This window comes from Bordetella flabilis (assembly GCF_001676725.1).
Lineage (GTDB): Bacteria > Pseudomonadota > Gammaproteobacteria > Burkholderiales > Burkholderiaceae_B > Bordetella_C > Bordetella_C flabilis.
In genome coordinates this window covers 2,455,070-2,512,459 of sequence record NZ_CP016172.1, presented here as the reverse complement: position 1 = coordinate 2,512,459, position 57,390 = coordinate 2,455,070, and the positions used below count along the sequence as shown (strand labels likewise).

Sequence of the window (57,390 nt, the reverse complement as noted above, 5' to 3'; positions counted from 1 at the left end):
CAGCGAACAGTCCAAGCGGATACGCGCCGGTTTCTCGAATGTCGTGCGCAACACCTTCCAGGTGCGCGATACGCACGGGCGCGGCCTGGGCGCCGTCGTGGCCAGCCTGCGCCTGCGCATCGCCACACCGGGCGACGGCCAGGACAGCGGCGGACACGCCGCGACGGCGCGCGCCTGGCTTGCGGAATGCCTGTCGCGGCTGGCCACGGAACATGGCATCGTGGGCGCGCACTGGCTGGAGGCGGACCCGCAGGTCCGCGCCCGAATGGACGCCGTGCGCGTGACGGGGCTATCCGACGGCTATGTGGACCACGCCGTCCTGGTCGAAGCGACGCGCGAGCGGGACCTGCGAACATTGAGGTCGACCGTGCTTTCCGCCGCCGCGCTGGCCCAGGCAGGCTGGACGGAAGACGCTTACGGCGTGTACGCCCTGCTGTACGAAGTATCCGGACCATGAGGCCGCATGCCGGGATGCCGCAATCGTCCCCGGGACCGCGCGGTGCGCCGGCATCCGCGGGGCGGCAGCGGTCCCGGCAAGCTGCATCGCATGGAACACCAAAGGCGCGAAGCCCGTCGGCACGCGCCATGGAACAAGGGGACAACATGAACGACGCTCGCGCATCCCGGTCGGCCCGGGCCCTACGTACCTTCATCGCGAACACGCCGCGCATCCTGGCCACGGTGGCCCTGTGCTGCGGCGTACAGGCTGCGCATGCCGCCTATCCCGAACGTCCCATCACCTGGGTCGTGCCCTATCCGCCCGGCGGCACCACCGACGTGGTCGCGCGACACGCCGCGCAGGCCATGGCCGCGCAGCTCGGGCAGTCCATCGTGGTGGAGAACAAGGCGGGGGCCGGAGGCCAGACGGCCATGGCCTACGTCGCGCGCGCCACGCCGGACGGCTACACCTTGCTGGTGAGCGACGCCAGCGTCGCGACCGCGCCCAGCCTGTATCCCGGCATGCCGGTGAATCCCGTGAAGGATCTGGAGGCGGTGGCGCTCTTTGTCACCGTCCCGCATCTGCTGGTGGTCAACCCGGCGCTGAAGGCGCACAGCCTGGCCGAACTGATCGCCCTCACGAAACGCGAACCGGGCAAGATCAATTTCAGTTCGGGCGGCATAGGGTCGCCGCTGCACCTCGCCGGCGAAGCGCTGCGCCTGGAAACAGGCCTTCAATGGACGCACATTCCCTACAAGGGTGCGGGCCCCGCGCTGCTTGCGGCCGTCAGCGGCGAAGCCCAGGTGGCCACGCCTTCGCTGCCCGCCGCGCTGCCGCAGGTACAGGCCGGCAAGCTGCGCGCGCTGGCGGTCACCAGTCCGGAGCGTATCGGCCTGCTGCCGGACGTGCCCACCGTCACCGAGCTCGGCTATCCCCAAGCCACGGTGTTCGGCTGGGTTGGATTGCACGCGCCCGCCGGTACGCCGCCGCAGGTCGTCGAACGCCTGCAGGAGGCGGCGAGCAAGGCCATGCAGGAGCCGGCGTTGCTCGAACGCCTGAAGGCCCAGGGCGCGGAAGCGGCATATCGCTCCAGCGCCGACTATGCAAAGCTGGTCGCGCAGGAAGCGGCGCGCTGGCAGCGCATCGTGCGCGAGGCCGGCATCAAGCCGGAGTAAGCGTCCCCCGCGCCGCCGCGTCGACGGCCGCGCGCGGGGACATGCCGAACCTTTGCTTGTAGGCCCGGCTGAAGTGCGCCAGCGATACATAGCCGCACCGGTAGGCGATCTCCTGTATCTGCATCGGCCGCCGTGGCACTTCGCGCAGCAGGCGGGCGGCGTGCTCCAGGCGCACCGCGCCGACGTAACGCATCACCGATGTGCCGTCGCGCTTGAACAGGCGTCCCAGGTAGTTGGACGATACGTTCAGTTCGGCCGCCAGACGGCCGATGGTCAAGCTGGAATCGCCGACACTGCGCGCGATGATGCGCTTCGCACGCAACAGCGTGGCCTCCGGGCCGCGGGCCATGCTGCGCCGTCGTCCGTCGTCCAGCAGCACATCCAGCACATCGAGGCATTGTTCGCCCAATTGCCGGCGCAGCGCGGGACTCGGTCCGGGACCCAGGCCGGCGACGAACAACGCAAAGTCACGTACGGCCGCCTGGTCGGCACGCTGGACATCCGGGATGACGGGCCGGCTCAAGGCATGCTGCAAGCCCCGGGCGCGCAATGCCTGCCGCGGAATCCGCATCACGGTCAACGCGGCGCCATCGCCGAAGTCCTCTTCGAATGCCCAGGCGGGGTCGATGAGTACGGCCGTACCGGCGGCCAGGGTGACGGTCTCGCCATGCTGCGTCACGCTCAGCCTGCCCTGCGTCAAAATTTTCAGGTAAAGGAATTCCTCGTGCTGCGCCTGCGCGCCGACGCGCAGCGGCGTCAGGCAGATGCCGGACATCCGGGCTTGCACAACCCCGATGGAGCCAAGCTGCCAGCCCTGTATCGTCGCCCCGTTGGCGCGCGTGGCGTCCACCTGTCCCGCCATGCCGGCCTGGACGGCCATCTGCTCGAGCCAGTCCGCCCGGTCATGGCTATCGCCATTCCAGTCCAGTACCAGGATTTCCTCTTTCAACACGGCCTCCGTGATCTTGCTCCGGCCACCCCTTGCGATGTGGCGGTTACCAAGCGAGAACACGTGGCGCGACGCTTTATTCCCTCACGCGGACACGGCGTCCGCGTCAATACCCGGTCATCTCCAGGTAGCCGCCCCCATCGCCGGACACCATACGCACGGGTCCTTCCCAATAGGGAAACGTGGTGGCCATCCAGGCGCGCGGCTGGATGGCCTGCACCGTGACGTCGACGCCATGATCGGGCACCTGCACCCGCCACTGCGTGGGCAGGCGGCGGCCCTCCTGCTGCGCGGTCCATGCCAATGGCGCCAGCTGGATCTGCGCACCGCGCAAGGCCACGGAACGCCCGTCCTTGCCGACCCAGGTCCCGGCGCGATACGGCTCGCCGTCGGCCTGCCGCACCTGGAACACCATCAGGCGGGCGCCGTCGGCCAGATGCAGCGAAAACCAATCCCAGCCCTTCTGGCCGGCCGACAGTGGCTGGCTGCTCCACTCGCGGTCCAGCCAGGCCGTTCCTTCGACGCTGTGGCGCCGGCCCGCGGTTTCGATTTCGCCGCTGACGCGATAGAAAGGCTGGCTGTAGTAGTACGAGGCCTGGCCCTGCCCCGACTTTTCGCTATAGCCGGCCTCGCCATGCAGCACCAAAGGACCCTGGCTGACCAGTTCCAGCCGATAGCGAAAGCCGGAAGCGCCGGCTTGCATCGTCAGGCGGTCCACGCCCGCGCCGTCCACGCCGCGCAAGGACCAGTCGTCGATCCAGGCGTGGAACGGCACCGCCTGCGCGCCGGCCTGACCGATGCCGCCACGCGCCAGCTTTTCCGCGAAGACATGGCCGTCCGCATTCGTCAGGGCGGCGTGGCCCATCCACAGATTGGGGCTGCCCCAGCCTGGCGCTTCCGGCCCCGGACGCAATGCGGAACGGAACAAGGTCCATTGGACGCCCCAATCACGACCGGTTTCGTCTTTCAGATTCGCGGTGACGTACCACCATTCGATGCGATAACCATCATGGGGTCCATGATCCGCGGGGAACTGCAGGGCGTGGCCGCGCCGGACCTGCGCGTAGGCGTCGGCGTCGCGACCCAGGCCGGCATAGCCGGCGCTGGGCGGGGCCGTGGTGTCATCGCAGGCACCCAGCAGCAAGAGCAGGCACAGCCCCAGGCAGGTACTAGGCTTCATCGGCGAACTGCCTCAACAGGTCGGCGGGCTGGCGCCGCCACAATTGCCACATCGGCCATGCCGCCGCCAGCAGGCTGGTCATCAGCCCCAGCACGCCCAGTTGCAGCAGTTGCCCGGTCGATACGTACAAGGGCAGCCGCCAGCCGAAGGCCTGCACATTGACCACCGCCACCAGGCACCACGCCAGCAGGATGCCGAGCGGCATCGCCAGCAGCACCGTCAGCAGCGACAACATCAGCGTCTGCGCCAGCGCCAGCGCCGCCAGCCTGGAGCGCTGCACGCCCACGGCCCACAGCGGCGCCAGTTGGGCAAGCCGGCTCTGGCCCAAGGTAAGCAGGCTGATGAACAGCGCAATGCCGGCCACCCCCAGCGTCAGGGTGTTGAGCGCGCCGGTGGCGGCGAACGTGCGCTCGAACACCTGCGTGGACCATTGCTTGAGCGACGCCTGCTCCACTACCTGCATGCCATCCGCGCCGTAGCGGCGCTCCAGCGCCTCGCGCAAGCCGGCGGCGTGGGCCGGCTCCAGGTACAGATTCAGGCTGCGCAATTGCGCTTGCGGCCAGTACCGGCGCAGGACGTCCGCCTGCATCAGGATGTGCCCCTTGGGATTGCCGTAATCGGCGTACAGCCCCACCACGGTAAACCGCGGCGGCGCGCCGGCGGCCGACGACCCGGGCAAGGACAGGGCGTCCCCCACGCGCAGTTGCAGGCGCCGCCCCAACTGTTCGCTGATCATCACGCCCTGCCCCGCCGCCACACGCGGCCAGGCGTCCTCCATGCGCGCCAGCAGCGGCCATTGCCGGCGGGTTTCAGGATGATCTTCGACCCCTTGCATCTCCACGGGCCATCCCCCCACATGCAGCATCGCCCGCCACTGCGGCAACACCGCGCGCATATCGGATCGTTGCTGCAGCCACCGCATGGCATCGAGGCCCTGCGCGGTATCGCGGGCATTCAGGTACACGTCGGCGGACAGGCGCTGGTCGAGCCAGCCCAGGAAAGTCTTGCGAAAACCTTCCGTCATGCTGCCTACACCGACGCTGGCCGCCAAGGCCAGGAGCAAGGCCATCAAGGCCAGGCTCAATGCAGGCAATTGCTGGCGGCTGTCCGCGACGAACCATCCCGCCAGCGGCCCCTGCGCCAGGCGCGCGGCCCACGCCAGCACGGCGTCCAGCAACGCCGGCAGCAGCAAGGCCGCCGCGAGCAGCAAAGCTGCCTGCATCGCGAAGGCGCTGGCCAGGCTGTCGCCCCACCACCCGCTGGCGGCGGCGACCAAGGCCAGCAGCCCGGCCAGCACCGTCTGGCGCCGCAGCCACACCGCCTGGGCCGCGCGCCAGGCTTCCGGCCGCGCCAGCGCCAGCAAGGGCAGCCGCGCCGCGCGCACCAGGCTGCCGGCGCCGGCAACCAGCACGCCCAGCAGCGTCATTGCAATGCCGGCCAGCCACCATTGCGGCGGCAGGTTCAACTGGCCCGACACCTCGGCGCCGTAAAGGCCGCGCAGGCTGGCCGCGACGTCGCCCAGCAATAGCCCGGCCAGCACATACCCGCTCGCCACGCCGGCCAATCCGCCCACGACGGCGAACGCGCCCAGCTCCACGGCCAGCGCCATGACGAGGACGCGCAAGCTTATGCCGCAGGCGCGCAGCGTACGCAGCACGCCGCGGCGCTGTTCCAGCGCAAGACCGATCGCCGCGTGCACGATGAACAGCCCGACGATGAACGCCAGCATGCCGAGCGCGGTGAGGTTCAGATGGAAGCTCTGGGTCATGCGATCCAGATCGTCACGCTCCTCGGGCGTGCGCAGCGCCAGCACACTGGCCCATGCCGCGGGTGGCTGCGCCGCCTGGCCGCTGACTCCTGCCGGCAACAACAGCCGGGACACCTGCCCGTCCGCATGCAGCAACCGTTGCGCGTGGCCGATGTCCATCACGAGGACGCCGGGCGCCAGCTGTGACCGCAATTGCAAGGGCGGCAGGCGCTCGCCATTCATCGTATGGGGCGCATCCCCAGGCCGAGCGTTCAGGCGCCGCAGCGTATCCGGCCCCGCCCAGGCCTGTCCCGGCATGCCGATAAACGCGTCCAGGTCGAGCGTCGTGGCCGCCTGGCCCGCCACCGCAGCGCCCGGCGGCAGGGTCAAGGGCTCGATACCCAGCACGTTGACCGTGGCCGGCGGGTCCCCGGGAAACCGCAGGCGGCCCTCCAATAACGGTGACACCGGCAGGCCCGCCCGGCGCAGCTTTACATACACGTCCTGGTCGAGACGATCACCCTGGCGAGGCACCCACTGCCCCTGCGAGGGTCCGGCCAGCACCGCGCTGGCCCGCGCGTAGTCCGCGCGCGCCTGTGCATTGAGCGCCTGCACGCCGCTCCACAAGGCTGTCGCCAGCCACAGGCCGCCGACGATGCTGGCGCATTGCATGGGATGGCGCCGCCAATGTCCCAGCAGCGCCCGCAGGCAAAGCAAGGCGACCCGCATCAGGCCTCCCGCCGCAATGCCGGCTCGGTGCGTCCAGTCTGTACACGACCCAGGTGCAGCGTCAGGCAACGGTCCAGGCGCCCGGCAAGCCGCGCGCTGTGTGTCACCATGAGCAGGCTGGCGCCGGCTTCATGCACCAGCTCCAGCAGCAGGTCCAGCACGATATCGCTGCTGGCCTCGTCCAGGCTGCCGGTGGGTTCATCCGCCAGCACCAGCGGCGGCCGCCCCGCCAACGCGCGGCCGATGGCCACGCGTTGCTGCTGCCCGCCCGACAATTGCTCGGGAAAACGGTCCAATAGCGCCGCCAATCCCAGCCGCTGCGCCAGCCGCGCGCTCCAGGCGGCGTCATGCCGCCCCGCCAGCCGCGCCTGGAAGTCCAGATTGGCCGCGACATCCAGGCTGCCGATGAGGTTGTACTGCTGGAAGACCAGGCCGATGCCGGTGCGCCGCCAGCGCGCCAGTTCCGCCTCGCCCCGATCGTGGATGGGCTGCCCATCCATCAGGATGCGCCCGCTATCGGGACGTTCCAGGCCCGCGACCAGGTGCAGCAACGTGCTCTTGCCGCTGCCGGATTCGCCCATCAGCGCCACGCTCGTCCCGGTTTCCAGCCGCAGGTCCGCCCCGCGCAGCACCGGCAGGCTGCCCTGCGCGGTCCCGAATGACTTGTGCACGTCCTCGACGACAAGCACCGAACTCTCCTTTCACCGCACGGCGTACGTGCGATACCGTGCGCGCCGGCGGCGCCCCCGCAACTATCGTAACCGCCCGCCGTCACCGCGGCGGTCCGGCCATGGCCCCGTACCGCACAGGAACTTTCCGCGCACCGCGATGTACTCAGCCGACGCGCCACACCGCGCGATATCAAGGAGGACGACATGACCATGGCACTGAACAGCACACAGGCACCCGCGCAGAACCTTGCGTACAACGGGCTGGCGGGCAGTGATGCCGCCGGGCAGTCCGACGGCGGCACGCACCGCACGGGAGCTCCGACATGTTATTACCCGCTCGCGCCCGCGCAGCGCGGCACCGGCAACGACACGCCCGCCCGGCCCTTCATGGGGTCGGCAATGAAGGGCACGGTGGGGTACGAACGCTTTGTCCATGCACTGATGGCGCCGCGCTCCAATTTCGGCGATCAACCCGGCATGGACAGGGGGGCAGCGGAGGCCGCCGTCGACAACCTCCGCATCAAGCCTGGCACGATACTCCTCGCACCTTGCCACCCGGGCCACAGCGAGGCATATCGGCAGATGCCCGCGGCCTCGACAGGCGGCCAGCTCCCCGCGGGCACTCCGCGCGGCCCTCGGCGAGCGCGCCAGACCGGATCGGACACGCACCTGTCCACCAGTACCACGTCCGGATCGGACCGCGTCGACAGGTCTGCATACAGCCGCGACTCAGGGGTACGCCGCAGCCTGGCCGCGAATGGCGTCGCCGTATACCCGGACGGCTGGGCCGACGGCGCGGGCGACACGCAGCCGGCCGAAGCGGCGCCCTGCAGGGTGGCCAGCCGCTGGAGGCACGTCCTGAATGGCGTCGCCTCGCTGCTCAGCCCGATGGTCTGGCTGCTGCCCATGGCCGCACGGCCGGAACAGGCCAGGCCGACGAATCCCGCGGCGGAATGCGATCGACCTCTCGATGCCGATACTTTCGAGCCCGCGCCAGCCGATGACCTCCAGAGCTACGAACGCTATCTCGCCGCGGTGTCATACGGCAACGCCTACTGATGCCTCACATCCTGCACGATTCCGCATCGACATCCATCCCACTGGAGCCCACCATGGAGATCCGCAGCCACCACCCCGCCACCTCGTACCAGGCCGCGACACCGCCGCAAGACCGGTCCGGCCAGGCGCACGCCGCCGAGGACACGCAAATGCCCTCCTCGCTGACGCAATGGGGACAGGCCTTGCAAAGTCCCGCTCCACTGGAACGTGCCTTCGTTGCAACCATCTTCACGGGTATCGGGCCGTAGGTTGAATGCGTGTCAAGCAGTGCCGGGCGCTAATGACGGCGCGCATCTTCCAGGATAAGGTGCGCGCCTTTTTCCGCCACCATCATCACGGCGGCCTGCGTATTGCCGGAAACCATGCTCGGCATGACGGACGCGTCCACGACCCGCAGCCCCTCGACGCCATTGACCCTTAGCCTCGTGTCGGTCACCGCGGCGGCGTCCGTTCCCATGCGGCACGTGCCGATGGGGTGATAGATGGTTTGCCCGTTGCGGCGCGCGAAGTCCAGCCATTCGTCGAACTCCCGTACCTGGGCGCCCGGCGCCAGCTCCTGGTCCACATACGGCCGCATGCTGGGCTGCGCCACGATACGCCGCGCGATCCGCATGCCCTCGACCAGGCAGATACGATCCGCCTCCGAGCCAAGGAAATTCGGGCGTATCGAAGGGGCGTCGTAGGGGCTCGCGGTCTTGATGTGGATGCTGCCCACGGACTCGGGCCGCAACTGCGCCACGCCTATCGTCATGCCCGGATGGCGATCCAGGATGCGCTCGGCCGCATTGGCATAGCTGGCGTGCACAAAGAAGTACTGCACGTCCGGGGCCGCCATGGATGGAGAAGTCTTGACGAAGCCGTGGACCAGCCCGGTGCCCAGCGTGAGGATGCCGCGGCGCGCCCCATAGTACTTGCCCAACTGGTGCAGCAGCCGCCAGCCGCGCGACATCTCGTTCAGCGTGATGGTGCCCTTGACGCGCCAGTTCATGCGGGTGGCGTAGTGCTCCTGATAGTTCTCGCCCACGGCGGGCTGTGCGTGCACCACGGGCAGGCCCAGTGCGCGCAACCTGTCCGGGTCGCCGATGCCGGAAAGCTCCAGCATCTGCGGCGACTGCACGGCGCCCATGCACAACAGGGTTTCAAGGCGCGATCGCACCGTGACATCCTGCCCATTCCGTCGGTAGCGTACGCCCACGCAGCGGCGGCCCTCGAACAGCAGCTGGGTAACGTGCGCTTCGGAAACGATGTGCAGATTGGCGCGGCGGCGCGCCGGCGCCAGGTACCCTTCGACGACGCTCCAGCGGCGCCCGCGATGCTGCAGCACCTGGTAATGGCCGAAGCCTTCCTGGTCCCCGCCGTTGTAATCGGGGTTCAGGCGCTGGCCATCCTCCCGCGCAGCGGCTAGGAAGGCGTCCGAAAGCGGGAAGCGCTCGCGCACCTGGGCCACATGCATGGGCCCGCCCTTGCCACGGCTCTCGCCACCGGCCGGATAGTCCTCCAGCGCGCGGAAGTACGGCTCCACATCGCGGTAGCTCCATCCCGTGGCGCCCGCGCGTTCCCATGCGTCGTAGTCCGCGGGCTGGCCGCGCACATAGATGCCGCCATTGATCAGCGTCGAGCCCCCCACGCCCTTGCCGCGCGGCACGGATATGGCGCGGCCATACACGTTGTCCTCCGGCTCGGTCTTGAAGCGCCAGTTGTAGACCGGGTCCACCAGCAACTTGCTGAAGCCCGCCGGAATGGCCACCCACATATTGGCGCCGTCACGTCCGGCTTCCAGCAGCAGCACCCGATATCGCCCATCGGCGGTCAGGCGGTTGGCGAGTATGCATCCCGCCGTACCGCCACCTGCGATGATGAAATCGTAGGAATCCATCTTGTGTCTGTTCCCGTCCCGATGCCGGCTATGTGCGGCGCATGGTGTCTACAGCCTTAGGCTGTCCCGGCAACCCGCGCGCCGCGCGCGCCCAGGAACTCCGCCATCAGCGCCACCTGCGATGCCAGCATGGGCGCACCGTAATGGATATCGCAACCGCGCTGCCGCGCCGCCAGCAACAGCGCGGTCTCCTTGGGCTGCATGATGACTTCGCAAACCAGTTGCTCCGGTGCGAGCCGCGACACGTCCAGCGGCAGCGCATCGCCTTCGCGCAAGCCCAGCGACGTGGCGTTGACGACCAGATCGTGGCCGGACGGATCCGCCGTGCCCACGCGCACGTCCGCGGCGGGGTAAAGCGCCAGGACACGTTGCCGCAGGTCTTCGGCCTTGGCCGTCGTGCGGTTGCCGACCGTCAAGCGCGACACTCCCGCCTGCACCAGCGAAAACGCGATGGCATTGGCCGCGCCGCCGGCGCCCGCCAGATAGGCCGAGCGGCCCTCGACCTGCCTGCCCTCGCCTTGCAGTCCCCGCACGAAACCTTCGCCGTCCAGCATGGTGGCCACCAGCCGGCCGTCCGCTTCGCGGCGCACCACATTGGCCGCGCCGATCTTGCGGGTGACGTCCGAAGCCTCGTCGCAGAGCGCCAGGATGGCGGTCTTGTGCGGAACGGTCACCACCACGCCACCCAGGTTCTCCATGCCGCGCAAACCCGCGACCACGGAAGCCAGGTTGTCGGGCCGGACGTGCATGGGGACCATGACGCCGTCGAAACCGATGGCCGCGAAGTGCTCGTTCAGCCGCTGCGGCGCCTGCACATGGTGGATGGGATCGGCCAGTATGCCGAACAGGCGCGTCTTGCCGGTGACGGGTGTCATTGTCGATCTCCGTTGCGTTCCAGTTGGTTCAGGACCATCTCGCGGATGCCATCGGCGTCCAGCTTGTAATGCGCATAGAGCGTGGTGGGCGGCGCGATCAGGCTGTACTCATCATAAATGCCGTGCCGGACCAGGCGGGCGCCGGTGCCGGCCTCGGCCAGCACCTCGGCCACCGCGGAGCCCAGGCCGCCCAGGATGTTGTGCTCCTCCACCGTCATCAGCAGCGGCGCCTGCCGGCTGGCGGCCAGGATGGCGTCGCGATCCAGCGGCTTGATGGTCGGCATGTCGATCACGCCGATGGAGTACCCCTGCTCGCGCAGCGCGGCGGCGGCGTCCAGCGCGGCCTTGACGGTAATCCCGCAGGCTACCAGCGTCGCATCCGTGCCAGCCGCATGGACTATGGCCTTGCCGAAAGCGAACGGCACGTCCGGCGCATACACCTGCGGGTCGCGTCCACGACCGATGCGAAAGTAGATCGGCTCGGGCCAGTCCACGGAGGCGCGGATGGCCGCGGCCAGCTGCGGGCCATCCGCGGGCGACACCACCGTCAGGCCGGCGATGGCGCGCATGGTGGAGATGTCCTCCGTTGCGTGATGCGAGGTGCCATAGAAGCCGAGGCTGATGCCGGTATGGTGGCCGATCAACCGCACCGGCAGCCGCGTATACGCGACGTCCATGCGGATCTGCTCGCAGCACAGCAAGCCCAGGAAGGACGCGAAAGTCGCCACGAAAGGCATATGGCCCGTGGTGGCCAGGCCGGCCGCCACCGACACCATGTTCTGTTCCGAAATGCCGAACTGGATATACCGGTCCGGATAGGCCTCGGCATAGCGCGAAAGACCGTTCGAATGTTGCAGATCGGCCGATCCCGCGACCACGGGGTGCCCGGCCCGGGTCAGGTCGATCAGTGCGTCGGACAACCAGGCCAGGCCCGGCGTCACGGCGTTCAGCGCGCGGTACTGCCAGGAATCGGGGGATCGGGTGTGCGTCGTGCGCCGCCCGGCCGGGGATACAGGGGTAGGCGCCATGTCAGATCTCCCGCGTCATGATTTCGTCGATCGCCAACTGCGCATCGCCGGGGGCCAGGTAACCCAGGTGCCAGCCCGGTTCGGTCTCCATGAAGGTGACCCCCTTGCCCTTGACCGTACGCGCGATGACGCAGGCAGGCCCGGTACGTTGCGTATCCGCCTTCAGCCGGCGCAGCAGACGCGTCAGCGCATGCAGGTCGTGCCCATCGACTTCGTGCACCTGCCAGCCGAAGGCCGTCCATTTATCGCGCAGGGATTCGACGCCGATGACATCGTCCACCTTGCCATCGAGCTGGTAGCCGTTGCGGTCGACGATGGCGATCAGGCGCGACAGCTTGTGGTGGGCGGCAAAGAGCGCCGCTTCCCATACCTGCCCCTCCTGCATTTCGCCGTCGCCAAGCATCACGAAAACATTGAATGGCGCCTTGCGCATGCGCCCGCCCATCGCCATGCCCGCGCCGTTGGACAGCGCGTGCCCGATGGACCCGGAACTGAAGTCGATGCCGGGCACCTTGGTCATGTCGGGATGGTCGCCCAAGGGGCTGCCCAGGCGGGTGTAGCCATCCAGCAGTTCGCGCGGAATGAATCCGTGATCGGCCAGTATCGGGAACAGGCCCACGGCCGCATGACCCTTGCCCATCAGAAACCGGTCGCGGTCTTCCCAGGCCGGCTCGCCGCGCCGCATGGACAGGACATCGTAGTACAGCGACGCGAAAATTTCGGCACAGGAGAACACCGAACTGTAGTGGCCCACCTTGGCGATCTCGATCAGCCGGATGGTCTCCAGCCGGATGAAGCGCGCTTTCTCGCGCAGCAGGCGTAGCTGTTCAGGGCTGGGCCCGGCCTCTTCGTCCACCATGGCGTGTCTCCTCTGTTTTTGGTGGTGATATATGATATATAATATAGGCACCCCACGGAAAAAGCACTACCCCGCGCTAGAATTCCGTCCTTCCTTACGTGGCCGGCGTATTCCATGTCCAACCTCAAGCCCGTCAAAAAAGAAAATCTGTCGGTCCGGGTCTACACCGAGATACGCGAGGCCCTGATCAACGGCCAGTACGAGCCTGGCGAACGCCTCATCATCGGGGAACTGGCGCAGGAACTCGGCGTATCGATCACGCCGGTGCGCGAAGCCATCTTCCGCCTGATCAGCGAGCAAGGCCTGGAGATGCAGGCGGCCACCGCGGTCTACGTGCCTTATGTGGATTCGGAGAAACTGCGCGAGATCCAGCAGATCCGCTTTCATCTGGAAGGCATGGGCGCGGCCGAAGCCGCCACCAAGATCACCCGCGCACAGTTGGACAGGCTGGTCGACCTGCAGGAAGAGTTCATCGCCTGCACGTCCAGCGACCCCAAGCGCGCCAGTTTCCTGAACCGCCAGTTCCACTTCGCCATCCTGGAAGCCAGCCGGATGCCGATCCTGCGCAACACGGTCGAATCTTTCTGGGTGATTACCGGCCCCATCCTGAAGATCTTCCACGTCAAGACCGCGGGCCTGGATTATTCCGGCGGCCAGCACCGGCACGAAGCCGTGCTGGACGCGCTCAAGGCGCGCGACCCCAAAGCCGCCGCCAAGGCCATCCAGGCGGACCTCGTGTGGGGCGGCAAGATCATGATCGACTGGCTGGTGGAAAAAGAAAAAGAGCAGCAGGCGCTGGCTACCGCCGCGCACAAATAGGGAGGACCCATGCTGAAGATCTTTGGCGCGCCGAGCCGCTATCTGCAAGGGCCGGGCGCCATCGAGCGCCTGGGCGCGTGCGCGGCGCTGTTCGGCGACCGCGCCGCCCTGGTGATCGACGCCTATGTGCTGGAACTGCTCGGCGCCCGGCTCGACGCCATTTGTGAAGCGCAGGGCGTACGGCTGCATACCTTCCCCGTCGAGGGCGACATCACGCCCGACAGCGTGGCGCGCCTCTGCGCGCAGGCAATGCCCACCCGACCGCCACTGGTTATCGCGGCGGGTGGAGGCAAGGCGCTGGATGCCGGCAAGGCGCTGGCCAAGGCCGCCCACTGCCATCTGGTCACCGTACCGACGGTCGCCTCCAACGACGCACCGACCAGCAAGAACTATGTGTTGTACGACGCCGGCCACCGACTGCTGGCGGTGGAGCACATGCTGTTCAATCCCACCATGGTGCTCGTCGATACCGCCCTGGTGGCCAGTGCGCCGGCCGCGTTCTTTCGCGCCGGCCTGGGCGACGCGATCTCCAAGAAGTTCGAGGCCGAACAGTGCGCGCGCCATGGCGGCCTGAACATGTACGAGGGCCACGCCACGCTCACCGCGCAATCCATCGCCGACGCCTGCTACCGCACCCTGCTGGCCGACGGCGAAGCCGCGCTGGCCGCCGCCGGTACCGGTAAGCCGACGCCCGCCTTCGAACGCGCGGTGGAAGCGATGATCCTGATGAGCGGCCTGGGTTTCGAAAGCGGCGGCCTATCCATCGCCCACGCGCTGACACGCGGGCTGCCGCACCTGCCCGGCCTGGCCAGCGCGCCGCACGGCTTGCAGGTGGCCGTGGGCCTGCTGGTGCAATTGCACCTGGAACAACGCAGCGATGGCGCGCTGGACGCGCTGCATGCCTGGTACGGCAAGGTCGGCCTGCCGTCGACCCTGCGGGAACTGGGCGCGACGAACGTGGACGCGGCGCAGGCGCGGCAGGCGGCAGCCTTGACGCTGAAGGCCCGCCATGCGGCGAACTTCGACCGCACCCTGACGGAAGCGGCCCTGGCGGACGCCCTGCTGCATTATGTTGGCTGAGTAACTACGGCCCGATACGCCGGCCGGATGGCGTCGGTCGGCTCAGGCGGCGTGGTCGGGCCGGTCAGGCCGGCGGACCGTCAGGCCGGCGCGGCCCGGACGACGAGCGGGCCCGGACGGCATACGCCGCGCGCGGCTCGGGCATCGCATGCCGCCCAACGTCCATCAATGCTAGAAAGCCACCTGGCCGGCACCCTTCAGGCCCAGCTTGGCGCGCGCGTCGTCAGGCGTGGCGATCTCCAGGTTCAGGGCTTCCAGGATGGTCCGGATACGCTCGACCTGGGTGCGGTTGGACGCGGCGAGCTGCCCGGGACCGATCCATAGCGAGTCTTCCAGGCCCACACGGACATTGGACCCCATGGCGGCGCCGATGGTCGCCAGCGGAATCTGGTTGCGGCCGGCGCCGAGTATCGACCACTCGTAGTCGTCGCCGAACAGGCGGTCGGCGGTGCGCTTCATGTGCATCAGGTCTTCCGGGTGCGGACCGATGCCGCCCAGGATCCCGAACACCGATTGGATGAAGGGCGGCGACTTCACCAGCCCGCGGTCCACAAAGTGCTTCAGGTTGTAGAGGTGGCTGATGTCATAGCACTCGAACTCGAAGCGCGTGCCGTTGGCGTTGCCGATCGTCAGGATGGATTCGATGTCCTGGTACGTATTGCGGAAGATCAACCCGCGGCTGTTCTCCAGATGCTCGCGTTCCCAGTCGAACTTGAATTCCTTGAAGCGGTCGAGCATGGGGAACAGCCCGAAATTCATCGACCCCATGTTCAGCGATGCCACTTCCGGCTTGAACGTTGCCGCCGGCCGCATGCGCTCTTCCACCGTCATGTGGGGACTGCCGCCGGTGGTGATGTTGATGACCGCATCGGTTTCCGCCTTGATGCGTTTCAGGAAAGGCTCGAACAGCGCCGGGTCCTGCGACGGCTTGCCGGTCTGCGGATCGCGCGCATGCAGGTGCAGCACTGCCGCGCCGGCCTGGGCGGCGCCGATCGCCGCGTCCGCGATCTCGTCCGCCGTTACCGGCAGATGTGGCGACATGCTGGGCGTATGGATGGCACCCGTCACGGCGCAGGTAATGATGACCTTCTGCTTGGCTTTAGCCATTCGTCTCTCCACCTTCCTGTTTATGACGCATCAGTCGCATCAATTGCTCGTCACGCCAGAAGCGGCGCGCCGCCAGATCCTTCTCGTCGAGCAAGGCACGCCGCTCGCGCGACAGCGTCTCGAGCAGTTCGCCGGCCCATGGGGGGCACGCCGACTGCGTCGCACCGATGGAAGCGTACATCGGTCCGTAGCGCGCGCAATAGTCCGCAATGCCGCCCGGCGCATTCAGGTCTATCGTCTCCAGCGGCCCCATGAAGGACCAGCGCAGGCCCAGCCCGTCCTTCACCGTCGTGTCGATATCCTCGACGCTCGCGACGCCGTCCTGCACCAGCCGCATTGCCTCCTGCAGCAAGGCGCCTTGCAGGCGGTTCAGGATGAAGCCCTCCACTTCCTTGCGCACCTCCACCGGCCGCTGGCCCACACTGGCCAGGATGTCCCGCGCGCGCGCCACCACCTGCGGCGACGTCCAGGGCGCGCCGCTGATTTCCACGACAGGAACCAGGTACGGCGGATTCACCGGGTGCGCGACCAGGCAACGTTCGCGATGCGCAAGGTGTTCGGTAAAGCGGCTGGCGGGAATGCTCGACGTGGAGCTGGCCAGGACGGCGTCCGGACCAGAAAGCGCGTCCAGCTTGCTGAAGAGGTCCCGCTTGAGCGCCACGTCCTCCGGCGAGTTTTCCTGCACATAACTGGCGCCGGAGAGCGCGGCTTCCAACGTGGCCGTGGTGTGCACGCGTGCGGAGATGGCCGCGGCATCGTCGAGCAGGCCATGGGCCTGCAGGGCATGCAGCTGCTGGACGACCAGATCGCGACCCGCCTGCAGCCGGCCGGCATCAACGTCGTACAGGCGGACCTGCCAGCCCGCGCGCGCGAAGACGATGGCCCAGCCCTGCCCGATCAGGCCCGCACCAACGATGGCAACGGTCGACATGGCGTCCCTCCTCAATAGAGTTTCTGCGTGAATCCATCCACGGCGATGGCCTGGCCCGAAATATTGCCCGCGGCCTCGCTGGCATTGAACAGCACCATGTTGGCGATGTCGCGCGCCGTCACCATGCGCCCCAGCGCGGCCTGGTTTTCGTATTGCGCGGCGATCTCTTCGACGGGCCGGCCCAGCGTACGCGCCTTGGCGTCGATGACCGCGCGTATGCGGGGGCCTTCCACCGCACCCGGCAGAATGGCGTTGACGCGGATGCCATGGGCGCCGAGCTCCAGCGCCAGCGATTTGGTAAAGCCGACGACCGCCCACTTCGAAGCGGAATAGGCCGAGCGGCCCGGGAAACCGAGATGGCCGGCCGCCGAAGACAGATTGATCATCACGCCCGCGCGCGACTGCTTCAACAGCGGGACGGCCAGGCGGGCGCACAGGAACTGGCCGGTGATATTGACCGCCAGGGTGCGGTCCCAGTCCGCCTTGGACAGCGTTTCCACATAGCCCGTCGGCCCGGCGATGCCCGCGTTGTTGATCAGGATGTCCAACCCGCCCAACTTGTCCTGCACGGCCTGGAACATCGCGGCTACGCTGGCCTCGTCCGCGACGTCGGCCACGATGGTATGCAGGCCGGGCAATTCGCGCTGCGCGTCTTCAAGGCGGCTCGCGCTGATATCGCATATCAGCACGCTGGCGCCGGCCCGGTGGAACAACCGGGTCATCTCCAGGCCCAGCCCGTCGGCGCCGGCCGTGATCAGCACTTTCCGACCGCGATAATCGACTTCTTCGAACATGCGTCTGTCTCCGTTATGGGTTGTCCGCGCACCGCTCGCCATCGTGCTCGCATTGCCCTGCCGGCATGCCGGGGATCGCTAGGGAAATCCCCCATTTACCGTGCTTCCAGCGCCACGACAGAATTGGGCGGCTTTCTTCTCGTCCGCGCGGAAAATATATCATATATGCTTACAGCATCCGGGCGCCAAAAGCGTGCGGAGACGATGCGGCGACATCCACACAACGACATAAGGAGCGAGACATGCACACTATCCGGAAATTGGCCCTGGCGGCCGGCGCGTGCACGGCGCTGTTGAGCGCGAGCGCATGGGCCGACATCAAAGTCGGCGCGGTGTATCCCTTCAGCGGCGCCCTCGCCCTGCTGGGCCAGGAAAGCTTCCGCGGCCTGGAAATCGCGGTCAACGAATTCAACGCCGCGGGCGGCATCAAGGGCGAGAAGATCCAGATCATCAAGGCCGATGCCGTCGACCCCAACCAGGCCGTTTCGGAAACCAAGCGCCTGACCTCCAGCGGCGTGGCCGCGGTGTTCGGCAGCTACGCCTCCGGCATTTCCTACGCGGCGACGCCGGTCACGGAACTGGCGGGCATCCCGTACTTCGAACTCGGGGCCACCGCGCACAAGATTACGCAGCGTGGCTACAAATACCTGTTCCGCAGCAATCCCAATACCGGCTTGTACGGCGTTTCGGTGGTGAACGCCCTGCACGACATCATCGCGCCCGGCATGGGCATGAGCCCGAAAGACATCACCATCGGCATCATCCACGAAGACGGTCCGTACGGCACCGACGTGGCGGCCACCGAGCAGCAGCGAGCGAAGGAACTGGGCTACAAGGTGGCTGAAGTCCTGCCCTACTCGGCCAAGACCGTGGACCTGTCGTCGCTGATCCTGCGGCTCAAGGGCGCCAACGTCAACGTGGTCCTGCAGACGGCGTACCAGAATGACGCCATCCTGTACTTCCAGCAGGCGCGGTCGGCGGGGTTCGCCCCCAAGGTCGTGATCGGCGCGGGCGGCGGCTACTCGCTGGCCGATACCGCCAAGGCCGTGGGCGCCGACATGAACGGCGTGTTCGACCTGGACTTCCCGCAGGCATCCATCAACCCGGCCGGCGCGCCGGGACTGGACAAGTTCCTGCAGGCGTACAAGACCGCCTACAAGGCCGATCCGCAATCGGGACATAGCCTGGCCAACTATGTGGGCGCCAAGGCTTTCCTGGAAGCCATGGCCCAGGCCAAGTCCCTGGACAAGGACAACATCCGCGCCGCCGTGCTGGCCTACAAGAAAAAGCCCGGCGAAACCGCCAACGGCTGGGGCTTCGACTTCGGCGAGGACGGCCAGAACAAGGCCTCGACGTTCTACGTCATGCAGTGGCAGGACAACGGCAAGCTGGTCACCATCGCCCCGCCCGAGCTCGCGCTCGGCAAGCCGATCTTCAACAAATAATCGAAACGGCCGGTCAGCAGGCCGGATGCCTCGCGGGCGTCCGGCCTTGCGCCATCGCGGGGTTGCACAATGGATATATTCGTTCAGTTGATTATCAACGGGCTGCTGCTGGGCGGCGCCTATACCATCATCAGCCTGGGCCTGACCCTGATCTTCGGGGTGGTGCGCGTGGTGAACTTCGCTCACGGCGAATTCCTGATGATAGGGATGTACCTGGTCTACCTGGCCGCGACCTATTTCGGCATCCACCCGTATATAGGTCTTGCGCCGGTGGCGATCATCATGTTCGCGCTGGGTGCCTTTACGCAGCGCGCCGTCATCCAGCCCCTGCTCAACGCCGACGAACATATCCAGATTTTCGCCACGGTCGGCATCTCCACCATCCTGCTCAACCTCGCGCTGGTCATCTTCGGCGCCAATGTGTTCCGCGCGCCCGTTGCAACGGGTACGGGCCCCGTGGCGATCGGCGGTTACTCCATGGTCAGCGGGCAGCTCATCACTTTCCTGGTAGCCATTGCGCTGGCGATCCTGCTGCACATCTTCATGCATCGCACCTACCTGGGGCGGGCGCTGCGCGCCGTGGCCCAGCATCGCTACGCCGCCATGCTGATGGGCGTGAACGTCAAACTGATCTATGTCATTGCCTTCGGCCTGGGCACGGCCTTCGTCGGCATCGCCGCCGGCCTGCTCGCGCCGCAGTACCCCGTGTTTCCCACCGTGGGCACGTACTTCGTCCTGACCGCCTTCGTCATCGTGGTGCTGGGCGGCATGGGCAGCCTGTACGGTGCCGTGGCCGGTTCCATGATCATCGGCGTGGTCGATGCGCTGGCCGGATACTACATCGCGCCCGACCTGAAGGAAGTCGTGTACTTCGGCATCTTCCTGTTGATCCTCGTCTTGCGGCCCGCCGGCCTGTTCGGCGTCGGCACGGAATAACAAGGAGCAAGACGTGTTTCCCGATTTCCGCAGCCCGAAAGCCTACGTCAGCCTGGCCCTGCTGATCGTCATGTTCGCCGTTCCCGCGGTGCTGGCCACGCCGTTCTGGACCAACCTGTTCGTCCTGCTGTTCGTTTTCTCGGCCATGTCGGTGGCCTGGAACATCGTCGGCGGCTATGCCGGCAAACTGTCGCTGGGCCATGCCGTCTTCTATGGCATCGGCGGCTACACCGCCACGCTGCTGACGCAGAACTACGAGATCTCGCCATGGATAGGCATGGTGGCCGGCGCCGTGCTGTCGGGCATCGTCGCGGTCATCATCAGCTACCCCACCCTGCGCCTGCGCGGACCATTCTTCGCGCTGGCCAGCATCGCCATCCTGGAGGTCTGCCGCCTGCTCGTCATCCACGAGGAAAGCTGGACCGGGGGCTCCAGCGGCATCAGCCTGCCCCTGAACATCGGCTGGACCTGGATCGTGTTCCGGGAGAAGATCAACTACGTCATCATCGCCTTCGCACTGTTCGTGCTGGTGCTGTGGGTATCCTGGCTTATCCGCAAGTCGCGCATGGGCCACTACCTGATCGCCATCCGCGAACGCGAGGACGCGGCCCGGGCCGTGGGGATACATACCGTCAGGGTAAAGATACTGGCCGCCGTTGTCTCGGCCATGCTGACCAGCATCATCGGGACCTTCCACATTACCTACCTGACCTTCATCGATCCGGCCTCGGCATTCTCGCTGGACCTCTCGGTGCAGATCGCGATGTTCGCGCTCATCGGCGGGCTGGGCACCGTGGCCGGCCCGGTCGCCGGCACCTTCCTCGTGCTGCCGATCGCCGAGCTGGCGCGCGGCTGGCTCAGCGCGGTGGGCAACGGCATGCACGGACTGATCTACGGCGCGATCCTGGTGGCCGTGGTGCTGACCATCCCGCGCGGCCTGGCCGGCGCCTTCGGCCCCGCCGTGGAACGCATGCTGGCACGGCTGCCCTACCTGGGCACGCCGCGGAAGGCGGGCGCCGGCATCCCCCAGCACAAGGCATCCCAGGCGCCGACACCGGCGGGTGCGGCCGCCAACCCGCCGCCCGTGGGCCAGCCCATCCTGAAGGCGGAGCACCTGCACAAGAGCTTCGGCGGCCTGCGCGCCACCAACGATGTTTCGCTGACCCTGCACGAGAACGAGATCCTCGGCGTGATCGGCCCCAACGGCGCTGGCAAGACCACGGTATTCAACCTGCTGTCCGGCTTTCTGGCGCCCGACCGGGGCAGCGTGCTGCTGCGCGACGCCAGCGGCGAATGGACGAGCTGCGACACGCCCGACCAGTTCGCCCACAAAGGCCTGGGCCGCACCTTCCAGATCGCCCAGCCCTTTACCGGGCTGAGCGTGCTGGAAAACATCATGCTGGGCGCCTTCATCCATACCGCCGACCATGCCGAGGCGGAACACATCGCGCGCGAGGTGGCGGACCGCACGCAATTGACGCGCTTCCTGGGCACCGAAGCACGCAATCTGACGGTGGGCGGCATGAAGCGCCTGGAGGTCGCCCGTGCCCTGGCGACGCGTCCGCGCATCCTATTGCTGGACGAAGTCATGGCGGGCCTGAACCCCACCGATATCGCCATCGCCATCGACCTGATCCGCAGTATCCGCGACAGCGGCGTGTCCATCCTGATGATCGAACACATGATGCGCGCCACCATGGCCCTGTCCGACCGCATCATCGTCATCAACGAAGGCAGCGTTCTCGTCACGGGCGCGCCGCGCGAGGTCGTGGAGGACCCGGCGGTGATCGAAGCGTATCTGGGCAAGGAGTACCAAGATGCTTAAGGTATCCCAGTTGAGTGCCGGCTACGGCAAGACGCAGGTTCTCAACGGACTGGATTTCGAGGTGCGGGCCGGCGAAATCGTCACCCTCATCGGCGCCAATGGCGCGGGCAAGACCACGACCCTGAAGACGCTGTGCGGCATCATTCCCAGCATGGGCGGCAAGGTGGAATTCGAGGGCCGCGAACTGACCAACCGCACGCCCTACGACATCGTCGACGCGGGCATCACCATGATCCCCGAAGGCCGCCAGCTGTTTCCGCACTTCACCGTGCGCGACAACCTGCTGATGGGCTCGTACAAGCGCGCGGCGCGCGCCCACGTCAACCGCAAGCTGGACGAAGTGCTGCAGGCATTCCCCAGGGTCAAGCAGCGCCTGACGCAATACGCCGGCTCGCTGTCGGGCGGCGAACAGCAAATGGTCGCGATCGCGCGCGGGCTGATGGCCGACCCCAAGCTGCTGATGTTCGACGAGCCGTCGCTGGGCCTTTCGCCGCTGCTCGTGCAGCAGATGTTCGACATCATCCGCACCATCACCACGCACGGCGTGACGGTCCTGCTGGTGGAACAGAACGTGTTCCGCACGCTGCGGCTGGCGGACCGCGGCTATGTGCTGGAGAATGGCGCCATCGTGCTGGCCGGAACCGGACAGGAACTCCTGGACAACCCCCACGTCAAGAAGGCCTACCTGGGCCATTGACCGGTCCCGGTATCCCGCACGGCCATACAGGAACTTCATCATGACGCAATCATTCCGTTTCATCGACCATGGCACCGGCGGCGGCCCCGAATGCATGGCCATCGCGCAACGCCCCATCGAACAACCCACCGGGAGGCAGGTCCTGGTGGAAGTCGCCTATGCCGGCATCAACCGTCCGGAGGTCCTGCAGCGCGCCGGTGCCTATCCGCCGCCGCCCGGCGCATCGCCCTATTTGGGACTGGAAGTCTCGGGCCGCATCGCGGCGGTCGGTCCGGAGGTGCGCGACCGCCAGGTGGGCGAGGCCGTGTGCGCGCTGACGCCGGGCGGCGGCTACGCCGAATACTGCCTGGTCGACGAGCGCCATTGCCTGCCCGTTCCCAAGGGAATGGACATGCTGACAGCGGCGTGCATTCCGGAGAACTACTTCACGGTCTGGACCAATGTGTTCGAACGTGGCCGCTTGCGCGCCGGCGAAAAGATGCTGGTGCATGGCGGCTCCAGCGGCATCGGGCTGACGGCCATCCAATTGGGGCATGCCTTCGGCGCGGAAATCTGGACCACGGTGGGCAGCGCCGACAAGGCGCGCGCCTGCGAAAAGGCCGGCGCGGCGCACACCATCCTGTACAGGGAACAGGACTTCCAGTCCGTCATCAAGGCGGATACCGCCGGCAAGGGCGTGGACGTAATCCTGGACATGGTCGGCGCGCCCTACATCAACAAGAACCTGCACAGCCTGGCCGTCAACGGCCGGCTGGTGCAGATCGCCTTCCTGGATGGCAGCAAGGCGGAGATCGACGCGATGCCGATCATGATCAAGCGGCTGACCTTCACCGGCTCCACCCTGCGACCGCGCAGCGACGAGGACAAGGGCGAGATCGCGCTCGCCTTGCGCGAGCACGTATTTCCCCTGCTGGAACGCGGACAATGCCTGCCGGTCGTGCATACCGTGTTCCCGCTGGAAGAAGCCGGCAAGGCGCACGCCCTGATGGAAAGCAGCCAGCATATCGGCAAGATCGTCCTGCAGGTGCGACCGTGAGTTCCGCCGCCACCCATCCCGGGGACTCCGGCCGCTTCGCGGGCAAGACCGCCATCGTGACGGGCGCGGTGGGCGGCATCGGCTCGGCCATCGCCCGCGCGCTCGCGGCCGGGGGCGCCCGGGTGGGGCTGGTGGATCGCGATCCGCAGGGCGGCGCCGCGTTCCAGGCGCAACTGGCGGATGCGGGACACACGGTGCGCTACGCCAATGCCGATGTGCAGGATTTCGCCGCGTGCAAGGCCGCCTACGATGAACTGGCGCAGGCCCTCGGCGGCGCCGATATCCTGGTGAACAACGTCGGCATCTCGCCCAAGACCGAAGGCCGCGCCCTGAAAGTATGGGAAATGCCGCCGGCCGAATGGGATACGGTCGTGCGCGTGAATCTGAACAGCGTGTTCTACCTGACCCATCTGGCCGCGCCCCACATGATCGCGCAAGGCCACGGACGCATCATCAATATGTCGTCCGTGGCCGGCAAGGCGTACTGCGACATCGTCGCGGGCCACTACGCCGCGACCAAGGCCGGCCTCATCGGCCTGACACGCCACTGGGCCGGCGAACTCGGCGAATACGGCATCACGGTAAACGCGCTGGCGCCGGGGCGCATCAGCACGCCCCTGCTCAAGACGGTGCCGCAGGAAATCAACGATGCGGTCGCCCGCGTCACCGCCATGCGCCGACTGGGCACCCCGGAAGAAGTCGCCGACGCCTGCGTGTTCCTGGCGTCGGACCAGGCCAGCTTCGTGACGGGACAGGTGCTGGACGTGGCGGGCGGCTGGCTCATGACCTGACCCGCGGCGGGTGGGCGCACTTTCGCATCGGCGAGCAAGGCCCCGCCCATCCATTCGATCGCCCGGACCGGCCGTCCGTTCCAGGCCCCGCTACGCCTTGTACAAGGCCAGCCGCGACGCCGCGTTCGTCAGGTGGTTGGCGGCAGCCACGCTGGCGCCTTCCGGATCGCCGGCCTCGATGGCCAGCAGGATGGCCTCGTGTTCGCGCTGTACCTGCCAGACCAGGTCCATGGAGCGGTTGCGCGTGTTCTTGCGCGCGGTGCGGATCAGCCGCCGCACGCGGGCGTCCAGGAAGCTGGCGAACGCGATGAAATACTGATTGTGGCTGGCCTGCACGATGGCGCGGTGGAAGGCTTCGTCTTCCTCCGTGCCATCGCCCAGATCGCGGGTGGCCGAGTAAAGGCGGTCATAGGCCTCCCGTATGGCGGCCAGCTCGGTCGAACTGCGGCGTTGCGCGGCCAGCCGCGTCGCCGGGACTTCGACCGCCAGCAGAAATTCGAAAAGCTCGGCCAGGCCGGCTTCCGTGTCCACCGATGGGTCCAGGCGAAAGACGTTGCTGCCTTCCGGGTTGACGAACTGGCCGCGTCCCTGATGGGATATCACCAGGCCGTCGGACTTGAGCAAAGACATGGCTTCGCGGATGACCGGCCGGCTCACCCCGTAGGTCTTGGCCAGCGCCGCCTCGGAAGGCAGCTTGTTGCCGCCTTCGGCGATATCGCGGCGTTCGATGGCCTGGCGCAGGCGCTGCGCCACGCCGGCCGCCAGGCCGGCGCCGCGAGGTATCGGATGGTCTTCCAGGGCCGCGATATAAGCCTGGCCAGAAGGTTCGCGCATGGTCATATCCTTGAAAATCTTCCCCCGATGAACGGCCTGGCGTCAACCGGCGACGTACAGGCCGCCGTTCACGTGCAGCACTTCGGCGGTGATGAAGGCGGCGTCATCGCTGCACAGGAAGGCAATGGCGGCGGCCACCTCTTCCGCGCGGCCCAGCCGCTTCAGAATGGATTGCTGCCGCGATTCCTCCGCGCGCGTCTTCAGGAGTTCCGCCGTCATCGGCGTTTCGATGACGCCCGGCGATACGGCATTCACGCGGGTGCGCGGCGCCAGTTCGCGGGCGATGCTGCGCGTGAAGCTCAGCAGCGCGCCCTTGGACGCGCTGTAGTGGGCATTGTAGAAGGCGCCCCTGTGCGCCGCCATGGAGGAAAGGTTGACGATGGCGCTGCCTTCGCGCAGCAGCGGCACCAACCGGCGCGTCAGGTAGAACACGCCGTCCAGGTTCACAGCCAGCGTGCGGCGCCATTGCGCATCGGTCATCCCGGCGAAGGGTTCGGCCAGGTAGATGCCCGCCGAAGGCACCAGGAAATCCACGCCACCGTAGGCCTGGGCGACATGCCTGGCCGCCATATCGGCCGCATCCGGGTCTGAGACATCGAGGGCCAATGTGCGCACCCGTGCCGCGTCGCCGCCCAGCGTGCGCGACAGCTCGGCCAGCGCGTCCGGGTCCAGGTCGATGAGGAGCAGGTTCGCACCGCTGCCGGCAAAGCGCCGCGCTACCGCGCGGCCGATGCCGCCAGTGGCGCCCGTCAGCACCAGCGTGCGGCCGGTGAAATCGTAACGTGCGGTCGACATGCTTTTTCCTCCGCCGCCTCAGACCAGCATGGCCAGCGGCTGCTCCATGTAGTGCGTGAAACGCGCCAGCCAGCGCGCGGCCAGCGCGCCGTCGATGGCGCGGTGGTCCACCGAAAGCGTGTAGCGCATCACCAGGCCCGGCTGGACCGTGTCGCCCACCACGACGGCCTCCCGCACCAGGGCGCCCACCGCGAGCATGGCCGACTGCGGCGGATTGATGATGGCCGCGAAATCCATCACGCCATGCGTGCCGAGGTTGCTGATGCCGAAGGTGCCGCCTTCATAGTCGGCGGGCGCCAGGCGACCGGCGCGCGCGCGATCGACCAGCGCGGCGACGACCCGACCCAGTTCGGCCACGCCCAGCCCATCCGCCCCACGCACGATGGGGGTGATCAGGCCGCCTTCCGTCGCCACTGCCACGGCGATATCCGGGTGGCGATGACGCCGCAGCGCGTCCGGGCCCCAGGTGACGTTCATGTCGGGCACGTCGCGCAGGGCGCACGCCGCCGCGCGCACGATGAGGTCGTTGAAAGACAGCTTGCGGGGGGCCACCGCGTTCAATCGGGTCCGCAGCGCGTCCAGTTCGTCGGCGCGGCATAGCCCACGCAGATAGAAATGCGGAATGGTGGTCTTGCTTTCCGTCAGGCGACGCGCAATGGCCAGGCGCATGGGGGTGTGCGGCACCAGGTCGAAGACGGCGTCCGGCTCCGTTGCGCCAGCCTTGAGCTGCTGTTCGATGTCCCGCTTGACGATGCGGCCATCGGGTCCGGAGCCTTGCAGCGCGTCCAGCGCGAGCCCGGCCTCCCGCGCCAGCCGGCGCGCGACCGGGCTGGCGAAAATACGCCGCGCTTCCCTTTCGTCCGGACCTGCCGCCGGCGCATCGCCCGGTGGCTGGGGGGCCGGCGCAGGCCGCGCAGGCGGCACGGCGCCGTTCGCGGGAACGGCGCGCGATTGCGGCGCACTATCCTGCGAAGGCGCCGCGACCAGCGTTGCGGAAGCGGCCGCCTGATCCGCGCCCGCGGCCGCTGCCCCGTCCGCCGCGCCCAGCAGCACGTCTACCTCGGCGTCCGAATCGCCCGGCGCGAGCAGCACCGCCAGCGGCGCGCCGACCGCGACGCGCGCACCCGGCTCGACCAGCAATCGCCCCACCACGCCATCATCCTCGGCTTCCAGGTCGACCACCGCCTTGTCGGTTTCGATACCGCCCAGGGTGTCGCCGGCACGCACCTCGTCGCCTTCCTTGACGTTCCACTCCACCAGCACCGCGTGCTCGGCATTGGCCGATACGGCGGGCATGCTAACCAGCTTGGCCATCAGGCTCCCCTTTGTTGCGCATGACTTGCCGCAGCCCTTCGACCACCTCTTCGGTCCGCGCGGCGGCGGCGCGTTCCAGCACCTTGGATATGCTGGGCGAGGCCAGTCCACCGGTGACCCGCTGCACCGGCTGGTCCAGCCAATCGAAACAGCGGCGCTGGATCTCATCGGCCAGCCAGCCGCCATAAGAGGTTCCGCGGGCGCCCTGCTCCACGATCAGCACATTATTGGTTTTGCGTACGCTCGCCTCTATCGTCTGCCAATCCAGGCTGGCGCGGTCCAGCCAGCGCAGGTCGACCAGATCCGCGTCGATACCGGTCTGTTCGAGTGCCTGCTCGGCGTGGTGAACCATGGACAAGTAGGCGATAACGGTGACCGCGCCGCCCGTGCGGCGCAAGGCCGCGCGCCCGACCGGCAGCAGATAGTCGTAGTCCTCCAGCGGGCCGATGCCGGTCGAGTTGTAGAGATCGACATGCTCGATCACCAGCACGGGATCGCGGCATTGCAGCGCCGCGTTCATCAGCCCCACGTAGTCGTAGGGATTGGACGGCGCCACGATGCGCCAGCCCGGACTGGTGGCGAATATGCCCGCCGGGTCCATGGAATGCTGCGAGCCGTAGCCCGTGCCCATGGCCACCTTGGTCCTCAGCACCAGGGGCACGGCGTCGTCGCCGCCGAACATATGCCGGACCTTGCCGATCTGGTTGAACACCTGGTCCGCGGCCACCCACATGAAGTCCGGGTACATGAACTCCACCACGGGCTTGTAGCGGCCGTCCAGCGCCACGCCGCCAGCGAGGCCGACGAAGGCGTTCTCGCTGATGGGCGTGCCCAGGCATCTACCCGGATAGCGTTCGCCGAGCCCGCGCGTCGCGCCATTGGTCCCGCCCTTGAGGCGATGCACGTCCTCGCCCATGACCACGATGGTGTCGTCGCAGGCCATGCGGCGATCCATGACGTCGGCCACCACATCGATGAACTTGCGTTCGCCCAGCGGGCCCGCATGGTCGTCCTGCTCCTCGAAGCGCGCGCCTTCCATTTCCGCCAGGTCGCCGACGATACCCACGTCGCGGAAATCGGCGGCCGGCCACAATTCCTGCCTGATACGGCGCTTGCCCTCTCCCGCGTCGGGGTCCTCTTCGAGCAGGCCTTCGACGGCCGCGCGCATGGCGGCCGCCACGCGTTCGCGCAACGCGTCCACCTGGGCCTGGGTGATGAGCTTGCGCTGGGTCATGCGACGCGCCAGCAAGGCCAGCGGGTCGCGGTCGCGCCAGGCCTTTTCTTCTTCCTTGCTTCGATAGCCGAAGGCACTGCCGGGAAACGGCCCGTTCTGGTGGAAAAAGCGATAGACGTCGGCCTCGATCAGGGTCGGCCCCTTGCCTGCACGCATATGGCGCAATGCGGCCTGCATGGCCAGGTGCACCGCCAGCGGATCCATGCCGTCGACATGCCAACTGGGGATATTGAAGGCCAGGCCGCGCGCCGACAAACGCGGCTCGGCGGTGATTTCCTCCACGGACGTCGCCACCGCGTAGCGATTGTTTTCGATGAAGAAGCACAGGGGCAGCTTCCAGGCGGCGGCCAGGTTCATGGTTTCCAGGACCGAACCGATATTGATCGCCCCATCGCCGAAGTACGTCACCATCACCGCGTCGCTGCCGGCCTGCCGATTTGCCCAGGCCTGGCCGGCGGCCATGGGCACGCCGCCGCCCACGATGGCATTCGTCCCCAGCGCCCCGGCCTGCGGCCAGCGCAGATGCATGGAGCCGCCGCGGCCCTTGCAGAAGCCCTGCGCCAGGCCAAGGATCTCGGCCAGGGTGCGACGCAGCAGGGCCTGGACCGGGGGCAGGATTTCCGCGCCCGGATCGATGCCCTGCGGACACAGGTAGGCCAGCGCCTTCGACAAGAATTGATGGTGGCCGCGATGCGAGCCGCTGACGCCATCGGCGGCGCCCAGTCCCACGATGGACCCCGCGGCGCCGCCTTCCTGCCCTATGCTGGCGTGCGCGGGACCATGCACCAGCCCTTCCGCGGCCAGTGCCAGCACCGCTTCCTCGAACCCGCGTATCAGGTGGCAATGCGCCAGCAGGGTGCCCAGCAAAGCGGGCTCGGCCTGCGCCCAATCCTGCTCGGTGGTGTTCAATGCGACCCATGGGGCGCGCGGCGTCAGCGGTTTCAATTCCGGCATGGCAGTCTCACAAGTATCCGTTGGCGGTCCAGCCGCCATCCGACAGCAGCGCATGCCCTGTCGTGTAGCGCGATGCGTCCGATGCGAGGAACAGCGCGACTTCCGCCATTTCCTCCGGACTGCCCAGGCGCCCCATCGGCGCGCGCGTCCCGATGCGCGCCGCATCGAGCGCCCCGCGGGCGATCAGGTCGTCGACCAGCGCCGTACGGATATAGCCGGGGCAAAGCGCATTCACACGGATCCCGTAATGCGCCCATTCCACCGCCAGCGACTTGGTCAATGCGACGACGCCCGCCTTGGCCGCGCAGTAGGCCGCCCGCTCGGGCGCCGCCACCACGCCGTACATCGAAGCGGTGTTGACGATGGCGCCGCCGCCCGCGCGCGACATGATGCGTCCGCCGGACTGGCAGCAATAAAAGACGCCGGACAGGTCGATATCGATGGCGCGCCGCCACTCCTCGCCGGTCAGCTCCAGCGTAGGCTTGTTCATCGAAATACCGGCGTTGTTCAACAGGACGTCGACCCGGCCAAATCGGGCCTCCACCGCCATGAAGGCCCGTTCGATAGCCTCGTCATCGCGCACCGAGGCGGTCAGGCACAGGGTCTCCAGCGCGGGATAGTGCGCACGCAACTGCGATTGCGCGGCGTCCATGCCGGGAGCGTCCATGTCCAGCAGGACCAGGCGACAGCCGTGCCGCGCGAAGGCGTCCAGCATGGCGCGGCCTATGCCCTTGGCGGCGCCGGTGCACACCACCACCTTGCCAGGCAGGTCGGGATAGACGGCCGCTTCCGGGGCGGGGACAGGCACGGGCATGGCGGTCTCCTCGATGTTATGGGCCGCGCGCCGCATGCCAGGGCGCCCGACAATGCCGGTCATCCTATCCGCTTATCAAGTTGCCTTACAACTAAGTAGTTACCCTTATCCAGCGGGGCACTTTCGCTGTGGGTATAGTGGGCGGGCTGTCCGCGAGTCCCGCTTCCCCCTTTCCCCCAGGAGCACGCATGGCCGCCATCGTTTCCGTCGAAGTACTGCTCGCGAACCTTCCGCCCAAGGTCAAGCGCACGGATGCCGTGCAGAGTTTCGAATGCCAGGAAACGCCCATCGTGCGCATCCGCGACGCCGACGGCGCGGTCGGCACCGGCTACAGCTACACCATAGGCACTGGCGGGTCTTCCGTGGTGCGCCTGCTGGACGACCACCTGGCGCCCATGCTGATCGGCCGGGATGCCGACGACATCGAAAAGCTGTGGCGTGAGCTCTTCTTTCGCGTGCACGCGACGACGGTGGGCGCGCTGACATCGATCGCGCTTGCGGCGATCGATACGGCGCTATGGGACCTGCGCGCGCGCAAGGCCGCCCTGCCCCTGCACCGGCTGGCCGGTGGGGCCAAGGACGGCATCGAGACCTACTACACCGAAGGCGGCTGGCTGCACCTGACGGAGTCCCAGCTCGTGGACGAAGCGCTGCGTGCCCAGGAGGCCGGTTTCGGCGGCACCAAGATCAAGGTCGGCCGTCCGCACGTGGCCGAGGACGTGGAACGCCTGTCCGCCGTGCGCGACGCGGTCGGTCCCGGCTGGGACGTGATGACCGATGCCAACCAGGGCTTTACCCTGGCCGAGGCGATACGCCGCGCGCGCTGCTTCGAGGGCCTGGACGTGGCCTGGTTCGAGGAACCCATCCACGCCGACGATGTCGACGCGCATCGGCGGCTGAGCGCCTCCACCACCGTTCCCATCGCCGTGGGCGAATCGCTCTATAGCCTGTCGCAGTTCAAGGACTATCTGCAAAGCGGTGCGTGCTCCATCGTGCAGGTCGACGTCGGCCGCATAGGCGGCATCACCCCATGGCTGAAGGTGGCCCATATGGCCGAGGCCTACAACGTACCGGTATGCCCGCATTTCCTGATGGAAATACACGTCGCGCTATGCTGCGCGGTGCCCAATAGCCGCTGGCTGGAGTACATCCCGCAACTGGACATGGTCACCGCCTCGGGGATGCGCATGCAAGGCGGCCGCGCAATTCCGTCCGACGCGCCGGGCCTGGGCATCGATTGGGACTGGGACAAGCTGCGCGCCCACCAGGTGCATCGCACAGAACATCACTGACACCCGGCGGGCCACGCGTCAGGCGTGGGCAAGGGCCTTGATCGACGCATGCAGGAAGCCCATCAAGGCTTCGCCGCCACGGCTCAAGCCCCCGCGCTTGCACCAGACCCCACCAATGTCCATGGTAGGCACGTCGTCGCTGAGGTCGCGCCGCAGGATGCGGCGTCCCTCCAACGACCACGGCCGATACACCAGGTCCGACAATATCGTCACGCCCTGCTGCAGGGCGACCAGGCTGCGCACCGCTTCGGGCGAACGGCTCTGGAAACGCACGTTGGGGCGCAGCCGGTACCGGCCCCAGTACTTGCCCACGGTTTCGATATGCTCGTCCATGTCCAGCAATACATAGTCCGCGCGCGCCACATCGCGCAGCCGGACTTTCTCCGCGTGCTGGAAGGGATGGTCGGGATGGGTCCATAGCCGGCGCGGCGACTTCAGCATGGTGTCGTACTGCAGCTTGTCGAACCGGGTCAGGTTGGACACGATGACCAGGGCCAGATCCAGCCGGCCTTCCAGCAGATCCTGTTCGACCTGGGCCCGTTCACGCTCGATTACGTCCAGCCGCAGGTTGGGAAAGCGCTGCGCCACCGCCGTGATGACGGCCGGCATCAGATAGGCCGAGATCGTCTCCGTCACGCCCAGCCGCAGTTGCCCTCGCAGCTCGTCCGGTTCCGCGCGCATGTCCTCCATGGCGCGGACGAACGCCCCCGTGACGCTTTGCGCGTGGCGCGCGAAACGCTCCCCGGCATCCGTCAGGCTCAGGCCCCTTGCATGGCGCACGAACAGCGTTGTCCCGACGGCCTGCTCCAGGTTGCGCAGCGCGATGGTGACCGACGACTGCGACACATTGCAGCGCAGGGCGGCCTTGGACACCTGGCCGGTCTCGGCCAGGGCCAGGAAATATTCGAACTGGCGGAGTGTGATGTGCATCCCTGGGGCCACGCGGTCGGCCGGACGCCTGACGTCCGCCTCGGCACAGATATCGATTTTCTACATAGTGTGGTTTCAAAAATTTATATTAGCAATATTGTCGACAAGTCCCTAGCATTAAGCGCGTCGAATTTTGCCTGGGCGTAACGGAGACAGCGGGGATGGAAAGGCGCGGTTATTGCACGCTATGCCGGTCGCGTTGCGGAACGCGCAACGTCGTCCAGGACGACAGGCTGGTGCGTGTCGTGCCGGACACCGACCATCCCACCGGCCAATCGATGTGCATGAAGGGACGCGCCGCGCCCGAACTGGTGCATAGTCCCCATCGCATCCTGTATCCCATGCGACGCACGCGGCCTAAAGATTCCGCCGATCCCGGCTGGCGGCGCATCTCCTGGGACGAAGCGCTGTCCGAAACCGCCGGGCGCCTGGCGGCCATACGCGCCGAGAGCGGCGCGGAATCCGTGGCCTTCGGGGTCACTACGCCCAGCGGCACGCCGTTGTCGGACAGCATCGACTGGATCGAGCGCTTCGTGCGCGTCTTCGGCAGCCCCAACATCTGCTACGCCACCGAGATCTGCAACTGGCACAAGGACTATGCGCACGCCTTTACGTTTGGCTGCGGCATGCCGGTGGCGGACTATGCCCATGCCGGGCTGATCATGCTGTGGGGGCACAACCCCGCCAATACCTGGCTGGCCCAGGCCCATGCCATCGGAGTGGGCCGGGCGGCCGGCGCACGGCTGCTGGTGGTCGACCCCAGGCGCACCGCGCTGGCCGCGCAGGCCGATGTATGGCTGCAAGTGCGGCCCGGCTCGGATGCCGCGGTGGCGCTGGGCCTCGCGCACCTGCTGCTGTCGCGGCGCGGCTACGACGAGGGCTTCGTGCGGCATTGGACCAATGCGCCGCTGCTCGTACGCGGCGACACAGGACGCCTGCTGCGTCCCGCCGACATCGGCCTGCCGGGGGCCGACGGCAGCACATGGGTGGCCTGGGACGAAGCCGCCGGCGCGCCCGCTCCCTATGACACCCGCTTCGACGCGGCGGCTCAGGGCGCCAGCGGCTTCGCCCTGGATGGACGGTACGACATCGCGCTGCGCGACGGCGGCCGCGTGGCGTGCCGGCCGGCGCTAGCACTGCTGGCCGAACGCTGCGCCGCCTACACGCCGGCGCGCACGAGCGAGCTCAGCGGCGTACCGCAGCAGCAGTTGCGCGCCGCCGCCGAGCTGATCGCACAAGCGCGTCCGGTCGCCTACCACGCCTGGACGGGCATCGGCCAGCACACCAATGCCAGCCAGACCGAGCGCGCCGTCGCCGTGCTGTATGCCCTGACGGGCAGCTTCGACGTGACGGGCGGCAATCGGCAGCATCCCCGGCAACCGGCGGCCGTCGTGAACGGCCTGGACCTGATACCGGCCGCGCAGCGCGCCAAGGCGCTGGGACTGGCGGAGCGCCCGCTCGGGCCGCCGGCGCAGGGCTGGATTACCGCGCGGGACATGTACACGGCCATCCTGGAACAGCGACCCTACCCCATCCGCGCCATGATGGCCTTCGGCAGCAATCCGCTGGCCTCGCAGGCCGACGTGGCCATGGGGGAGGCAGCCTTGCAGGCACTGGAATTCCACGTGCATTGCGACTTGTTCGAGACGCCTTCGTCGCGCTACGCCGACATCCTCTTGCCCATCAACACGCCTTGGGAACGCGAAGGCCTGCGCATGGGCTTCGAGATCAGCGCGCAGGCGCAGGAGCTTGTGCAGCTGCGTCCGCGCATGGTCACCCCGCGCGGAGAATCGCGCTCGGACAACGACATCGTGTTCGACCTGGCTACTCGCCTGGGCATGGGCGAGCAGTTCTTCGATGGCAGTCTGGAACGTGGCTGGAACCACATGCTCGCGCCGCTCGGACTTACCGTGGCCGACCTGCGCCAGGCCGAAGGCGGCGTACGGCGCCGGCTGACGCACATCGACCGCAAGTACGCCGCGCCGCCCGCCGCGACGGCACCGTCGCCGCCTGCTGGCGAGGGCGCGCCGGTCACCTGCTCCCCGGTGGCCGGCTTCGCGACCGAAAGCCGCCGCGTCGAACTCTATTCCGAACTGCTGCTGCGGCACGGCTATGATCCCCTGCCCGACCACGTCGAACCGGCGGATAGCCCGCGCGACGGCGATGGCCGCTATCCCCTGGTGCTAACGTCCGCCAAAAGCGGGTACTACTGCCATAGCCAGCATCGATCGCTGGTGTCCTTGCGCAAGCGGGATCCCGTTCCGCGCGTGGCCATGCATCCCTTGCTGGCGCGGCGTCGCGGCATTGCCGCGGGCGATTGGGTGCGCGTGCGCACGCGCACCGGCACGGCCCGTTTCGTCGCCCAGCTCCAGGCGGATCTACAAGAGCACGTGGTCGTGGCCGACTACGGCTGGTGGCAGGCCTGTCCGGAGATCGGGTACGACGGCTTCCCCGTGCTGGGCGCGGCCGGCAGCAACTACAACGCGCTGATCAGCGCGGACAAGGCCGACCCGATCAGCGGTTCCATCCCCATGCGCTCTTTCCTGTGCGACATCGAGCGCGACCCGGCCAGCGACCCGGGCCGCCGTGCATGGCCCGGCATGCGCGCCTTCCAGGTCACGGAGCTGCGGCGCCGCCCGCATGACGTACTGGAAATCGCCTTCACTCCCCTGGACGGCGGCGAACTGGCGCCGCATCGCCCCGGCCAGCACATCACCTTGCGCGTACCGGCGGCGGCAGCGGCCGACGCCATGGCGCCGGGGGCGACCTCCGCCGGGCAAGAGGTCGATGCCGCCATCACGCGCGCCTACTCGCTCATCGATGCGGCGGACACGCCACGACGCCGCTCCTACACCATCGCCGTGCGCCATCAATGCGGCACCGCGCCGAATGGCCAGCCGTGGCAGGGCGCCATGTCCGGCCACCTGCATACGCGGCTGCGTGCAGGCGACCACGTCGAGCTGGGCGCGCCATCGGGCAATTTCGTCCTGCCGACCCGCTCGCCGCAACCAATTGTGCTGTTCGCCGGGGGCATCGGCATAACGCCCTTCCTGGCCTATCTGGAAACCCTGGCCGCGCAGCCGGACGCTGCACGCGCCACCATGCCGCGCGTCTGGCTGCATTACGCGAACCGCAGCCGTGCCAGCGTCGCGTTCGCGGACCGCATCCAGGCGCTGGGCGCAACCCTTCCCGCCCTGACCGTACGGCACTACTACAGCGACGCATCGGACGCGCATTCCGGATCCGGCCGGTATGCCGGCGCGGCGGCGGTGGACGACGCGCTCATCGCCCAGCGCGCGCGCTTCTATCTCTGCGGCCCGACGCCCATGATGCGCGCCATCACGGAGGGCCTCGTCGCGCGCGGCGTGCCTTCATTCGACATCTTCAGCGAAACCTTCCGTTCACCCGCGCGCGTGGATCTGGACCCCGCGCGCCAGTATGCCGTGCGCTTCGCACGCGCTGGCAACGCGGCCGCGACCTGGTCGGGTTCACGCGGCACCCTGCTCGCCTTCGCGGAAAGCCTGGGCCTGGCGCTGCCCAGCGGCTGCCGCGTCGGCCAATGCGAAAGCTGTGCCGTGCGCATCCTGGAAGGCCGGGTCCGGCACCTGCACGGCGTGGAACCGGAAGACCCGGACGTATGCCTGACCTGCCAGGCGGTGCCTACCACCGACCTGGTGCTGGACACCTGAGAATTTCTAGAATTCGTTCCGCAAACCAATGCATGGGGAAATCGTGAAAGCAGAAAACATACTCGATAACACGCCCTCCGCCGATGCCGGCGCAGGAGTACTGGAACGCATGGCGGCCTCGGTCACCCGCTGGTCGGAAAAGTGGTTTCCGGACGCCTATATCTTCGCCGTCATCGCAGTCGTGGTGGTGGCGATCGGCGCCATGGCCATAGGCGCGCCGGCCAAGAGCGTGGGACTGGCATTCGGCGACGGCTTCTGGACGCTGATCCCGTTCACCATGCAGATGGCCATCGTGGCGATCTCCGGTTACGTGGTGGCGGCCTCGCCGCCGGCCGCGCGGCTGATCGCCTGGATGGCGCGCCATCCCAAGACCGGACGCGGCGCCGTCTGCTACGTGGCGCTGATCAGCATCCTTGCGTCATTGCTCAACTGGGCGATCAGCCTGATTTTCAGCGGCCTGCTGGTCCGCGCGCTGGCGCGCCGCACCGAATTGCGCATGGACTACCGCGCCGCGGGCGCCGCCGCCTACCTGGGCATGGGTGCGACCTGGGCGCTGGGGCTGAGTTCCTCGGCGGCGCAGTTGCAGGCCAATCCCGCCAGCCTGCCGCCGGCGCTGCTGAAGATCACGGGCGTCATTCCGTTCACGGAGACGATTTTCCTTTGGCAATCCGCCGCCATCGCCCTGGTGCTGACGATCGCCTCGATGATCGTGGCCTTCTATTCGGCCCCGCGCGGCGCCAAGGCCGTGACGGCCGAGGACCTGGGCGTCGAACTGGGGCAGACGGTGGAAAAAAGCGAACGCCCCGCGCGTCCCGGCGATTGGCTGGAATACAGCCCCGTGCTGACCATCCTGCTGGTGGCCCTGGGCGCCACATGGATCGTCAACGAGTTCTCTACCAAGGACGCGGTCCTGGCGATTTCCAACCTGAACACCTACAACTTCGTGTTCCTGATGCTGGGCATGCTGCTGCACTGGCGGCCGCGCAGCTTCCTGGCCGCCGTCGCCAAGGCCGTGCCCTCGGTGGGCGGCGTACTGATCCAGTTTCCCCTGTACGGCGGCGTCGCCTATATCCTCACCAAGGCGGTCGGCAGCGACGGGCACACGCTGGCGCACATGCTATCGGCCTTCTTCGTGTCCGTGTCCTCGCACGCGTCGTTTCCCGCGCTGATGGGGGTCTATTCGGCCGTGCTGGGATTCTTCATTCCCTCCGGCGGCGGCAAATGGATCATCGAGGCCCCGTATGTCATGCAAGCCGCCAACGACCTGCAGGTGCACCTGGGCTGGGCCGTCACGGTCTACAACGCCGCCGAGGCACTGCCCAATCTGATCAATCCGTTCTGGATGCTGCCGCTGCTGGGCGTGCTGGGTGTGCGCGCGCGTGACGTGGTCGGCTTCACCTTCACGCAACTGGTCGTGCACACGCCCATCGTGCTCATCATGCTGTGGGCGCTGGCCGCGACGCTGCAATACAAGCCGCCCGTCATGCCATGACGGGCGACGCCTGACGGCTCCGGGGGCGCCCGCCGAAGCGGGCCCGCCCCGTTTACCTCACCTTGCCCTCCTTCCAGGCTTGCAGCAGCTTGTCATAGGCGATGGTCTCGCCCTTGGGCTTTTCGTTGGCCAGCTTCTTCCAGGGCGCATGCTGGTCCGACAGCCACTTCGACGGATCGCTCTTGGCGTTGAGCTTGGGCGCGCACTGCGCCATGCCCGCGCGCTGCAGGCGCGCCATGACCTGGTCCATCTCCTCGGCCAGGCTGTCCATCGCGGCCTGCGGCGTATTCTCCCCGGTGACGGCGGTCGCGACGTTCTTCCACCACAGCTGCGCCAGCTTGGGATAGTCCGGCACGTTGGTGCCGGTCGGCGTCCATGCCACCCGCGCGGGGCTGCGATAGAACTCGATCAGGCCGCCATAGTTGTTGGCATTCTTGGTGAAGAAGTCGCTGTGAATATCGCTGTCGCGGATGAAGGTCAGCCCGGTGATCGATTTCTTCAGCGAGACCGTCTTGGATGTGACGAATTGCGCATACAGCCAGGCCGCCGCCATGCGGTTCGGATCCGTGGACTTGAAGAACGTCCATGAGCCGACGTCCTGGTAGCCGTTCTGCATGCCATCCTTCCAGTAAGGGCCGTACGGCGACGGCGCCATGCGCCACTTCGGCGTGCCGTCGTCGTTGACCACCGGCAAGCCTTTCTTGGTCATGTCGGCGGTGAAGGCCGTGTACCAGAAAATCTGCTGCGCGATCTGCCCCTGGGCCGGCACGGGTCCGGCCTCGGAGAAGGTCATGCCCATGGCCTGCTGCGGCGAGTATTTCTTCATCCAGTCCACATACTTGGTCAAGGCATAGACGGCCGCCGGACTATTGGTGGCGCCGCCCCGCGCAACGGAGGCCCCGACCGGCGTGCATTTGTCGTCCGCGACGCGTATGCCCCATTCGTCGACGGGCATGCCGTTGGGCAGTCCCTTGTCGGCCGCGCCGGCCATGGACAGCCACGCGTCGGTAAAGCGCCAGCCCAGCGAGGGGTCTTTCTTGCCGTAGTCCATGTGGCCGTAGACCCGCTTGCCGTCGAGCTCCTTCACATCGTTGGTAAAGAAGTCGGCGATATCCTCGTACGCCGACCAGTTCGTCGGGACGCCCAGTTCATAGCCGTACTTGGCCTTGAACTTTTCCTGCAGGTCCTTGCGGGCGAACCAGTCGGCGCGGAACCAGTACACGTTCGCGAACTGCTGGTCGGGCAGCTGGTACAGCTTGCCGTCCGGCGCGGTGGTGAAGCGGGCGCCGATGAAATCCTTCAGGTCCAGGCCGGGATTGGTCCATTCCTTGCCCGCGCCGTTCATGTAGTCGGACAGCGGCAGGATGGCGCCGTAGCGGTAGTGGGTGCCGATCAGGTCCGAATCGGATATCCAGCCGTCATAGATGGACTTGCCCGACTGCATCGACGTCTGCAACTTCTCGACGACATCGCCCTCCTGGATCAGGTCGTGGTTGACCTTGATGCCGGTGATCTCGGAGAACGCGCGGGCCAGCGTCTTGGATTCGTACTCGTGCGTCGTGATGGTTTCCGACACGACATTGACTTCGTTGACTCCCTTGGCCTTGAGCTTGGCGGCCGCATCGATGAACCATTTCATCTCGGCCAACTGCTGGTCCTTGGGCAGCGTAGAAGGCTGGAATTCCGTCTCCACCCATTTCTGCGCCTCCGGCTCGCCCGCCCAGGCCGACGCCGTCCCGATCAGGGCGATGGCGGCCGCCATGGCATGCATCTGCATTTTCATGACCTGTCTCCTCGATGAGCCTTCCCCATTGTCAGTCGCGGACGCGGCCGGGAAAGGCGATGGCCGACGATCCATGGAAACCGATTTGTCGGCGGCCTCATCCGCCCGCAATGTCCTAGCCCTAGCCCTTGCGCATGACGAACACGAGCACCAGCACCGATATGGCGAAACCTATCCAGACCGATGGCGGCTCGTCCAGCGCGAACCATGCCATGAATTGCTGGCCCAGCCCGACGAAGGCCAGGTTGACCCATGCCATGCACATCAGGCCGATGAACAGCCGGTCGCCGCGTGTCGTCGCGATGGGTAGAAATCCCTTGCGCGCGTGGGTCGGCGAGCGCAGTTCCCATACGGTCATCCCCACGAGCATCAGTGCGACGCAAGCGAAGAAAACCGCCACGGGCGTCGTCCATACCATCCAGTCGAACATGCGCCCTCCTACACCCGGCCCATCGCGAAGCCCTTCGCGATGTAATGCCGGACGAACCAGATCACGATCCCACCCGGCACGATGGTCAACACACCGGCCGCGGCCAGCACCCCCCAATCCATGCCCGACGCCGACACGGTGCGCGTCATGGTCGCCACGATGGGCTTGGCGTTCACCGAGGTGAGGGTCCGTGCCAGCAGCAGCTCCACCCAGCTGAACATGAAGCAGAAGAACGCCGTGACGCCCACCCCTGACTTGATGAGCGGCAGGAAAATGGTCAGGAAAAACCGCGGGAAGGAATAGCCGTCCAGGTAGGCGGTCTCGTCGATCTCGCGCGGCACTCCCGACATGAAGCCTTCGAGTATCCACACGGCAAGGGGCACGTTGAACACCAGATGCGCCAGCGCCACGGCGATATGAGTGTCCATCAGGCCGAACGAGCTGTACAGCTGGAAGAACGGCAGCAGGAACACGGCCGGCGGCGTCATCCGGTTGGTCAGCAGCCAGAAGAACACGTGCTTGTCGCCGATGAAGCGATAGCGCGAAAACGCATAGGCCGCGGGCATGGCCACGCTCAGCGAGATCACCGTATTGATGACCACGTAGATCAGCGAATTGATGTATCCCGAATACCAGGCCGGGTCGGTGAAGATGGTGCGGTAATGCTGCAGGGTGAAGTCGCTGGGCCAGAGGGTCAGCGAACTGACGATCTCGGTGTTCGTCTTGAACGACATATTCAGCATCCAGTACAGCGGCAGGATGGCGAACACCAGATACAAGGTCAGGAAGGCGGCGCGCCAGAACGGTGTTTTTTCACGCATTGGCGTTCTCCTCATCCACCGCCCCGGATGTGCCGGCGCGCTGCATCCAGTTATACAGGATGAAGCACAGCAAAAGAATAATCAGGAAATAGACGATCGAGAACGCCGCCGCCGGTCCCAGATCGAACTGGCCCACCGCTTTCTGGGTCAGGTATTGGGACAGGAAGGTGGTGGCGTTGCCCGGGCCGCCGCCTGTCAGCACGAAGGGCTCGGTGTAGATCATGAAGCTGTCCATGAACCGCAGCAGCACGGCGATCATCAGCACGCCGCGCATCTTCGGAAGCTCGATGTAGCGGAATACCGCCATGCGCGACGCGCCGTCGATGCGCGCGGCCTGGTAGTACGCCGGCGGGATGGCGCGCAGGCCGGCATAGCAGAGCAGCGCGACCAGCGGCGTCCAGTGCCAGACGTCCATCACCAGAACGGTCACCCACGCGTCCACGTCGTCACCCGTGTAGTTGTAGTCGATGCCCATCCACGACAGCGTTGCGCCCAGCAGCCCGATATCGGTGCGGCCGAACACCTGCCATATCGTCCCCACCACATTCCAGGGAATCAGCAGGGACAGCGCGATGACGACGAGTACCGCCGATGCCCGCCAGCCGGCGGGCGGCATGCAGAGCGCCAGCAGGATGCCCAAGGGAATTTCGACCAGCAGCACCGCCAGGGAAAACCCGATCTGACGCCATAGCGCGCCGTGCAGCTCGTCGTCCTGCAGCACGGCGGCAAACCATTCGGTGCCCACGAAAACACGCCGGTCCGGCGAAATGATGTCCTGGACGGAATAGTTGACGATGGTCATCAGCGGCAGGATGGCCGAGAACGCGACGCACAGCACCACCGGCAGCACCAGCAGCCACGCCTTTTGATTGATGGGCTTCATCGGATCAGCTCCTCATCGCGGTAGAAGCAGGTATGCGGCGACAGCACCGTCAGCCACGCCGTGCCGCCCGGCGCCGGCGGGCGGCTATCCAGAGGCAGGCGCGCGCGCACCGCATGCCCTTCGAAGGCGCCCGTCAGCAGCAGGTAGGTGCCGACGTCCTGTACGCGGGCCACCGTCACGGGCAAGGCCTGCGCGCTTTCCGGCGGGCACAGGGCCGCGAACTCCGGCCGTATGCCCAGCTTGAAATCGCCCGCCGCGGAAAGTCGCGCCGCCAGCGTGGAGGGCACGTCCGCGTAGCGGCGCGTGCCCACGTGCAATGCATTCTGATGCCAGCGCGCCGGCAGGAAATTCATGCCCGGCGAACCGATGAAGTGGCCGACGAAGGTATGTGCCGGACGCAGGAACAGGTCGTCCGCCGTACCCACCTGCATCACCTTGCCCCGCGACATCACCACGACCTGGTCGGCGAAGGTCAGGGCCTCGGTCTGGTCATGGGTCACATAGATGAGCGTCAGGTGGAATTCCTGGTGAATCTCCTTGAGCTTGCGCCGCAATTCCCATTTCAGGTGCGGGTCGATCACCGTGAGCGGCTCGTCGAACAGCACGGCCGAAACGTCATTGCGCACCAGCCCGCGCCCCAGGGAAATCTTCTGCTTCGCATCGGCCGCCAGGCCGCTGGCGCGCCGCTCCAGCACGCCCGACAGTTCCAGCATCTCGGCCACACGGCCGACGCGCTCCCGCACGCGCGCTTCCGGCACGCCGCGATTGCGCAGCGGGAAGGCCAGGTTGTCCGCCACCGTCATGGTGTCGTAGACGACTGGAAACTGGAACACCTGCGCGATGTTGCGTTGCTGCGGCGTTTCGGCGGTGACATCGCGGCCATCGAACAGGACCTGGCCGGAGGAAGGACGCAAAAGCCCGGAAATGCAATTCAGCAATGTGGTCTTGCCGCAGCCGGAGGGGCCCAGCAAGGCATAGGCGCCACCGTCCTCGAAGGCGTACTTGAGCGGCAGCAAGGCATAGTCTTCATCCTCGACGGGATGGCTGACATAGGCGTGCGACAAATCCAGTTCGATGCGCGCCATCAGTTCGCCCCCGCCCGCAGCGCATGGTAGACCGGCGCGGCGAGCAGGGCGCCATCCGCGTCGAAGGCATAGGTCTGGGCGGGATCGAAGTAAAGCCGTATCCGCTCGCGCAAGCCGAAGCGGTGCACGCCGGTCAACTGCGCCACCACGTCCCCGGCCGCCGTGCTGGCGTGGACGAAGGTGTCCGAACCGGAAAGTTCGGCCAGCTTGACCTCGCCGGCCAGGGCGACGCAACCGGGACGCTCGTCCAGCCGCAAGGCGCCTGCCCGCAGACCGGCGGTCATGACCTCCCCTTCGCGTCCCGGCAGGTCACGCGGCACATCCAGCCCGCCTTCCAGCGCGAAACCGGACCCGGCCCGCCGGGCCGGAAACAGGTTCATGGGCGGATCGCTGAAGGCGCGCGCCACACGCAGGGAGGCCGGCCGATGGAAGACTTCCGCGGTGGGCCCGTATTGCAGCAGTTCACCGGCGTCGAGCACGGCGGTGTAGCCGCCCAGGAGCAATGCCTCCCCAGGCTCGGTGGTGGCATAGACCACCGTGGAACGACCCTCGGAAAACAAGCCGCTCAGCTCTTCACGCAACTCTTCGCGCAATTTGTAGTCCAGGTTCACCAGGGGTTCATCCAGCAGGACCAGCGGCGCGTCCTTGACCAGGGCCCGGGCCAGCGCCACGCGCTGCTGCTGGCCGCCAGACAGTTCCGCTGGATAGCGGTCCAGCAAGTGGTCGATATGCAAGCGGGCCGCCATGGCCTTCACGCGTTCGGGCACCTGCCCGGCCCCACGCAGCCGCAGCGGCGATGCGATATTGTCGAACACCGTCATCGAGGGATAGTTGATGAACTGCTGGTAAACCATGGCCACGTTGCGCTGGCGCACCGGGACGCGTGTCACGTCCGCGCCGTCGACACGGACGGCGCCCTGCGTAGGGCGGTCCAGTCCCGCCATGATGCGCATGAGGGAAGTCTTGCCCGCTTGGGTAGCGCCCAGCAGGACCGTCATGGATCCGGGGGCGGGGGCAAGGCTCATGGGATGCAGGTGAACTTGTGATCCAACCTGCAGTTGTATGCCTTCCAGCGTCAGCTGCAATCGCGTCTCCTGGCGAAAAGCTGCTTGAGTATGGTTATCCAGCGTTTGTACAGAAAGCCGGCAAGAAAGACAACGCCGCAGGGCATGGGCCGCCGTCCTGACGTTGTTCAGAGCCCGCAGGTACAACGGCTTATGGACAAGTATCACATCCGGGACAAGGGCCACGACCGCACCGCGGTTCGCGGCGTGCCACCATCGCGGCCGGGGCGGCGCGCCACGCCGGGCCATCGGGACCGGCCTCGGTCGCCTCCCCGATACTGCATATCCCTGTCCCGCCGCGCCGAGTTACCATCCGCGCATGGAAACCGAGGACCCCCTGCGGATAGACCTGGATCGACAGGCGCGGATGCCCCTCGCCGGCCAGATCCACCAGGCCATCGGCCTGGCCGTGCGCCAAGGTCGATTGAAGCCGGGCGCACGCCTGCCGTCCTGGCGCGACCTGGCCGCCCAGTTGGGCGTGGCGCGGGGCACGGTACGGGCCGCTTATGAACGTCTGGTCGACGAGCAGCTCCTGACGTCGGCCGGTGCGGCCGGCACCTTCGTATCGCGCCACGGCGTGCCGGCCAGCGCGCCACAGCCCATTGCCGATACGCAGCCGTTGCAGGACTTGATGCCCGTCTATTCGGCGCGCCCCCTGGTGTTCCAGATGGGCGTTCCGGCGCAGGACGTGTTCCCCGTGGCGCTGTGGTCGCGCCTGCTGGCCAAGGCGGCACGCGAATCCGCGGCCGGTCCGGTAGGCTATCCCGACCCGCGTGGCGATCCTCGCCTGCGCGAACAGATTGCCGCGTATCTCGCACTGGCGCGCGGGCTCGCCTGTTCCCCGGCACAGGTGCTGGTGACGAACGGCTATGCCGGCGCGGTCAATCTGGTGATACGCGCGCTGCGGCTCGAAGGCCGGGTCGCCTGGATGGAAGATCCGGGGTTTCCCCTGACCCGCAAAGCGCTGGAATTGGCCGGCATGCGGTTGGCGCACGTGCCGGTCGACTCGCAAGGTATCGATGTGGACGCCGGTATCCGGCGCGCGCCCGACGCCGTGCTGGCGGTCGTGACGGCGGGGCAACAGGCGCCACTGGGCGTCACGCTGGCCCCGGCACGGCGGCACGCACTACTGCAATGGGCCGCACGGCAGCAGGCCTGGATCATCGAAGACGATTACCTGAGCGAACTGCAACTCAAAGGCCGCGCGGCACCCGCGCTGGCCGCCCTCGACGAGGCAGGCCGCGTCCTGCATATCGGCACCTTCAGCAAGACGATCAGTCCGGCCTTGCGACGGGGCTTTATCGTCGTACCGGCCGCGCAGGCGCGGCATTTCGCCGAAGTGGCGGCCTGCCTGGCGCCCGCGGCCGGCGCGGAATCGCAAGCCGCCCTGGCCGAGTTCATGCACCAGGGTCACTATATGCGTCACCTGCGCCGCATGAAGCGCCTCTACGCCGGCCGGCGCGACGCCCTGGCCGCGTGCCTGGGCCGCGCCAGCGCCGATACCGCCACCGCAATGGCGGGGCTGGCGGTGCGGTTGACCCTGCCGCCCGGAACGGACGACGTCGACATCGCCCGTCGAGCCCTGGCACAAGGCCTGGCACCGGTCGCACTCAGTCCCTGGTACGTCTCGGCACCGGCGCAACCGGGCTTGCTGCTGGGAGTGAGCAATGTCTCGGAGGACACCTTGGCCATGGATTGCGAGCGCCTGCTGGGCCTGATCCGCGCGGGCTGACCGCGGTGGATCCACACGCGCGCGGCATCGATCAATGCGCGCAGCCTCCGCGCTTGGCCGCGCGGCTGGCGTTGACACGGTCGCGGATGCCCCCTGCCGGCGCGAAGTACGCTGCTGGCGTGACGGCATCGCTGGCCGGCCTGCTCCTGTTCGCTATCGCTCTGCGCCAGCGGCATCGGGGCGTCGGTTGGCCGCCTGCCGGTGGGCCATGACCGCGACCGACACGCCCAGGGTCGCGGCGATGCCGCCGATCAAAAACACGACGCCGTAGCCGAAATGGTCCGCCAGCAGCCCCGTTGCGGGTCCGGTCGCGCCATAGGCCAGATCCTGGAAAGCGGCGAAGCCGCCCACTGCCGTGCCGCGCAACTGCGGTGGCATGCCTTTGACCACTTCCGAACCCATCGCCGGAAACACCATCGAGCAACCCAGCCCGGTCAGCAAGGCGCCGAACAGGGCCACGACCGGACCAGGGGCAAGCCACAACAGATACTGCCCCGCGGCCTCGATAACCAGGGAAACGATGGCTACCGGCGTGCCGCCGATCCTGTCCGGAAGGTGGCCGAAAAACAGCCGCACCGCCACGAAGCCACCACCGAAGCAGCTCAAGCCCAGTCCCGCATGCGCCCAGCCGCGGCTCAGAAAGTACAGCGAAATGAAGGCGGCGAGCGCGGCGAATCCCACGCCCTGCAGGCACACGGCGGCACCGGGCAGCCAGATGCCACCCAGGATGCGCCAGAACGATTCGCGCCGCCCCCCGTGGGGTTCGACCTCCGGCACCGCGCGTACCAGGCAAGCGCCCAGCAGGGGCAGTGCCGCGCACATCGCCATCAGGCCGGAGAAACCGCCGGCGTGCAGCAGCGCCAATCCCAGAGGACCGCCCACTGCGAACGCACCGTACATCGCAGCGCCCACCAGCGCCATGACCTTGCCGGACCTCGATGGCCCCATCAGCCCGATACCCCAGCTGATCGTCGCCACGATGACGAGGCTTTCGCCCAGGCCGAGCAAAAGCCGGCCGGCCAGGAGCAAGCCGTAGGCGAGCGCGCCATGCAGGTCCGGCAAGGCGGACACCAGGCATAACAGGCAGGCCGCCACATAGACCATCAGGCCGCGCAGCATCGCGTAACGGCTGCCGCGCCGGTCAGCCACGCCGCCAGCCACGTTGCGGGTGAGAATGGTGGAAAGAAACGCGATGCCGACAGCCAGCCCGCCGGCCGCGTTGCTCATGCCGAGATCGCGCGTGACGTAAACGGGCACGACGGGCAGCGCCATTGCCACCGCGAGGTACGAAAGGAAAAGCGCCAGCGTAGTAATGAACATGCGCCGCTGCGCAAGGGAAAGATCGGGGATATCAGACATGAACAAGCCGTCCTGAAGTAGAACGAGGCCTGTTGATCATGGGAAGGAGAGCAAAGACAACGCACCCCGTACCCACTGGATCAGTGGCCGGTGATGCGTTGATTGACGTAAACGCTTACGCTGTGCTGGCCGGAGGCGCGAGCAACAGTGGGCCGCATGGTAGCAAGCCCGCCCTGGGGGCGTCAACGACGGCAAAGACAGAACCGACGAAAACGCCCCTTACCCCGAAGGTTAGTCGACCTCGGCGCCGGAGGCCTTGACCGCGCTGCCCCACTTGGCGACCTCGCTCCGTATGAAGGCGGCCGTGGCGGCCGGCGTCATGGGCATGGGTTCGGCGCCGCGATCGCGCAGATAGGCCTGCATGGCGGGCGTCGCGAGAACCGCACCGATGCGCTGGCTGAGCAGCTCCACGATGGCAGGGGGCGTGTCCTTCGGAGCCAGGACCGCCGCCCAGCCGATCGCTTCGAAGCCTGGATAGCCTGACTCCGCGACCGTGGGCACATCGGGCAATTGCGGCAGGCGCTTGGCCGTGGTGACCGCAAGCGCGATGGCCTTGCCGCTTCGTACATGAGGCAGGCCCGCGGTCACGGAGTCGACCATCAACGGCACCTGGTTGCCCAGGAAGTCCGATTGCGCCGGGCCGCTGCCCTTGTAGGGGATATGCCGGATATCGACGTTGGCCGCGGCCTTGAACATCTCGGCGGACAGGTGTTGGGTTCCCCCCACGCCGGCGCTGGCGTAGGCCAGTTCGCCGGGACGGGCTCGCGCCTGGTCGACCAACTGTTGGAGCGTCTTGATTCCGGATTGAGGATTGGACAGGAACATCAGCGGAACCGAGAACACGCCCGACACCGGCGCGAAATCGTCGGGGAGGCGGTAGTCGACCTTCTTGTATAGCGTCTGGTTGACGGCGGCGGCGCTGCCCGCGATGACCAGGGTATAGCCGTCGGCCGGGGCGCGCGCCGCCTGCCCCATGCCGATATTGCTGCCCGCGCCGGCTCGGTTATCGACGATGATGGGCTGCTTCAGGTCCGCGCCGAGCTGTTCGGCCAGCGCGCGGGCGAAGATATCCGTGGCCTGGCCCGGCGGAAAAGGCACGATGAGGCGCACGGGCCGGTCCGGGTACTGCGCGTGAGCGGCCATGGCGGCCGCGGCCAGCGTAGCGCCGGCGATCCATTGTTTGAACATGATGGTCCCCTCCGAAACAGCGCCAATTATGGCTTATCTGCGGCGGGGGGCCCTGCCCGTGGTTCCCCGCACGATCAGATCGGTGGGGACCACATTCTGTGAGGTCACAGGACGCCCTTCGATGCACGCGAGCAGGTATTCGGCGCTGCGGGTGCCGATCTGGTCCGCGGCCAGCCGCATGGTGGTCAGGGGCGGCGTCGTAAAGCTGGAGAACTCGATATCGTTGATGCCGGCGATCGACAATCGTCCGGGTACGTCGATACCCGCCTCCCGCGCGGCGGCCAGCGCGCCGACCGCCATCAGGTCGGTGCCGCAGATCACGGCGGTAGGGGGATGCGGGTTCTGCAGCAAGGCGCGCATGGCCATCTGCGCCTCCAGTATCTTGTGCGGCATCTCGATCAGATGCTCGTGCCGCAGTTCCAGGCCCCGGGCGCGCAGGGCGGCCCGTACGCCCTTGACGCGATCTTCGGCACGATCGCTGTACTGTCGCATCTGGGTAATCATGCCGAACTCGCGGTGCCCCAGGTCCAGCAGGTAATCGGCCAGCCGGTGCCCTACCGCCACATTGTCGAATCCCACGTAGGGGTGGTCCGGATCGACGGTCCAGCCGTTGACGAGGGGAATCCGTTCTTTCTCCAACAGCTCGTAAAGCGCGGGCGAATGATTGCGCCCGACCAGCAGCAAGCCGGCGATGCCATCGGCGATGAGCGCCCTGACCTGCTTCAGCTCGTCTTCCTGGTCGTAGTACGAGCAGGCCAGCAGCAAGGTATAGCCGGCCTCGCCGATGCGCTTTTGCAGCGCGAACACCCCCAGCGCAAAATTCTGGTTCTCCAGCGACGGAATAACCGCGCCTATGGTCTTGGACCGCTGTGAGGCCAGCGCCCGCGCCGCGGCGTGCGGGGTATAGCCGAGCTGCTGTGCGATGTCGCGCACCCGGCTGCGCAAGGCCTCGCGCACGGTGCCGCTGCCATTGAGCACACGGGACACGGTGGCCGTCGACACCCCGGCGGCGCGGGCCACGTCCAGCACGGAAGGCGCATGCGACTTGCGCCGCGACGCTCTTTTTTTCGGCTCACTGCTCAACTTGCACCTGATCGGTATGGAAATGCATGGCGCCTGCCATGCGCCCATACTATACGATGCGGTCCGGATCGCCGTCGAACTCCACCATGCAGCCGAAACCGCCATGGAAAAGCGCTTCCTGCGCATCCTCGGCAGACCCCGCCAGGATGGCGGCCGCAGCGGTCTCCGCATCGTCGCGCGGGGCGTAGCCCAGGAATCTCGCGTTCGCATTGCTCCAGCGGTTGCGGGCGTTGGCAGAGACGCCATACACGACAACGTAGTGATAGTCGGGATGCTCGATGCAGCGCTGGGTCAGCTGCACCATGTCACGGTGGCTGATCCAGGTGGACAGGTGGCGCGGCGCGGTGGGCCTGTCGTCCGGACGGAAGGAGCCGATGCGCAAGCACGCCACCGACATGCCGTGCTTGTCCGCATACAACCGCCCTATTGCTTCGCCGAAGACCTTGGAGGCCCCATAGCGGCTGTCCGGCCGCAAGGTCGCCGTGTCATCGATCATGCGATCGCGCCGATGGAAGCCCACGGCATGGTTGGAGCTGGCGAATACGACACGTTTCACCCCTGCGCGGCGCGCGCTCTCGAAGACGTTGTAGCAGCCGTCGATGTTCATGTCGCGGATGCGCTCCCAGGTGTCCTCGTCCGGAATACCGGCAAGGTGCACCACGCAATCCATGCCCGCCATGGCGGGCTCCAGGGTTTCGGGCCGCCGGATGTCCACCGCGCAGACTTCCTCGCCAGGGCCGGCCGGCGCCTGTGGCGCAATATCCGCCAGCCGCAGGACGTCATAGCGGCCTGCTAACCCGGCACGCAGCGCCCGGCCGATATGGCCGGCGGCGCCGGTGACTAGAATTCGCTTCATATGCATCCACCTTCATCATCACAGTAGGAGCGTGGCGGCCATCAAGGGCCGCCCCATGGCAGGACTACGCGGCTCAACGGGCGGGAAGCGGCGTCGCGGGGACCGTGGGCCGATGGCTGCGGATCATGAACACCATTGCCAGCACGCCGGCGAAATCGATCAGCGCACCGAACAGGAATGCGCTGTGGTAGCCCCCGAAATACTGGATCAGGAAGCCCGTCAGCGCCGGCCCGATGATGCCGGACAGATTGCTCAGGAAATGGATAAAGCCACCCACGCCGCCCTGGCGACGCAGGGGGATGATCTCGTGCTGGATGGCCCATATCGACTGGCATGACCCGGTCAGGAACAACAGCGCCGCCGCGATCAACGCAATGGCGGCGGTCAGCGAGGTCGCCGAGGTGATGCTCAACACCGCCACGCCCGACAGGGCCAAGGGGATGGTGGCCACCAGCTTGCGAGCCCGGACCGGATCGTCCATGCGCTTATAGATGAAGTCACCGACCAACCCGCCGCCGAAATAGCCAATGGCGCCGCAGACCCAGGGGATCGACGTCATGACGCTCATCTGGCGGATATCCAGATGCAGCGCATCGGTCAGGTAGCTGGGCAGCCATGAAATGAACACGTATTGCGTGTAGTTCACCGCGAAGAGCCCCGCGCCCAGGGCCAGGGTACTGGGCCGGCGAAGATACGATCCGAGCGTGGTGCCGTCGTCCTCGACATTGCGCGCTTCCGCTTCGGCGCGGCTTTCGTCGATCAAGCGCAGTTCCTCTGGGCCGACGCGGCGGCTCTCGCGGGGCTTGTCGGTCACCAGCCAGCGCCAGCAGGCAATCCAGACAAAGCCCAGGACGGCGATGACCACGAACGATGCGCGCCAGCCGAAGGCGACCGCGACCAGTCCGACGATGGGTCCAGCCACCGCGTTGCCCAGCGTCTGCCCTGAAAAGGTAAACCCGATCATGGTCGCCGTTTCGTGGCGAGGAAACCAATTCGAAATGGTGCGATTGGTGTTCGAGCTCATGGGCCCTTCGCCGATCCCGAACATCGCCCTGAATAGCAGCAGCGTGAAGAAGCCGGTGGCGACCGCCGTCAGTCCGCAGAACAGCGACCAGATCGCCATGGCCCAGGTGAATACCCGCATCGTTCCCCACTTGTCGGAGAAATAGCCCCCGAGAAAGGAAAAAATGGAGTAACCGACGAAGAAGCTGCTGAATATGATGCCGAGCTGGGACGGCGACAGATCCAGCGCCTTGCCGACCAGCGGCGCCACGATGCCCAGGGCGGCGCGGTCCATGTAATTGATCGCGCCTGCCACGAACAGCAGCAAGGCGACGACATAACGGTACTTTCCGGTGCTCATTGTCTCCAACCTCCAGATGGGGTGTCGTTGTTGTTGGAGCGCTCGCATCGGATCGTCGCCGGACGTGAAGCGACGGGCAGCCGCGGGCGCCCACTGCCTCCAAAAATGTAAGCAAACTATGTAATCGCTTTCTTTTCGGAGACGTACAGGACAAACAACAAATCAGCTTCTGCGCCCGCGCGCGGCTTTTGCAGCCACTATAGACCTGTTGCCGACTCCAGGCAACGGAAAGCGCTTACATTTTTCGCGGGATACACCGTATAGTGCGACATCCCTCACCCGCCGCCGGCATCCCCATGGAGACCCATCATGTGGCAGCAAACGACACGCTATCCCGATCCCCGCATCATTTCCCTGGACCCTTCCTTCGACAGGTACCGGATCGCCCTGGGGGCCGTGGAGCGCCTGGCGTCGGGCTTGCGCTGGGCCGAAGGCCCGGTGTGGTTTGGTGATGGCCGGTATCTGCTGTTCAGCGACATCCCGAACAACCGGATCATGAAATGGGAGGAGGAAACGGGCCAGGTGTCCGTGTTCCGCAAGCCGTCCAACTACGCCAACGGCAACACGCGCGACCGGCAGGGCCGGCTGATCACGTGCGAGCACGGACGCCGCGTCACGCGCACCGAATACGACGGCAGCATCACGGTCCTGGCGGACCGCTTCGAGGGGAAACCGCTGAACTCGCCGAACGATGTCGTCGTGAAATCGGACGGCTCGATCTGGTTCACCGACCCGCCCATGGGCATTGCCGGGTACTACGAGGGCGTCAAGGCGGAACAGGAGCTGCCCCACTCCGTCTATCGCATCGACGGCATCACCGGCGCGGTCTCAGTGGTGACGCGCGATCTCAAAGGCCCGAACGGCCTGTGCTTTTCCCCCGATGAGCGGCGGCTGTACATCATCGAATCGCGCGGCGTGCCGAACCGCCTGATTCACGTATACGAGGTCGCGGCGGACGGACGGACCCTGGGACCGGGCCGGGTATTCCACGACGCCGGGCCCGGCACCATCGACGGCATGCGCGCCGACATCGACGGCAATCTATGGTGCGGCTGGGGCATGGGCAGCGACGAACTGGACGGCGTCATGGTGATATCGCCCCAGGGCAAGTTGATAGGCCGCATCGCCCTGCCGGAACGCTGCGCGAACCTGTGCTTCGGCGGCCCCGCGCGCAACCGCCTTTTCATGGCGGCATCGCAATCGATCTACGCCGTGTACGTCAACACGCAGGGCGTCGCGGGCGGATGAACACGCTGCCGCGCGCCCGCCTCTGGTGCAAGCGGCAATGGCAGCGGCAACGCCGGGGGAAAGCGCGGCTTTCTTACTGGCCAGGAGACGTCTCGCCGCTCCCCCGGCCCAGCGGCGAGACGGTATAGCCCGGGTTCTGACGGGCAGGGCCGCACATATGGCCCTCTCTTCCAAGCGACGCCGTCAGCATCCGCCCGCCCAGGGAGATCGCCACGGATTCGAACGCCACACAGTTATTGGCCCCATAGGCATCGCTGGAGACCCAGCGCGCCACGCTGGTCAACTCGGCGCCCGCCGGCACGGTGACAGGAAGCAGAACGGGGCCTGGGTGCATGCCGGGCGCGGTGCGCGGCGACACGAGGACGGGGCGGCCGCCACCATCCAGGAAGGTCAGCTCCGGACGCGCCGGCACGGTGCACGCGACCGGTCCGCGGTTGCGCAGGACCAGCAAGGTACCGGAATGCGACATGCCGTCGAACTCACCATTCTTCGCGTCGGCCTTGAATGACAGTTGCGCGGGGCCACACGCGGGGGTCGGGTTGGCGAGGCCGGCCGCGGGCGCTGGCGACGTCCCGGCCGATGCGTGCGGCAGCATGCAGCACAACAGGGCCGCGGCGAGGCCTGCGCGCGGATACGACCAGGATGCATATTTCATCGTTGTGCCGTCCTGTCCAGGAGCAGATCGATATCGAGGCGGCACCCTGCAAGGCGCTGCCATCCATGGGGCCGAATGCCTGGGTCTGTCCCGGCTGGCATCACCAGCACGGACGCGTCGCCGCAGGACCAACGCCCCGCCAGGATTATGCGCGCGTACCGGCCGGCTGCGGCGCAAGTCGCGCCGCAGGCCACCGCCCCCAGCGCAATATATTGCTACCGGGTCATTCCCGATCATCGCAGTCGCAGGATGCCGGAGCTTCTCGGGTACCGGCCGCGACCTCCCACTTCAATCGGGCGAGCGGGCTTTCATGAGCCCGTTCGTTACTTTTCTCCCGGGCAAGCCACCACGGGCCGCGACATCATGCGACGCCGGCCATAGAACACGGTGCTCACCACCAGGGCGGCCATCAGGCAGAACTCCGTGATCAGGACCGCCGATGCCGCTTGCAGGTAATCGCCCCCGGGCGCATTCAGGAACCGCGTCAACACCGTTCCGAACAGTGCCGGGCCCAGCCCCAGCGCGCTTTGCTGCACCGTCGACAAGGTGGCGCTGCCCGCGCCGGCCTGCTCAGGGCGCACTTCCGAAAGCCCGATGCGAAAGAAACAGCCAACGATGAAGGCCTGTCCCAGGCCGATCGGCACCGTGGCCGCCATCAGGTTGAATACGGAGGGTGTGGGCCATACTGTCCGCAGCGTGAGCCACAGGGCCAACAGCCCGCTCATCTGCACCAGGCAGCCGAACACGAGCACCGACGTTTTATCGAAACGGGCCACCACGCGGCTGGTCAGCAGGGAACCAACGAAATAGGCGACGCCCATGGCGACGAAGGTATTGCCCGACGACAGCGGCGACATCCCTGCCCCTGCCTGCAAAGTGAGCGCCATGCAAAACATGAAGCCGCTCCAGCTCGAAAAGAACAGGATGGCGGTCCACACCCCGAACCGAATACTGGGCAGGCGCAGCAAGGACGGCGGCAACAAAGGCAGGCCCTTGCGATGCTCCTGGCGCAGTTCAACATTCCACAGCACATACAGCAGGACCGGCACCATCGCCAGCATCAGCTCGCAAGGCCATGGCCAATGCAGCGCCGATCCTACGGACATCGGGATCAGCAGGCACAGGATCACCGACGCCAACAACCAGGTCCCGGGCCAGTCGATGCTGGCCGGATGCGGTGAGCGGGTCTCCGGCAACACGCGGGGTGCATACGCCATCACCACCAGTCCGATGGGCAGGTTGATCAGGAACACGCTGCGCCAGCCCAACCCGCCCACGTCCATCGACACGAGCAGTCCGCCCAGCACTTGGCCCACGACGAATGCGAGGCCGCCGATCGCGCCATACAGGCCCAGGGCCCGCGAATGTTCGGGGCCGCGCAGGGTGACGTGTATCGTCGCGAGTATCTGCGGCATCGCGAGCGCCGCCGCCACGCCTTGCAGGGCGCGCGCGGCCAGCAGCAGCCATACCGAATTGGCCAGGCCGCATAGCAGCGATGCCACCGTAAACAGCATCACGCCCCAGCTGAACACCCGGCGCCGGCCATAGTTGTCGCCCAGCCTGCCGCCCATCGCAAGGCAGACGGCGAACGCCACGCCGTAGACGGCCACGATCAGCTCCAGCTCCATCTCGCTTGCATGCAGGGTATGCGCCATCGCGTCCAGCGCGACATTGACAATGGAGAAGTCGATCATGGGCAGCAGTTGTCCTGCCAGCAGCAGGTACAGGCCGGCTCGGCCAAGGCGCGCGGGGGAAGATGCAGCAGTCATCGGGTGTGGGGTTGCACCCGGAGGGGACCACGGGCGCGACAACGTAGGGACAGTCGAACGGGCAGTATATTGTGCACTGCAGTAATCGCGGGCCATTGCCCCTGCCGCGCCCAGGGTCGGCGCGTTCAGTGTAGATTCAGCGCATGTCGCTCCGCCTACCTCCCCTGTCCACCCTGCGTCTCTTCGAAGCGGCCGGCCGCCTGCAAAGTTTCAAGCTCGCCGCCGCGGAACTGAACGTGACGCCCAGCGCCGTCAGCCATGGCATCGTCAGCCTGGAATCCTACCTGGGCGTGGCGCTGTTCATCAGGCAACCGCGGCGCCTGGTCCTGACGCCGGAAGGCGCCGATTACCTTACCTATGTCTCCGAGGCCTTCGGCCTGCTCGCGGCCGGAATGCAGCGGCTGCAACCCTGCGGCGGCCCCGCCCGGATCACGCTCACCTGCGCGCCCACGTTGGCGTCGCGCTGGCTGCTGCCCCGCCTGCCGGCGTTTCGCAAGCTGTGGCCGCAGGTCGATATCAGCCTGGATACTTCACCGCGGCATGCCGGCTTTCCCGCCGACGGCTTCGACTTCGCGATCCGCATGAGCCGTACACCGTCAGGCGGTCCGGCATGGACCCGGCTGTTCGGCGAACACCTCATCCCCGTGTGCAGCCCGGCCTATCTCCAGCACCTGGCCGTTAGGGAAGGCCATATCGAACTGGAGCGAGCCACGCTTCTGCACGTGGTTTCAGCGGGCGAGGACTGGCAGGCCTGGCTGGACGCGACGGGCACATCGGGCATGGACCTGTCCGCAGGCATGCGCTTCGATACGATCCAGCTCGCGATAGAGGCGGCCATGGCCGGCCTGGGTATCGTGCTGGGACGGCTGCCGCTGATCGGGGCGGAGTTGTCCGCGGGGACGCTCGTACCGGCGAGTCCCCATCGCGTGCCCGCGCAGACCGCGTACTGGCTGATCAGCGCCGAAGACGTGACGCGGCGACCCGCCCTGTCCGCCTTCCGGCAATGGCTGCTCGAGGAGGCCAGCGCGTGTGCCGGCGAGCCGGACGCCGGCATCCTGGGCAGTGGGCGGCCCGACACGTCCTTGCGCGGCGTCCCCACGCCATCCAGGTGAACGGAATTCACTCACGGACGAAATCTTTTCCGTTGTCCCGGAGAGCGGGCTGCGGCGATCATACGGGCCAGGAGACTGACACGCATGCCTACCCTTCCCTCAGCGACCTCGACATCCTCGCACCGCCTCGTTGTCGCCGTACTTGCCGGCGCATTGATCCTGAGCGTGGCCATGGGCATCCGACAGACCTTCGGGCTGTACGTCGGGCCGTTCTCCTATGATCGCGGGGTGCCGGTAACGCTGGTCGCGCTGGCCATTGCCCTGCACAACCTGGTATGGGGCCTGGCGCAACCCTTCGCCGGCGCGGCGGCCGACCGCTACGGCTCCGCGCCGGTCGTCGCCTTCGGCGCGGTCGTGCTGGCGGCCGGCCTGGCGCTGGCGGCCCTGGCTCCTTCCGGCGGCATGCTGGTCCTGAGCATGGGACTGCTGGTCGGCATCGGCATCAGTTGCACCGCGTTCGGCGTGGTGCTCCCGGCGATCGGCCGTATTGCATCCCCGCACACGCGCAGCGTTGCCATGGGATGGGTCAGCGCGGGCGGATCGCTGGGTCAGGTCGTCATGGTGCCCCTCGCTCAGTTCGTGCGCGAATCGTCCGGAATCTCTGCGTCGCTGCTCGTGCTTGCCGCCACGATCCTGCTGGTGGCGCCGTTCGGCGTCATCATGGAGCGTCGACCCGTGCGCGACACCACCGCACCCGCCTCGCCGCCTCCTTCCCTGCGCAACGTGCTGGCGCAGGCCGGTCGCCATCGCGGCTTCCGGCTGCTCACCCTGGGCTTTTTCACTTGCGGCTTCCAGCTTGCATTCATCGCGACGCATCTGCCGCAATACCTGGCGCTTTGCCATATGCCACCGGCGTTGGGGGCGACCGCGCTGGCGCTGATCGGCCTGTTCAACATGGCGGGCAGCTGGACATGCGGATGGCTGGGCGGACGCTATCGCCAGCAGCACGTACTGGGTTGGCTCTATCTGATCCGCGGCGTCACCATCGCGGCTTTTTTCCTGCTGCCCAAGACCACGCTCACAGTGGTCGTCTTTGCCGCGATCATGGGCCTGACATGGCTGGGGACCGTGCCCCTGACCAGCGGCCTGGTGGCCAAGGTCTTCGGCATCCGGCACCTGGGCACCCTCTTCGGCGTGTGCTTCTTCAGTCACCAGATCGGCTCCTTCCTGGGCGCCTGGCTGGGTGGCCTGGTGCTGGACATGACCGGCTCCTATTCGCTGCTGTGGATTTTCACGGCGGCCGCGGGGCTGGTCGCCGCGCTGCTGCATTTTCCGATCGACGACCGCACGGTGGATGTGTCGGCTTCGCCGGCGCGGACCGCCGCGGCGTGAGCGCCGTCGCGGCTCCGCATCGGGTGCGCTGCGTGATCTTGCGGCAAGCGCGCGTCCGATAAGCGCGTGGGTCCGGAACCTTCGATGCGAGCGCCGTACTCAGGGGCCTCCTTTCCAACATTCCCACGGAGGCCTTCATGACCCTATCGGCAGCCAGTCACCAGATTGGCCCTACAAGCGCGATGCCGGACATCGCCCAGCAGCCGGCCGCGCGCACATCCGGCCCGCCCG

At 67.0% G+C, this 57,390-nt stretch carries 50 protein-coding genes (2 of these 50 only partly in view); 20 read left to right on the top strand and 30 right to left on the bottom strand.

What is annotated here, in order from left to right; all coding sequences use genetic code 11:
* Positions 1-457: the 3' portion of a DUF4286 family protein gene (locus BAU07_RS27370; protein ID WP_066657322.1), read on the top strand. It extends 242 nt beyond the left edge of the window; 457 of the gene's 699 nt are visible here — the last part of the coding sequence; the start codon falls outside the window, past its left edge; the stop codon is at positions 455-457.
* Positions 458-603: 146 nt separating this feature from the next.
* Positions 604-1,614 carry a Bug family tripartite tricarboxylate transporter substrate binding protein gene (locus BAU07_RS11000; protein WP_198168899.1) on the top strand — a complete coding sequence of 337 codons (1,011 nt, stop codon included), beginning with the start codon at positions 604-606 and terminating at the stop codon, positions 1,612-1,614.
* Here the strand turns inward: BAU07_RS11000 and BAU07_RS10995 are convergent.
* The 4 genes from BAU07_RS10995 to BAU07_RS10980 all read right to left on the bottom strand — a co-directional run bounded on the left by BAU07_RS10995 (position 1,601) and on the right by BAU07_RS10980 (position 6,908).
* On the bottom strand, positions 1,601-2,563 hold the full coding sequence (locus BAU07_RS10995; RefSeq protein WP_066657320.1) for a helix-turn-helix transcriptional regulator: 963 nt from the start codon (positions 2,561-2,563) through the stop codon (positions 1,601-1,603). The two genes, BAU07_RS11000 and BAU07_RS10995, sit on opposite strands and share 14 nt — an antisense overlap.
* Positions 2,564-2,669: 106 nt before the next feature.
* Entirely contained in the window at positions 2,670-3,743 is a 1,074-nt protein-coding gene (locus BAU07_RS10990) for a lipocalin-like domain-containing protein (protein WP_066657318.1), read from the bottom strand.
* Positions 3,733-6,219 carry an ABC transporter permease gene (locus BAU07_RS10985; RefSeq protein ID WP_066657316.1) on the bottom strand — a complete coding sequence of 829 codons (2,487 nt, stop codon included), beginning with the start codon at positions 6,217-6,219 and terminating at the stop codon, positions 3,733-3,735. The genes BAU07_RS10990 and BAU07_RS10985 overlap by 11 nt, the downstream gene beginning before the upstream one ends.
* A complete protein-coding gene (locus tag BAU07_RS10980; RefSeq protein ID WP_066657315.1) occupies positions 6,219-6,908 on the bottom strand; it encodes an ABC transporter ATP-binding protein in 690 nt (229 codons plus the stop codon). The genes BAU07_RS10985 and BAU07_RS10980 overlap by 1 nt, the downstream gene beginning before the upstream one ends.
* A 186-nt stretch (positions 6,909-7,094) precedes the next feature.
* On the opposite strand from BAU07_RS10980, the gene BAU07_RS10975 reads away from it, so the two are divergent.
* Positions 7,095-7,949: a hypothetical protein gene (locus BAU07_RS10975; RefSeq protein WP_066657314.1), complete on the top strand. Its 855-nt coding sequence runs from the start codon at positions 7,095-7,097 to the stop codon at positions 7,947-7,949.
* On the top strand, positions 7,949-8,197 hold the full coding sequence (locus BAU07_RS10970) for a hypothetical protein (RefSeq protein ID WP_066657313.1): 249 nt from the start codon (positions 7,949-7,951) through the stop codon (positions 8,195-8,197). Before BAU07_RS10975 ends, BAU07_RS10970 begins: the two co-directional genes overlap by 1 nt.
* A 29-nt stretch (positions 8,198-8,226) precedes the next feature.
* Here BAU07_RS10970 and BAU07_RS10965 read toward each other — a convergent pair whose 3' ends face one another.
* From BAU07_RS10965 to BAU07_RS10950, 4 genes are read right to left on the bottom strand one after another with little or no spacing between them, the layout of a single operon-like run.
* Positions 8,227-9,825: a GMC family oxidoreductase gene (locus BAU07_RS10965; protein WP_066657311.1), complete on the bottom strand. Its 1,599-nt coding sequence runs from the start codon at positions 9,823-9,825 to the stop codon at positions 8,227-8,229.
* Positions 9,826-9,881: 56 nt separating this feature from the next.
* Entirely contained in the window at positions 9,882-10,700 is an 819-nt protein-coding gene (locus tag BAU07_RS10960; RefSeq protein ID WP_066657310.1) for a shikimate dehydrogenase family protein, read from the bottom strand.
* The gene (locus tag BAU07_RS10955) at positions 10,697-11,728 is read right to left on the bottom strand and encodes a transketolase family protein (protein WP_066657308.1); all 1,032 of its coding nucleotides are present in this window, start codon (positions 11,726-11,728) and stop codon (positions 10,697-10,699) included. Before BAU07_RS10955 ends, BAU07_RS10960 begins: the two co-directional genes overlap by 4 nt.
* 1 nt (position 11,729) lies before the next feature.
* On the bottom strand, positions 11,730-12,587 hold the full coding sequence (locus BAU07_RS10950) for a transketolase (protein WP_066657306.1): 858 nt from the start codon (positions 12,585-12,587) through the stop codon (positions 11,730-11,732).
* 114 nt (positions 12,588-12,701) lie between these two features.
* Between BAU07_RS10950 and BAU07_RS10945 the strand changes: the two genes are divergently transcribed.
* Together BAU07_RS10945 and BAU07_RS10940 are read left to right on the top strand one after the other, a co-directional pair.
* The gene (locus BAU07_RS10945) at positions 12,702-13,406 is read left to right on the top strand and encodes a GntR family transcriptional regulator (protein ID WP_066657305.1); all 705 of its coding nucleotides are present in this window, start codon (positions 12,702-12,704) and stop codon (positions 13,404-13,406) included.
* A gap of 9 nt (positions 13,407-13,415) precedes the next feature.
* Positions 13,416-14,486, top strand: coding sequence for a glycerol dehydrogenase (locus BAU07_RS10940; RefSeq protein WP_066657304.1), 1,071 nt, complete (start codon positions 13,416-13,418; stop codon positions 14,484-14,486).
* A gap of 171 nt (positions 14,487-14,657) precedes the next feature.
* Here BAU07_RS10940 and kce read toward each other — a convergent pair whose 3' ends face one another.
* The 3 genes from kce to BAU07_RS10925 are packed head-to-tail and all read right to left on the bottom strand — an operon-like array spanning position 14,658 to position 17,318.
* Positions 14,658-15,593: a 3,5-dioxohexanoate:acetyl-CoA acetone transferase gene (gene kce / locus BAU07_RS10935; protein ID WP_066657301.1), complete on the bottom strand. Its 936-nt coding sequence runs from the start codon at positions 15,591-15,593 to the stop codon at positions 14,658-14,660.
* A complete protein-coding gene (locus BAU07_RS10930; protein ID WP_066657300.1) occupies positions 15,586-16,524 on the bottom strand; it encodes a 3-hydroxyacyl-CoA dehydrogenase in 939 nt (312 codons plus the stop codon). The genes kce and BAU07_RS10930 overlap by 8 nt, the downstream gene beginning before the upstream one ends.
* Positions 16,525-16,535: 11 nt before the next feature.
* Positions 16,536-17,318 carry an SDR family oxidoreductase gene (locus tag BAU07_RS10925; protein WP_066657299.1) on the bottom strand — a complete coding sequence of 261 codons (783 nt, stop codon included), beginning with the start codon at positions 17,316-17,318 and terminating at the stop codon, positions 16,536-16,538.
* Positions 17,319-17,560: 242 nt separating this feature from the next.
* Between BAU07_RS10925 and BAU07_RS10920 the strand changes: the two genes are divergently transcribed.
* The 6 genes from BAU07_RS10920 (at position 17,561) to BAU07_RS10895 (ending at position 24,048) form a co-directional block, all read left to right on the top strand.
* A complete protein-coding gene (locus BAU07_RS10920; protein ID WP_066657298.1) occupies positions 17,561-18,763 on the top strand; it encodes an ABC transporter substrate-binding protein in 1,203 nt (400 codons plus the stop codon).
* 69 nt (positions 18,764-18,832) lie between these two features.
* Positions 18,833-19,699, top strand: a complete 867-nt coding sequence (locus BAU07_RS10915; protein ID WP_066657296.1) for a branched-chain amino acid ABC transporter permease — start codon at positions 18,833-18,835, stop codon at positions 19,697-19,699.
* Between the two features lie 13 nt (positions 19,700-19,712).
* Entirely contained in the window at positions 19,713-21,524 is a 1,812-nt protein-coding gene (locus BAU07_RS10910) for a branched-chain amino acid ABC transporter ATP-binding protein/permease (RefSeq protein ID WP_066657294.1), read from the top strand.
* The gene (locus BAU07_RS10905) at positions 21,517-22,221 is read left to right on the top strand and encodes an ABC transporter ATP-binding protein (RefSeq protein WP_066657292.1); all 705 of its coding nucleotides are present in this window, start codon (positions 21,517-21,519) and stop codon (positions 22,219-22,221) included. Before BAU07_RS10910 ends, BAU07_RS10905 begins: the two co-directional genes overlap by 8 nt.
* Before the next feature lie 40 nt (positions 22,222-22,261).
* The gene (locus BAU07_RS10900) at positions 22,262-23,257 is read left to right on the top strand and encodes an NAD(P)H-quinone oxidoreductase (RefSeq protein ID WP_084025586.1); all 996 of its coding nucleotides are present in this window, start codon (positions 22,262-22,264) and stop codon (positions 23,255-23,257) included.
* The gene (locus BAU07_RS10895; RefSeq protein ID WP_066657290.1) at positions 23,254-24,048 is read left to right on the top strand and encodes an SDR family oxidoreductase; all 795 of its coding nucleotides are present in this window, start codon (positions 23,254-23,256) and stop codon (positions 24,046-24,048) included. Before BAU07_RS10900 ends, BAU07_RS10895 begins: the two co-directional genes overlap by 4 nt.
* Positions 24,049-24,138: 90 nt before the next feature.
* On the opposite strand, the gene BAU07_RS10890 is transcribed toward BAU07_RS10895, so the two are convergent.
* Genes BAU07_RS10890 through BAU07_RS10870 form a run of 5 tightly spaced genes read right to left on the bottom strand, consistent with a single transcriptional unit; the run spans position 24,139 to position 29,993 of the window.
* A complete protein-coding gene (locus tag BAU07_RS10890; RefSeq protein WP_066657287.1) occupies positions 24,139-24,882 on the bottom strand; it encodes a FadR/GntR family transcriptional regulator in 744 nt (247 codons plus the stop codon).
* A gap of 42 nt (positions 24,883-24,924) precedes the next feature.
* Positions 24,925-25,677 (bottom strand): SDR family NAD(P)-dependent oxidoreductase, encoded by a 753-nt coding sequence (locus BAU07_RS10885; RefSeq protein ID WP_066657284.1) that lies wholly within the window; start codon positions 25,675-25,677, stop codon positions 24,925-24,927.
* Between the two features lie 18 nt (positions 25,678-25,695).
* Positions 25,696-26,991, bottom strand: coding sequence for a 2-oxo acid dehydrogenase subunit E2 (locus BAU07_RS10880; protein ID WP_066657281.1), 1,296 nt, complete (start codon positions 26,989-26,991; stop codon positions 25,696-25,698).
* Entirely contained in the window at positions 26,975-29,179 is a 2,205-nt protein-coding gene (locus BAU07_RS10875; protein ID WP_066657278.1) for an alpha-ketoacid dehydrogenase subunit alpha/beta, read from the bottom strand. Before BAU07_RS10875 ends, BAU07_RS10880 begins: the two co-directional genes overlap by 17 nt.
* 7 nt (positions 29,180-29,186) lie before the next feature.
* Positions 29,187-29,993 (bottom strand): SDR family NAD(P)-dependent oxidoreductase, encoded by an 807-nt coding sequence (locus BAU07_RS10870; RefSeq protein ID WP_066665284.1) that lies wholly within the window; start codon positions 29,991-29,993, stop codon positions 29,187-29,189.
* Positions 29,994-30,181: 188 nt separating this feature from the next.
* Here BAU07_RS10870 and BAU07_RS10865 point away from each other — a divergent pair, with 188 nt between their 5' ends.
* Positions 30,182-31,285: a mandelate racemase/muconate lactonizing enzyme family protein gene (locus BAU07_RS10865; protein ID WP_066657276.1), complete on the top strand. Its 1,104-nt coding sequence runs from the start codon at positions 30,182-30,184 to the stop codon at positions 31,283-31,285.
* Positions 31,286-31,303: 18 nt separating this feature from the next.
* On the opposite strand, the gene BAU07_RS10860 is transcribed toward BAU07_RS10865, so the two are convergent.
* Complete coding sequence (locus tag BAU07_RS10860; protein WP_066657274.1) at positions 31,304-32,215, bottom strand: LysR substrate-binding domain-containing protein; 912 nt, start codon at positions 32,213-32,215, stop codon at positions 31,304-31,306.
* Positions 32,216-32,376: 161 nt separating this feature from the next.
* Here BAU07_RS10860 and BAU07_RS10855 point away from each other — a divergent pair, with 161 nt between their 5' ends.
* The gene (locus BAU07_RS10855) at positions 32,377-35,904 is read left to right on the top strand and encodes a molybdopterin-dependent oxidoreductase (protein ID WP_066657272.1); all 3,528 of its coding nucleotides are present in this window, start codon (positions 32,377-32,379) and stop codon (positions 35,902-35,904) included.
* A gap of 28 nt (positions 35,905-35,932) precedes the next feature.
* Entirely contained in the window at positions 35,933-37,396 is a 1,464-nt protein-coding gene (locus tag BAU07_RS10850; protein ID WP_084025582.1) for a short-chain fatty acid transporter, read from the top strand.
* A gap of 52 nt (positions 37,397-37,448) precedes the next feature.
* On the opposite strand, the gene BAU07_RS10845 is transcribed toward BAU07_RS10850, so the two are convergent.
* The 6 genes from BAU07_RS10845 to BAU07_RS10820 form a co-directional block, all read right to left on the bottom strand.
* Positions 37,449-39,179: an ABC transporter substrate-binding protein gene (locus BAU07_RS10845; RefSeq protein WP_066657270.1), complete on the bottom strand. Its 1,731-nt coding sequence runs from the start codon at positions 39,177-39,179 to the stop codon at positions 37,449-37,451.
* Between the two features lie 121 nt (positions 39,180-39,300).
* Entirely contained in the window at positions 39,301-39,609 is a 309-nt protein-coding gene (locus BAU07_RS10840; protein WP_066657267.1) for a DUF2160 domain-containing protein, read from the bottom strand.
* A gap of 8 nt (positions 39,610-39,617) precedes the next feature.
* Positions 39,618-40,430 carry a carbohydrate ABC transporter permease gene (locus tag BAU07_RS10835; protein ID WP_066657264.1) on the bottom strand — a complete coding sequence of 271 codons (813 nt, stop codon included), beginning with the start codon at positions 40,428-40,430 and terminating at the stop codon, positions 39,618-39,620.
* Entirely contained in the window at positions 40,423-41,313 is an 891-nt protein-coding gene (locus BAU07_RS10830; RefSeq protein ID WP_066657262.1) for a carbohydrate ABC transporter permease, read from the bottom strand. The genes BAU07_RS10835 and BAU07_RS10830 overlap by 8 nt, the downstream gene beginning before the upstream one ends.
* Positions 41,310-42,398 (bottom strand): ABC transporter ATP-binding protein, encoded by a 1,089-nt coding sequence (locus BAU07_RS10825; protein WP_066657261.1) that lies wholly within the window; start codon positions 42,396-42,398, stop codon positions 41,310-41,312. Before BAU07_RS10825 ends, BAU07_RS10830 begins: the two co-directional genes overlap by 4 nt.
* Positions 42,398-43,483: an ABC transporter ATP-binding protein gene (locus BAU07_RS10820; RefSeq protein ID WP_066657260.1), complete on the bottom strand. Its 1,086-nt coding sequence runs from the start codon at positions 43,481-43,483 to the stop codon at positions 42,398-42,400. The genes BAU07_RS10825 and BAU07_RS10820 overlap by 1 nt, the downstream gene beginning before the upstream one ends.
* Positions 43,484-43,781: 298 nt before the next feature.
* Here BAU07_RS10820 and pdxR point away from each other — a divergent pair, with 298 nt between their 5' ends.
* Positions 43,782-45,194, top strand: a complete 1,413-nt coding sequence (gene pdxR, locus BAU07_RS10815; RefSeq protein WP_066657259.1) for a MocR-like pyridoxine biosynthesis transcription factor PdxR — start codon at positions 43,782-43,784, stop codon at positions 45,192-45,194.
* A gap of 153 nt (positions 45,195-45,347) precedes the next feature.
* On the opposite strand, the gene BAU07_RS10810 is transcribed toward pdxR, so the two are convergent.
* From BAU07_RS10810 to BAU07_RS10790, 5 genes are all read right to left on the bottom strand, one after another.
* Positions 45,348-46,553 (bottom strand): arabinose transporter, encoded by a 1,206-nt coding sequence (locus tag BAU07_RS10810; protein WP_066657256.1) that lies wholly within the window; start codon positions 46,551-46,553, stop codon positions 45,348-45,350.
* Between the two features lie 231 nt (positions 46,554-46,784).
* A complete protein-coding gene (locus tag BAU07_RS10805; protein ID WP_066657253.1) occupies positions 46,785-47,741 on the bottom strand; it encodes a tripartite tricarboxylate transporter substrate binding protein in 957 nt (318 codons plus the stop codon).
* A 33-nt stretch (positions 47,742-47,774) separates the two neighbouring features.
* Entirely contained in the window at positions 47,775-48,770 is a 996-nt protein-coding gene (locus BAU07_RS10800) for a LacI family DNA-binding transcriptional regulator (protein ID WP_198168897.1), read from the bottom strand.
* Between the two features lie 103 nt (positions 48,771-48,873).
* A complete protein-coding gene (locus tag BAU07_RS10795) occupies positions 48,874-49,680 on the bottom strand; it encodes an NAD-dependent epimerase/dehydratase family protein (RefSeq protein ID WP_066665272.1) in 807 nt (268 codons plus the stop codon).
* Between the two features lie 73 nt (positions 49,681-49,753).
* Positions 49,754-51,043, bottom strand: coding sequence for an MFS transporter (locus BAU07_RS10790; protein ID WP_066657249.1), 1,290 nt, complete (start codon positions 51,041-51,043; stop codon positions 49,754-49,756).
* Between the two features lie 309 nt (positions 51,044-51,352).
* Here BAU07_RS10790 and BAU07_RS10785 point away from each other — a divergent pair, with 309 nt between their 5' ends.
* The gene (locus BAU07_RS10785; RefSeq protein ID WP_066657242.1) at positions 51,353-52,291 is read left to right on the top strand and encodes an SMP-30/gluconolactonase/LRE family protein; all 939 of its coding nucleotides are present in this window, start codon (positions 51,353-51,355) and stop codon (positions 52,289-52,291) included.
* 73 nt (positions 52,292-52,364) lie between these two features.
* Here the strand turns inward: BAU07_RS10785 and BAU07_RS26785 are convergent, their stop codons facing one another.
* The gene (locus tag BAU07_RS26785; protein WP_198168896.1) at positions 52,365-52,946 is read right to left on the bottom strand and encodes a DUF4232 domain-containing protein; all 582 of its coding nucleotides are present in this window, start codon (positions 52,944-52,946) and stop codon (positions 52,365-52,367) included.
* A gap of 323 nt (positions 52,947-53,269) precedes the next feature.
* Positions 53,270-54,715, bottom strand: a complete 1,446-nt coding sequence (locus BAU07_RS10775) for an MFS transporter (RefSeq protein WP_066657240.1) — start codon at positions 54,713-54,715, stop codon at positions 53,270-53,272.
* 143 nt (positions 54,716-54,858) lie between these two features.
* On the opposite strand from BAU07_RS10775, the gene BAU07_RS10770 reads away from it, so the two are divergent.
* From BAU07_RS10770 to BAU07_RS10760, 3 genes are all read left to right on the top strand, one after another.
* A complete protein-coding gene (locus BAU07_RS10770) occupies positions 54,859-55,827 on the top strand; it encodes a LysR substrate-binding domain-containing protein (protein WP_066657238.1) in 969 nt (322 codons plus the stop codon).
* A gap of 84 nt (positions 55,828-55,911) precedes the next feature.
* Positions 55,912-57,159, top strand: a complete 1,248-nt coding sequence (locus BAU07_RS10765) for an MFS transporter (RefSeq protein ID WP_066657236.1) — start codon at positions 55,912-55,914, stop codon at positions 57,157-57,159.
* 137 nt (positions 57,160-57,296) lie between these two features.
* Positions 57,297-57,390 carry the beginning of a hypothetical protein gene (locus BAU07_RS10760; RefSeq protein WP_157122184.1) on the top strand. Its footprint extends 287 nt past the window's final position, so only the first 94 of its 381 coding nucleotides appear in the window; it begins with the start codon at positions 57,297-57,299; its stop codon lies off the right edge, out of view.

Bases quoted from the DNA above. Each gene is read 5' to 3' on its own strand.
- BAU07_RS11000 (WP_198168899.1), top strand. From the start codon at position 604: ATGAACGACGCTCGCGCATCCCGGTCGGCCCGGGCCCTACGTACCTTC.
- BAU07_RS10990 (WP_066657318.1), bottom strand. From the start codon at position 3,743: ATGAAGCCTAGTACCTGCCTGGGGCTGTGCCTGCTCTTGCTGCTGGGT.
- BAU07_RS10985 (WP_066657316.1), bottom strand. From the start codon at position 6,219: ATGCGGGTCGCCTTGCTTTGCCTGCGGGCGCTGCTGGGACATTGGCGG.
- BAU07_RS10975 (WP_066657314.1), top strand. From the start codon at position 7,095: ATGACCATGGCACTGAACAGCACACAGGCACCCGCGCAGAACCTTGCG.
- BAU07_RS10970 (WP_066657313.1), top strand. From the start codon at position 7,949: ATGCCTCACATCCTGCACGATTCCGCATCGACATCCATCCCACTGGAG.
- BAU07_RS10965 (WP_066657311.1), bottom strand. From the start codon at position 9,825: ATGGATTCCTACGATTTCATCATCGCAGGTGGCGGTACGGCGGGATGC.
- BAU07_RS10960 (WP_066657310.1), bottom strand. From the start codon at position 10,700: ATGACACCCGTCACCGGCAAGACGCGCCTGTTCGGCATACTGGCCGAT.
- BAU07_RS10955 (WP_066657308.1), bottom strand. From the start codon at position 11,728: ATGGCGCCTACCCCTGTATCCCCGGCCGGGCGGCGCACGACGCACACC.
- BAU07_RS10950 (WP_066657306.1), bottom strand. From the start codon at position 12,587: ATGGTGGACGAAGAGGCCGGGCCCAGCCCTGAACAGCTACGCCTGCTG.
- BAU07_RS10945 (WP_066657305.1), top strand. From the start codon at position 12,702: ATGTCCAACCTCAAGCCCGTCAAAAAAGAAAATCTGTCGGTCCGGGTC.
- BAU07_RS10940 (WP_066657304.1), top strand. From the start codon at position 13,416: ATGCTGAAGATCTTTGGCGCGCCGAGCCGCTATCTGCAAGGGCCGGGC.
- kce (WP_066657301.1), bottom strand. From the start codon at position 15,593: ATGGCTAAAGCCAAGCAGAAGGTCATCATTACCTGCGCCGTGACGGGT.
- BAU07_RS10930 (WP_066657300.1), bottom strand. From the start codon at position 16,524: ATGTCGACCGTTGCCATCGTTGGTGCGGGCCTGATCGGGCAGGGCTGG.
- BAU07_RS10925 (WP_066657299.1), bottom strand. From the start codon at position 17,318: ATGTTCGAAGAAGTCGATTATCGCGGTCGGAAAGTGCTGATCACGGCC.
- BAU07_RS10920 (WP_066657298.1), top strand. From the start codon at position 17,561: ATGCACACTATCCGGAAATTGGCCCTGGCGGCCGGCGCGTGCACGGCG.
- BAU07_RS10915 (WP_066657296.1), top strand. From the start codon at position 18,833: ATGGATATATTCGTTCAGTTGATTATCAACGGGCTGCTGCTGGGCGGC.
- BAU07_RS10905 (WP_066657292.1), top strand. From the start codon at position 21,517: ATGCTTAAGGTATCCCAGTTGAGTGCCGGCTACGGCAAGACGCAGGTT.
- BAU07_RS10900 (WP_084025586.1), top strand. From the start codon at position 22,262: ATGACGCAATCATTCCGTTTCATCGACCATGGCACCGGCGGCGGCCCC.
- BAU07_RS10890 (WP_066657287.1), bottom strand. From the start codon at position 24,882: ATGCGCGAACCTTCTGGCCAGGCTTATATCGCGGCCCTGGAAGACCAT.
- BAU07_RS10885 (WP_066657284.1), bottom strand. From the start codon at position 25,677: ATGTCGACCGCACGTTACGATTTCACCGGCCGCACGCTGGTGCTGACG.
- BAU07_RS10880 (WP_066657281.1), bottom strand. From the start codon at position 26,991: ATGGCCAAGCTGGTTAGCATGCCCGCCGTATCGGCCAATGCCGAGCAC.
- BAU07_RS10875 (WP_066657278.1), bottom strand. From the start codon at position 29,179: ATGCCGGAATTGAAACCGCTGACGCCGCGCGCCCCATGGGTCGCATTG.
- BAU07_RS10870 (WP_066665284.1), bottom strand. From the start codon at position 29,993: ATGCCCGTGCCTGTCCCCGCCCCGGAAGCGGCCGTCTATCCCGACCTG.
- BAU07_RS10865 (WP_066657276.1), top strand. From the start codon at position 30,182: ATGGCCGCCATCGTTTCCGTCGAAGTACTGCTCGCGAACCTTCCGCCC.
- BAU07_RS10860 (WP_066657274.1), bottom strand. From the start codon at position 32,215: ATGCACATCACACTCCGCCAGTTCGAATATTTCCTGGCCCTGGCCGAG.
- BAU07_RS10855 (WP_066657272.1), top strand. From the start codon at position 32,377: ATGGAAAGGCGCGGTTATTGCACGCTATGCCGGTCGCGTTGCGGAACG.
- BAU07_RS10850 (WP_084025582.1), top strand. From the start codon at position 35,933: ATGCATGGGGAAATCGTGAAAGCAGAAAACATACTCGATAACACGCCC.
- BAU07_RS10845 (WP_066657270.1), bottom strand. From the start codon at position 39,179: ATGAAAATGCAGATGCATGCCATGGCGGCCGCCATCGCCCTGATCGGG.
- BAU07_RS10840 (WP_066657267.1), bottom strand. From the start codon at position 39,609: ATGTTCGACTGGATGGTATGGACGACGCCCGTGGCGGTTTTCTTCGCT.
- BAU07_RS10835 (WP_066657264.1), bottom strand. From the start codon at position 40,430: ATGCGTGAAAAAACACCGTTCTGGCGCGCCGCCTTCCTGACCTTGTAT.
- BAU07_RS10830 (WP_066657262.1), bottom strand. From the start codon at position 41,313: ATGAAGCCCATCAATCAAAAGGCGTGGCTGCTGGTGCTGCCGGTGGTG.
- BAU07_RS10825 (WP_066657261.1), bottom strand. From the start codon at position 42,398: ATGGCGCGCATCGAACTGGATTTGTCGCACGCCTATGTCAGCCATCCC.
- pdxR (WP_066657259.1), top strand. From the start codon at position 43,782: ATGGAAACCGAGGACCCCCTGCGGATAGACCTGGATCGACAGGCGCGG.
- BAU07_RS10810 (WP_066657256.1), bottom strand. From the start codon at position 46,553: ATGTCTGATATCCCCGATCTTTCCCTTGCGCAGCGGCGCATGTTCATT.
- BAU07_RS10805 (WP_066657253.1), bottom strand. From the start codon at position 47,741: ATGTTCAAACAATGGATCGCCGGCGCTACGCTGGCCGCGGCCGCCATG.
- BAU07_RS10795 (WP_066665272.1), bottom strand. From the start codon at position 49,680: ATGAAGCGAATTCTAGTCACCGGCGCCGCCGGCCATATCGGCCGGGCG.
- BAU07_RS10790 (WP_066657249.1), bottom strand. From the start codon at position 51,043: ATGAGCACCGGAAAGTACCGTTATGTCGTCGCCTTGCTGCTGTTCGTG.
- BAU07_RS10785 (WP_066657242.1), top strand. From the start codon at position 51,353: ATGTGGCAGCAAACGACACGCTATCCCGATCCCCGCATCATTTCCCTG.
- BAU07_RS26785 (WP_198168896.1), bottom strand. From the start codon at position 52,946: ATGAAATATGCATCCTGGTCGTATCCGCGCGCAGGCCTCGCCGCGGCC.
- BAU07_RS10775 (WP_066657240.1), bottom strand. From the start codon at position 54,715: ATGACTGCTGCATCTTCCCCCGCGCGCCTTGGCCGAGCCGGCCTGTAC.
- BAU07_RS10770 (WP_066657238.1), top strand. From the start codon at position 54,859: ATGTCGCTCCGCCTACCTCCCCTGTCCACCCTGCGTCTCTTCGAAGCG.
- BAU07_RS10765 (WP_066657236.1), top strand. From the start codon at position 55,912: ATGCCTACCCTTCCCTCAGCGACCTCGACATCCTCGCACCGCCTCGTT.